This window comes from Streptomyces uncialis, assembly GCF_001905345.1.
Lineage (GTDB): Bacteria > Actinomycetota > Actinomycetes > Streptomycetales > Streptomycetaceae > Streptomyces > Streptomyces uncialis.
This window is the reverse complement of the sequence record NZ_LFBV01000007.1, coordinates 1-57,671: the sequence shown is the minus strand read 5'-3', so window position 1 is coordinate 57,671 and position 57,671 is coordinate 1. Positions and strand designations below refer to the sequence as shown.

At 70.7% G+C, this 57,671-nt stretch carries 28 protein-coding genes (1 of these 28 running past the window's edge); 7 read left to right on the top strand and 21 right to left on the bottom strand.

What is annotated here, in order from left to right:
• The 14 genes from sbnB to AB852_RS24880 form a co-directional block, all read right to left on the bottom strand.
• A protein-coding gene (gene sbnB, locus AB852_RS24945) for a 2,3-diaminopropionate biosynthesis protein SbnB (protein WP_073792448.1) crosses the window boundary here: on the bottom strand, positions 1–767 show its 5' portion. The gene continues 235 nt to the left of window position 1, outside the view; 767 of the gene's 1,002 nt are visible here — the first part of the coding sequence; its start codon is at positions 765–767; its stop codon lies off the left edge, out of view.
• A gap of 21 nt (positions 768–788) precedes the next feature.
• Positions 789–1,754 (bottom strand): 2,3-diaminopropionate biosynthesis protein SbnA, encoded by a 966-nt coding sequence (gene sbnA / locus AB852_RS24940; protein WP_073792447.1) that lies wholly within the window; start codon positions 1,752–1,754, stop codon positions 789–791.
• Between the two features lie 43 nt (positions 1,755–1,797).
• Positions 1,798–2,205, bottom strand: coding sequence for an aspartate 1-decarboxylase (gene panD / locus AB852_RS24935; RefSeq protein ID WP_073792446.1), 408 nt, complete (start codon positions 2,203–2,205; stop codon positions 1,798–1,800).
• Positions 2,206–2,344: 139 nt separating this feature from the next.
• On the bottom strand, positions 2,345–2,554 hold the full coding sequence (locus tag AB852_RS24930) for an MbtH family protein (RefSeq protein WP_073792445.1): 210 nt from the start codon (positions 2,552–2,554) through the stop codon (positions 2,345–2,347).
• Between the two features lie 76 nt (positions 2,555–2,630).
• Positions 2,631–3,836: a cytochrome P450 gene (locus AB852_RS24925; protein WP_178391108.1), complete on the bottom strand. Its 1,206-nt coding sequence runs from the start codon at positions 3,834–3,836 to the stop codon at positions 2,631–2,633.
• A gap of 14 nt (positions 3,837–3,850) precedes the next feature.
• Positions 3,851–4,996, bottom strand: a complete 1,146-nt coding sequence (locus AB852_RS24920; RefSeq protein WP_073792443.1) for a CaiB/BaiF CoA transferase family protein — start codon at positions 4,994–4,996, stop codon at positions 3,851–3,853.
• Entirely contained in the window at positions 4,993–6,258 is a 1,266-nt protein-coding gene (ccrA, locus tag AB852_RS24915) for a crotonyl-CoA carboxylase/reductase (RefSeq protein WP_073792442.1), read from the bottom strand. The genes AB852_RS24920 and ccrA overlap by 4 nt, the downstream gene beginning before the upstream one ends.
• A complete protein-coding gene (locus AB852_RS24910; RefSeq protein ID WP_143201277.1) occupies positions 6,249–7,010 on the bottom strand; it encodes a thioesterase II family protein in 762 nt (253 codons plus the stop codon). Before AB852_RS24910 ends, ccrA begins: the two co-directional genes overlap by 10 nt.
• Complete coding sequence (locus tag AB852_RS24905; RefSeq protein ID WP_073792440.1) at positions 7,007–24,844, bottom strand: non-ribosomal peptide synthetase; 17,838 nt, start codon at positions 24,842–24,844, stop codon at positions 7,007–7,009. The genes AB852_RS24910 and AB852_RS24905 overlap by 4 nt, the downstream gene beginning before the upstream one ends.
• Positions 24,844–38,925, bottom strand: a complete 14,082-nt coding sequence (locus AB852_RS24900; RefSeq protein WP_073792439.1) for a non-ribosomal peptide synthetase — start codon at positions 38,923–38,925, stop codon at positions 24,844–24,846. The genes AB852_RS24905 and AB852_RS24900 overlap by 1 nt, the downstream gene beginning before the upstream one ends.
• A gap of 71 nt (positions 38,926–38,996) precedes the next feature.
• A complete protein-coding gene (locus AB852_RS24895; protein WP_073792438.1) occupies positions 38,997–40,244 on the bottom strand; it encodes a cytochrome P450 in 1,248 nt (415 codons plus the stop codon).
• The gene (locus tag AB852_RS24890; RefSeq protein ID WP_073792437.1) at positions 40,241–41,953 is read right to left on the bottom strand and encodes a non-ribosomal peptide synthetase; all 1,713 of its coding nucleotides are present in this window, start codon (positions 41,951–41,953) and stop codon (positions 40,241–40,243) included. Before AB852_RS24890 ends, AB852_RS24895 begins: the two co-directional genes overlap by 4 nt.
• On the bottom strand, positions 41,950–42,708 hold the full coding sequence (locus AB852_RS24885; RefSeq protein WP_073792436.1) for a thioesterase II family protein: 759 nt from the start codon (positions 42,706–42,708) through the stop codon (positions 41,950–41,952). Before AB852_RS24885 ends, AB852_RS24890 begins: the two co-directional genes overlap by 4 nt.
• Positions 42,709–43,266: 558 nt before the next feature.
• Complete coding sequence (locus AB852_RS24880; protein ID WP_178391107.1) at positions 43,267–45,060, bottom strand: AfsR/SARP family transcriptional regulator; 1,794 nt, start codon at positions 45,058–45,060, stop codon at positions 43,267–43,269.
• 575 nt (positions 45,061–45,635) lie between these two features.
• Between AB852_RS24880 and AB852_RS41395 the strand changes: the two genes are divergently transcribed.
• Both AB852_RS41395 and AB852_RS24870 read left to right on the top strand, forming a co-directional pair.
• Entirely contained in the window at positions 45,636–46,364 is a 729-nt protein-coding gene (locus tag AB852_RS41395; protein ID WP_342748496.1) for a glycosyltransferase family 4 protein, read from the top strand.
• A gap of 682 nt (positions 46,365–47,046) precedes the next feature.
• Positions 47,047–47,646: an SMI1/KNR4 family protein gene (locus AB852_RS24870; protein ID WP_073792433.1), complete on the top strand. Its 600-nt coding sequence runs from the start codon at positions 47,047–47,049 to the stop codon at positions 47,644–47,646.
• Between the two features lie 292 nt (positions 47,647–47,938).
• On the opposite strand, the gene AB852_RS41390 is transcribed toward AB852_RS24870, so the two are convergent.
• From AB852_RS41390 to AB852_RS24855, 4 genes are all read right to left on the bottom strand, one after another.
• Complete coding sequence (locus AB852_RS41390; protein WP_281257833.1) at positions 47,939–48,073, bottom strand: hypothetical protein; 135 nt, start codon at positions 48,071–48,073, stop codon at positions 47,939–47,941.
• Positions 48,070–48,411, bottom strand: a complete 342-nt coding sequence (locus AB852_RS24865; RefSeq protein WP_073792432.1) for a hypothetical protein — start codon at positions 48,409–48,411, stop codon at positions 48,070–48,072. The genes AB852_RS41390 and AB852_RS24865 overlap by 4 nt, the downstream gene beginning before the upstream one ends.
• Before the next feature lie 703 nt (positions 48,412–49,114).
• Positions 49,115–49,903 carry a class I SAM-dependent methyltransferase gene (locus AB852_RS24860; RefSeq protein WP_178391106.1) on the bottom strand — a complete coding sequence of 263 codons (789 nt, stop codon included), beginning with the start codon at positions 49,901–49,903 and terminating at the stop codon, positions 49,115–49,117.
• 442 nt (positions 49,904–50,345) lie between these two features.
• Positions 50,346–50,786: a MarR family winged helix-turn-helix transcriptional regulator gene (locus tag AB852_RS24855; protein ID WP_073792430.1), complete on the bottom strand. Its 441-nt coding sequence runs from the start codon at positions 50,784–50,786 to the stop codon at positions 50,346–50,348.
• A 68-nt stretch (positions 50,787–50,854) separates the two neighbouring features.
• Here AB852_RS24855 and AB852_RS24850 point away from each other — a divergent pair, with 68 nt between their 5' ends.
• From AB852_RS24850 to AB852_RS24840, 3 genes are all read left to right on the top strand, one after another.
• Positions 50,855–51,229 (top strand): cupin domain-containing protein, encoded by a 375-nt coding sequence (locus AB852_RS24850; protein WP_073792429.1) that lies wholly within the window; start codon positions 50,855–50,857, stop codon positions 51,227–51,229.
• Positions 51,230–51,666: 437 nt separating this feature from the next.
• On the top strand, positions 51,667–51,864 hold the full coding sequence (locus AB852_RS24845) for a hypothetical protein (RefSeq protein ID WP_073792428.1): 198 nt from the start codon (positions 51,667–51,669) through the stop codon (positions 51,862–51,864).
• Between the two features lie 42 nt (positions 51,865–51,906).
• Positions 51,907–52,206 carry a hypothetical protein gene (locus AB852_RS24840; RefSeq protein WP_073792427.1) on the top strand — a complete coding sequence of 100 codons (300 nt, stop codon included), beginning with the start codon at positions 51,907–51,909 and terminating at the stop codon, positions 52,204–52,206.
• 662 nt (positions 52,207–52,868) lie between these two features.
• Here the strand turns inward: AB852_RS24840 and AB852_RS24835 are convergent.
• Entirely contained in the window at positions 52,869–53,480 is a 612-nt protein-coding gene (locus AB852_RS24835) for a hypothetical protein (protein ID WP_143201275.1), read from the bottom strand.
• 145 nt (positions 53,481–53,625) lie between these two features.
• On the bottom strand, positions 53,626–53,928 hold the full coding sequence (locus AB852_RS24830; RefSeq protein ID WP_073792425.1) for a VOC family protein: 303 nt from the start codon (positions 53,926–53,928) through the stop codon (positions 53,626–53,628).
• A 958-nt stretch (positions 53,929–54,886) separates the two neighbouring features.
• Here AB852_RS24830 and AB852_RS24820 point away from each other — a divergent pair.
• Positions 54,887–55,465, top strand: coding sequence for a dienelactone hydrolase family protein (locus AB852_RS24820; protein WP_073792423.1), 579 nt, complete (start codon positions 54,887–54,889; stop codon positions 55,463–55,465).
• 453 nt (positions 55,466–55,918) lie between these two features.
• Here AB852_RS24820 and AB852_RS24810 read toward each other — a convergent pair whose 3' ends face one another.
• Positions 55,919–56,407, bottom strand: a complete 489-nt coding sequence (locus tag AB852_RS24810) for a nuclear transport factor 2 family protein (RefSeq protein ID WP_073792421.1) — start codon at positions 56,405–56,407, stop codon at positions 55,919–55,921.
• Positions 56,408–57,298: 891 nt separating this feature from the next.
• On the opposite strand from AB852_RS24810, the gene AB852_RS39910 reads away from it, so the two are divergent.
• Positions 57,299–57,637, top strand: coding sequence for a hypothetical protein (locus AB852_RS39910; RefSeq protein ID WP_178391105.1), 339 nt, complete (start codon positions 57,299–57,301; stop codon positions 57,635–57,637).
• Positions 57,638–57,671: the final 34 nt, after the last annotated feature.

Below are 57,671 nucleotides of genomic sequence, written 5' to 3'. Positions count from 1 at the left end.
TCGGCCTTCATGCAGTGCTCGACGTCGTCGAATATGTTGGACGCTGTCAGGATCACCTCGGGTGCGAGGTCACGGAGCGACAGGTTGAGGACGACCTGCTCCGGCTTGAAGTGGGTGTGGACGTAGGGACGGCCCGCCGTGGTGGCGAAGATCACCGTGTCGGCCTTCAGTGCCGTGCCGAGGTCGTCGGTGAAGTCGGCGCTCTCCCCCAGGGCGCCGCGCAGGTGGTCGACGAGGGCCTGCCCGGACGTCTCGTCCACGTCGTGCACAAGGTAGGAGGCGGGGCGGCAGCCAGCTTCTTGCAGGTACCGGCACACGGTGCGGGCGATGACGCCAGCACCGACGACCGCGAGGCAGGTTCCCTCGTACCCGTCGGGTCGCAGGGCCTGTGCCGCCACGGCAGCCGAGGCCGCCGTACGTGCGGCGCTGATCTGCGCGGCCTCCAGGCAGGCGATGGGATATCCGGTCTCGTAGTCGTTGAGGATCAGCACGGCCGAGGCGCGCGGTACGGATTTGCGGGTGTTGGCCGGGAAGCTGGAGATCCACTTGATGCCCGCGAGTTGGACATCCGCGCCGAGGAACGCAGGCAGCGCGATGATCCGCGCATCCGGCTTCTCCGGGAAGCGGAGGAAGTGGCTGTCGGGGTTCACCGACTCGCCGGCCTCGTGCTGGAGGTACGTCTGCCGCACGAGAGCCATGACACCGCTCCGGTCGTCGTTCAGGATCTCGTTGACCACGGGTCCGGGAACCAGGTCGAAGTCGAACATGCGGACTCTCCTTTCCAGGAGTCAGAGGATCGGCTGGAGGGCTTGCGGGCCGAAGTGGTCGACCACCCAGTCGTCGTCGTAGACCGTCTCCAGGTAGCGCTCGCCCATGTCGGGTGAGATGCAGATCGACTGCAGGGAGCGGTCGGCATCGTGCCGGTCGAGCCAGGTGCGGGCCCCGCCGACGACGGTTCCCGTGGAACCGCCGAAGAGCATTCCGCGTGCGGAGAGAGTGCGGCACATGCGGACGGCGTCGTTCTCCGGCACATGGACCACGTCGTCGAACAGACCGGATTCGAGCATGGGCGGCCGCACTCCCGCGCCCAGGCCCGGAATGTGCCGGGGCGCCGCCGGGGCGCCGAAGCTCACCGACCCCACGGCGTCGACGGCGACGACCCGGGCGCTGCTCCCCGCGTCTCGGAAGTAGCGCACACATCCCATCGCGGTACCGGAGGTGCCCACGCCGACGAACACGACGTCCACGTCGGGGAAGCGTTTGAGTATCTCCGGTGCGGTTGTCTCGTAATGCGCTTTCCAGTTCTCCTCGTTGGAGTATTGGTCGAGCCAGACGTAGCGGCTGTCCTCGGTGCACAGGCGCCGCACCAGGTCCAGTCGCGCTCCGAGGAAGCCGCCCTCGGGGTGCGGCTCGTCGACCCTGAGGACGGTGGTGCCCAGGGCCCGCATGGTGGCGGCGGTGAGCTGATTGCACCGGCGGTCCGTGACACAGGTGAAGTGGAGGCCCTTGCTCGCCGCGATAGCGCTGAGGGCCACACCGAGATTCCCGGACGAGGATTCGATGAGCGTGGTGTCCTCGGTGATCAGGGCGGCACGTTCGGCTGCGGCGACCATGGAGGCGGCCGCCTTCATCTTGATCGAGCCACCGAAATTGAGCCCCTCGCACTTCACATAGAGCCTGCGTCCCAGCAGCGGGCGCAGATCGACGTACAGATCGGAGCCGAACAGCTCCTGCGGTGACGTGATGATGGTCATGGATGTTCACCTCGGGGGGGGTGGGCCCCCAGCTCCCCGTTCACTACCGGCCTGGCAGTTGCGCAGGTGCGCCGGGCACCGGCTCGGCCGGGTCATGTCCCTGATGGACTTGCCTGTTAGCACCGTCCACGTGCACCACTTTCGCCTGGTGGCTGTGCAGTTCGGACTGGTGGAGCTGGGCGTAGGTGATGATGATGACCAGATCCCCGGGGAGCACCAGGTGCGCGGCCGCACCGTTGACGCCGATCACGCCGGAGCCGGGTTCGCCCGCGATCGCGTAGGTCTCCAGCCGGGCGCCGTTGGTGATGTCGACGACCTGGACCTTCTCGTTCTCCACGATGTCCGCCGCCTTCATCAGGTCGGAGTCGATCGTCAGCGAGCCGACGTAGTGCAGGTCGGCTCGGGTCACGGTGGCACGGTGGATCTTGCCATTCATCAAGGTGCGCTGCATGAGATGCCTCGGTTCGGATCTCGGCTGATGGTGTCGGCATGACCGGCGGCATCCACACCCGGGTGGATGCCGCCGATTGTGCGGTCGCGCCGAGGGCGGCGGGCGACGCAACGGTATGGACGGTCGGGGCGGTGAGGAATCACTCCCCCATGGCGCGGATCAAGCTCTTGGGACGCATGTCGGTCCAGTTCTCCTCGACGTAGTCGAGGCAGGACTGCCGGTCCGCCTCGCCGTGCACGACGGTCCAGCCGTCCGCGACGTCCGCGAAAGCGGGCCACAGGGAGTGCTGTCCCTCGTCGTTCACCAGAACGTAGAACGAGCCGTCCTCGTCGTCGAACGGGTTGGTCATGGTTGCTCCTTGGTCTCCTTGAGAGGATTTTTCCCGGGTTTCTTCGCGGGTCTTCACCGAGTGCGCGATCGAACGGTCACACGGGCTGGCCCAGCCGTACGGACAGCACAGCCGAGGACGGATCTGTGATCACGAGCGCCGGACTCCGTGACGGCGTCATGGCCGACGCAGACCGCAGCAGTCCGGCCAGCGCCGCGTGGGCCATGCTCCTGGCGAGCGCGGCTCCCAGGCAGTAGTGCATTCCGTGGCCGAACGCCAAGTGCGCGTTGTCCCGCCGGGCGGAGTCGATGACGCCTGGTTCGCCAAACCGGCGGTGATCGCGGTTGGCGGTCGCCAGGACCACTTGGACGAGGTCTCCCGGCGCGATGGTCGCTCCGCCCAGTTCCACCGGCTCGCGTGCGATGCGCAGGGTGCCCACCTCCGCGGACCCGTGGCGGCGCAGGATCTCCTCGACGAGCGCGGGGACGCCGGCCGGGTCCGAGCACCGCACGGCTCCTGTCAGGACCAGTACCGCCATGGTCCTGACCAGATGAGCGGTGGTGCGGTGTCCGGCGATCAGAATGCTCAGCGCCATGGAGACGAGTTCTCCCTCGGAGAACCGGTCGCCGTCGTCTCTGGCCCGGACGAGCGCGGTGAGCAGGTCGTCCCCGTCCCACCGTTCGCTGCGTCGTACGGCGATCGCTCCCGTCATGTAGGCGATCAGCTCCCGGGCATCTGCCACGATCCTCGCCGGGTCGCCGCTGGTGAGTCCTTCGGCCGACGAGCGCCACCGCTGCTGGTCGCCGGAGGGTACTCCCAGCAGTTCACCGATGACCAGGATGGGGAGCTGATGGGCGAAGTGCTCCATCAGATCCACTGTGCCGTCGGCGTCGACGTGATCGGCGAGCCCCGTGAGCAGGTCGTCCACGACCTGCTCAACACGTGGTCCGAGTCGCTGTATCCGACTAGGGGTGAAGGCGTGGGACACCAGTCTGCGCAGCCGGGTGTGGTCCGGCGGATCGTAGGCGGCGAGGGTCGAGGTCAGGGCCGTACGCAGGTCTTCTGGCAGGTTCGCGCCGGGCAGGGGAACGCTGTCCTGCCGACTGAGGTCGTTGCTGAAGCGAGGATCGGTGAGCACCGTGACGACCTCGTCGTATCCGGTGACCAGCCAGAGCTCGACGCCACCGAAGTGGCGTCCGCGGATCACGGGCGGACCCGCCGACAGGATGTCGTACCGGGAGTCCCGGTCGGCGGACGACAGGATCTCGTCCAGCCGTGGACCCTCGGACGCAAATGTGGGCATGGCGACCTTTCCGCTCATGAGCGTGGTCCGTTGGACTCAAGGACCTCGGCGGTGTGCTCGCCGAGGTCCGGTGCGGGCGTGCGGAAGGAGTCGAGCCCGGCGCCGAAGACCACCGGGAAGCGGACTTGGTGCCACCGCTGGTCCTCTGGTCCGCCCGGCACCTCGGTGATCAGCTCCCGGGCCTGGACGTGTTCGTCGTCGACGACCGCCGCCGCCGTCTCGTGGACCGGTGCCCAGGGCACGTCCAGTTCGCCGAGCACCTCGATCCACCACTTCAGATCCCGGTCGGCGAAGACGGCGGCGAGGAGGGCGGACACCGCCTCCTTGTGCCGGGTTCGGTCGCGGCGGCGGTCGTAGGCGTCAGTGGCCAGGGCAGGGAACTCACCGGCGAGCCGTTCGCGGAAGGCACGCCAGAACTTGTCCTCGAACAGGGCGAGGGACAGGCGTCGGCCGTCGCGTGTGGTGAACGCGTCGTTGTCCCCGGTGACCAATGGGCTGTTGACCGCGGCGCCATTGAGCGCGGGCAGTGCCAGCGGTCCGGCCCAGGCCGCGGCCGCCTCGTGCAGCGACACATCGACATGCTGACCGGTGCCGGTCGTCGCGGCATGCTGGGCCGCCACCGTGATCGACAGAGCGGCGTACATCGCCCCCGCGAGGTCCGCGACCCGCACTCCGGGGCGGTCCACGCTGCCTGTCGGCCGCTGCGGTACGGCGAAGAACCCGGACAGGGCCAGGAAGTTGACGTCGTGACCGGGCCGCCGGGAGTAGGGGCCGGTCTGACCGAAGCCCGACAGGGAGCAGAGCACCACACGGGGGTTGGCGCGCCGCAGCGCGGCGAAGCCGAGACCGAGCCGGTCCAGGACACCGGGCCGATGGCTCTCGATCACCACGTCGAACCGGGGCACCAAGGCCAGGAAGGCCCGTTTCCCTTCAGGCTCGGCCAGGTCGAGCATGATGGAGCGCTTGTTCCGGTGGATCGCGGCGAACGTCTCGGGCATGACCTGCCGGAGCGGGTCTCCGACGGGTGGCTCGACCTTGACCACGTCCGCCCCCAGGTCCGCGAGCAGCGAACCGGCGAAGCCGCCCGGCAGCAGCCGTGTCAGGTCCAGGATGCGCAACTGCCGCAGCGGCAGCCACGATGTGTCCTCCCGGCCCGTCATCTCACCACCTCGCCAGGCAGGACGGTCATCCCCGGCTCGGGAGCGTTCACCAGCACGGACATGTTGCCCGGCGGATGGGCGTTCTCGTAGATGAGCCGGTGCAGCTCGGCGATGTCACCGAACGGTGCCGTGCGGCTCAGGCAGGGGTCGAGTCTGCCCGCCGCGACCAGGTTGGTGACCTCCCGTGACTCCCGGGCATTGGCGCAGTGCGACCCCTGCAGGCGCTTTTGGAACATCCACAGGAAGCGCAGGTCCACGTCACCGTTGTAGCCGCTGGTCCCAGCACAGGTGACCACCATCCCGCCGTTGTCGCAGACGTACAGCGATGTCGGCAGGGTGTCCTGCCCCGGGTGCTCAAGGACGATGCGGGGCGAGCGACGCTCGCCGAGCACGTCCCAGATCCCGCGGCCGAAGGCACGGACACCGCTGAGCCAGTCCTGGTACGCGGCGGTGTCGGTGTGGTCCGGCAGCCTGCCCCAGTGGTCGAACTGGGTACGGTTGATCACGCCTCGGGCACCCAGCCGGAGGCAGTGCTCGGCCTTCTCCTCGGCCGACACCACCGCGATGGGCACGCCGCCGAGCAGATCGACGATCTGGATCGCCATGGAGCCGAGACTGCCCGAGCCGCCCCACACCAGGACCGGATCGCCCGGCCGGACCGTGTGCGGCGGCCATCCGCACAGCTGGCGGTACGCGGTGGCACCACCGGCAAGGAAGCAGCTGGCCTCCTCCCAGGTGAGCCGTTCCGGCTTGGGGTGCAGCTGATACTCGTCGACCACGGTGAACTGGGCGAAGGTGCCGAAGTTGAGTTCGTACCCCCAGGCCCGCTGGGAGCGGGAGACAGCAGGATCCGTGCCGAGCCTGATGTCGTCCGCCCGCTCATCCCACTTCAGCCCGCCGAACACGACGTGCTCGCCGGCGCGGAACCGGGTGGCGCCCTCGCCGGTCGCCCAGACCACCCCCGATCCCTCGGAGCCCGCGATGTGGAAACCGTGCGGGTCGCCCTGTTTCTGCCGGGCGGCGATCACGTCCACGGGTGTGCCCAGACTGGCCCAGACGCCGTTGTAGTTGATGCCGGCCGCCATCACCATCACCAGCACCTGGCCGGGTCCCACCGGCGGCACCTCGACGACCTCGATCTTGATCGCGTCCTGCGGCAGGCCGTAGCGCTCCGGGCGGATCAGCGCGGCGTACATGTGATGGGGCACCTCCCCCAGCGGGGGGATCTCGCCCAGCTCGTAGAGGTCTCGTGTCATGTCCATCCAATCCCTGCGGCGAGGCGGCGCAACTCCTGGCCGGCCTCTGTGTGTTCCAGCAGATAGAAGTGGCCGCCGGGATAGCCCCGCCGGTGGGGCGGGCGCGGCACGTCGTCGGCCCACAGCCGGGCTTCGTGCGCGTTCGCCTCGTCGTCGTCCTCGCCGTACCAGATGTGGTATTCCGTGGCGTCGTGCTGTCCGCCGCGGCGGACCGGCGCGGAGTACGTGTCGATGAGCTGCATGTCGTGGCCGAGGGCCGTCACGGCCAGGTCCACCAGCTCCGTGTCGGCGAACAGTTCCGGAGGGCAGCCGCCGTACCGAACCATGTCGTCCCTCAGCGCCGCCCGGGACCGGGCGGTGAACGCCGTCGGCGGGAAGGTCGCGAGTCTGCTCCTCGTCGTGGGCGAGCGGGAACCGGAGAGCACGACACCGGAAACCAGGCGCCGACAACGGTCCGGCAAGGCCTCGACCAGCGCATGGGCCAGCAACGCACCCATGCTGTGGCCGAAGACGATGGTGGGGCGGTCGAGCAGCGCCTCGAACTCCGGCTGGAGCAGGGTCACCGCTTCTGTGAAGGTGCGTGCCGGATCGCTGCGGTCGTTGAGTTCCAGCAGGACGACGCCGCAGGTTTCCGGCAGGTGCCGGGCCAGCGGCAGCAGCGACGCGGCCGACCCGCCCGCGTAGTGCAGCAGCACCACACGGTGCGGGGCGTCCGCGGCACCCAGCACGAGGTGCCGGGACATCGCGCGGGCGCTCACGCGGGTGCCCCGTCGTCGAGGACCGCCCGCAGGACACGGCCGATCTCACGTAGCGGTGCGCCATCGAGCATCTGCTGGTGCTCGCAGTCGATCGGATAGGTGGTGATCGTCCCCGTGACATGCGGCCGCCAGCTGTCCTCGGTCAGGCGGTTCACACCGTGACCGCGGACGGCGGGGAAGAAGGCCATGTTGCCGTCGAAGGTGCTCGGAGTATGCGATGCAGCCAGCTCGGTGAAGTTCCGGGAGACCTGCACCAGCCGCTGCGACCGCTCGCCCAGCAGGGCCACCATCGGATTGTCGTGCTCGCGCAGCAGAGTCTCCGCCTCCTCCGCCGTCATCCCGTCAGGCAGCCGGTCGGGCAGATCACCGACCGTCTCCAGCAGGGTCCGGAGGATGGTCACACCGTCGGGCGACCCGGTCACCAGCCCCGCTGCCGGTGCGGCGTCGAGTACGGCCAGCAGTTCCACGTCCTCCCCCGCCCGGAGGAGCCTCGTCGCGACCTCATGGGCGACGATTCCACCGAAGGACCAGCCGACGAGCCGGTAAGGGCCCGGTGCGGTCTTCCTGATCCGGGTCGCGTAGTCGGCGGCGAGTTCCGCCACGGATCCCGGCAGCGGGCCGTCGTCGCTGTATCCGGGAGCCTGCAGGGCGTGGATCGGCGCGGTGTGCGACAGCACCCGGATCAAACCCGAGTAGCGCCAGCCGAGCCCGCTCGCCGGGGGCAGGCAGAAGACCGGCGCCGCAGTCCCCTGGGGGCGCAGGGGCAAGAGGACCTCGAAGGCGGCGTCCTGCGCGATCCCGCCGCCCAGGATGTGCCGACGGGCGAATCCGGCGACCGTGGGGGTGAGGAACAGGTCTCTGATGGTCGGCGCACCACCGAGCCGGCGCCGGACCCGGCCGATCAGCCGCATCGCGAGCAGGGAATCGCCACCGAGGTCGAAGAAGTCGTCATCGGTGCCGACCTCGGACACGCCCAGTACCTCGCGGTACAGCTCGCACAGCACTTCTTCCACCCGGTTCGCCGGAGCTGTGCGCGCCCGCAGGACGGGCGCCACCACGCCGAGCGCGGCGCGGTCGACCTTGCCGTTGGCCGTCACCGGCAGCGAGTCCCGGACCACGACGGCCGACGGCACCAGGTAGGTGGGCAGCAGACCCTGGGCGAAACGGGTCAGTTCGGCAGCGTCCGGCCGGTGTCCGGCCGACGGCACGGCGTACGCCACCAGACGCGGACCCGTCGGCGCCTCGTGGGAGACAACCACGACGCTGTGTGCGACACCGGGGTGGGTGGCCAGGACGGACTCGACCTCGCCCGGTTCGACCCGGAACCCCCGGATCTTGACCTGGGTGTCGGCGCGGTCGGCGAACTCCAGCAGACCGTCGGAGTTCAGACGCGCCAGGTCACCGGTGCGGTAGGCGCGTCCGCCGGACCCACCCGGCTCGGCGACGTACCGGGTCGCGGTCAGGCCCGCCTGCCCCACGTAGCCGCGGCCGACTCCGTCGCCCGCGACGTAGACCTCGCCGACGGTTCCCCCGGGTACCGGTCGAAGGACGTCGTCCAGGAGGTGAATCCGGATGCCGGGCAACGGCAGCCCGATGGGCACGGCCGCGCCGACTGTTCCGGCGGAGCGCATCCGGTGGGCCGTGACGAACACCGTGGTCTCAGCCGGGCCGTATCCGTTGGCGAGGGACAGGCCGGGATTGCGCCGCAGCACCTCCCGTGCGGCGGCGGGCGGAACGACGTCGCCTCCGAGGAGCACTTCCCGCAGGCCCTCGAAGCACGACGGCTCGTCCTCGACCAGCGTCCGGAACAGGACAGGAGTGAAACACGCCCACGTGACCCGCTCGTCGCGGATGACGCGGGCGAGCGTGACGGTGTCCAGGTCACCGGGCGGAGAGAGGACGAGGCAGCCGCCGTTGAGCAGAGTGCCCCAGATCTCCGCGGTAGACGCGTCGAAGGCGAGCGGACTGTGCACGAGCGCCCGGCGCGGCGCGCGGAAGCCCTCCTCACCGGCGATCCAGGTGAGCTCCCGGCGGGACACGGCCACGGCCTTGGGACGGCCGGTCGAGCCCGAGGTGGACATGACGTAGGCCATGGCTCGTACCGGCACGGCGGGGAACCTGACGTCATCGCCGGGCGGCACGACCATGGCCGGATCGATGACCGGGATGCCGAAGTCCGTCGCCCCTTCACCGTCGGCGAGCAGCAGCGCGGCGCGCGACTCGGCCAGGACGGTCCGTATCCGTGCGGTGGGGAACCTGTGGTCGAGCGGCACGTACGCAGCACCGGCCTTCAGGACACCGAGCAGCGCGGCGACCATCCGGGGCGTGCGCTCCAGCCGCACAGCCACTGTGACCTCCACACCGGCCCCCGCCGCCACGAAGGCCCGCGCCAGCCGGTCGGACCACGCGTCGAGTTCGGCGTAGGAGAAGGTCCGACCCTGGCCGGTCACAGCCGGGGCGTCGGGGGTCTTGGCCACATGGCCGGCAAAGACGTCGATCGGATCGCGGTCGGGCGAGTCCGCAGACGGACCGGACACCACGGCCCGGGCCCCGTCCCGGTGCCCGGTGACCCGATCGACCGGCTGGCCCGGATCGGCTGCCATCGATTCCAGCGCGTCGCAGATCCAGGTCACGATCTGCTCCGCCCGGGCCGGGGCGATCAGGTCGGCACGGTGGACCAGTCGTAGCCCCATCCCGTCGGGGTGGGCGGCAGCCACCAGGCCGATCGGATAGTGCATCCCGTCCCTGGCCTGCTCCATCCGGACGGCCGTGTCGGCCTGGCCCACCCGGACGGCGCCCCCGCCGGTCGGATAGTTCTCGAAGGCCAGCGCGGTGTCGAACAGTTCACCGGCACCGATCAGCCTGTGCACCTCGGCGAGCCCGAGGTGATGCGCCTCGCCGAGGGCCGCCTGTTCGGCCTGGAAGCGGCGCAGCGAGTCCGCCACGGTCTCGGCGGAGCGCGCGGTGAGCCGGACCGGCAGGGTGTTGATGAAGCAGCCGATCATCGACTCGATGCCAGGGACAGCCGGCGATCGTCCCGACACCACGCTGCCGAAGACCACGTCCCGCCGTCCGGTGAGACGGCCGAGCACGAGCCCCCAGGCGACGTGCACCATGGCGCTGGTCGTGACACCCAGCGCACGAGCCGTCTCCTGTACCAGGGTCGCGACCCGCGCGGGCAGTTGCCGACGCACTTCCTGCCGCGGGCCGGCGGGCTCACCGCTGCCGGGAGCCACTCGGCAGCTGTCCACACCCGACAGGGCGGCCCGCCAGGCCTCCCGTGCCGCCTCCCTGTCTTGCCCCACCAGCCATGACGCGAAGGCACGGTGGGGAGTCACGGTGGGCAGCCGGGCTTCGTCCCCAGCGGTCCGGTAGGCGGCGAAGAGTTCGCGCAGCAGCAACGGCAGCGACCAGCCGTCCAGCAGGATGTGATGGTGGGTCATGACCAACCGGTGTTCTTCTTGGGCCAGCCGCACCAAGAGCATCCGGATCAGAGGCGGAGCGGCCAGGTCGAAGCCCGCGCGGCGTTCCTCGGCCGCCAACGCGGCCAGCTCGGCCGCATCGGCAGCCGCGGCTTCCTTCCAGGGGACGGCCGCCTGTCCGGCGATCACCTGGACAGGGGGGCCGTCCGGTGTCTGGACGAACGCCGCGCGCAGGGCGTCGTGGCGTTCGACAACCGTCTGGACCGCTTGACGCAGTGCGTCGGAATCCAGCTCTTCAGGCAGGGCGAGGACGCTCTGCACCACGTACGGGTCGTCGTGTTCGCGGTCGGGGCCGTCGAGCAGCGCGTGGAAGAGCAGGCCTTCCTGCAAGGGGGTGACCGGCAGCACGTCCGAGAGTGCCGGCCAGGTCCGCTCGATCCAGTCCACCTGCTGCTGGGCGAGGTCGACGAGCGGGAAGTCCGAGGGACTCCGGGTGGCCGTCGCGCCGTGCGCGTGGACGACGATGCCCTCCAGAGCCTCGAACCAGAGATCGGCCAGGTCTTCCACGTCCCGCTCGGCCAGCACCCCGGCCGGCCAGGTCCAGTTCGCGACGAGTCGTGGTCCCTCGGGGGTGTCCCTGATCATGGTGTCGAGCGCTACGGTGTGGGCCACGGCCCGCGCGGCGGTTTCCCGCGGCGTCGTCGCGGGGGCGGAATCCGCCGGACCGGTCATCCGCCCCAGGTAGTTGACGCAGATCTGCGGTGTGCCCGCCCGGGCCAGCAGCGGCATGCTCTGGGGATTGAGGTAGCGCAGCAGGCCGAAGCCGAGCCCGGAGTCGGGCACGGACCGCAGCCGCTCCTTCACCCGCTTCACTGCCGAGCCCACGTCCGGGGCACCGCGTCGGACGTCTGCCCACTCCAGTGCCCCGGGATCGAGGGCCACCGGGTGCAGCGTGGTGAACCATCCGACAGTCCGGGTGAGGTCGAGTCCGTCCTGCTCGACCCGGCCGTGCCCCTCCACGTCGAGCAGAACCGCGCTCGTCGCGGGGATGCCCCGGCGCTTTCGCCACTCGCCGACGGCCAGAGCAAGCGCGGTGAGCAGCACATCGGGTACCCGGCCGTGGAACGCCGCCGGGGCGTCGGTGAGGAGCGGAGCCGTGGTCCCGGCCCGGGCCGTCCGCAGGATCGACCCGGTCGTGGCGACGGTGTCCTCGAAGGGATCGAGGGGCCGGTCGCCCAGTGCGGGGTCGCAGGTGCGCAGCACGTCCGTCCAATACCGGACCTCGGTGAGCCGGGAACGGTCCGTGGCGGCGGCGACCAGCCGTTCGGCCCAGCGCTTGAAGGAGGTGCCGACCGGGGCGAGCTCGACCGTCCGGTCCTCCGCGGAGGCGGTCAGGGCCTGGTCGAGATCGCCGCTCAGGATGCGCCACGACACCGCGTCCACGACGAGATGATGGGCGGTGAGGGAGAGCAGACCGGGTGCGCCGGGTTCCCCCGGCAGCAGCACCGCGGCAAGCATGAGACCGCGGTCGGGGTCGAGACGGTCCCGGGCAGCACCCACCGACTGGGCCGCCAGCTCGCGCAGTGCGTCGCCGGACAGCCCGGTCGTGTCGGCGACGACGAGCAGGTCCTGCGCGTCGACGGCTCCCGGTTCGGGAATGTCCAGTGCCCACAGCCCTGTGTCGTCGTCCCGGGACAGGCGCATCCGCAAGGCGTCGTGATGGTCGAGGACGGCCTGCAACGCGGCGGTGACGTGGCGCCGGTCGAGTCCGGCCGGCACCGGGACGGTCACGGACTGCTCGAAGCCCGCGATGTCGTCACCGAGTTCGCGCAGCCAGTGCATGGCCGGGGTGAGCGGGACCGGGCCCCTCCCCGGATCGGGCACGGGTGCCGGGGTGGGGCGACCGGACGCAGCCACCGCGGCGAGTTCCGCGATCACCGGGTGCGTGAAGACGTCGCGCGGGGTCAGCGACAGTCCCTCCCGGGCCGCCCGGCTCACCAGTTGTATGGCGAGGATGCTGTCGCCGCCGAGCTCGAAGAAGTGGCCGTCGGCCGGCAGGTCGGGCTGACCCAGCAGGTCGCTGATCAGACGGCACAGGACGCGCTCGTACGCGGTGACCGGGGTACGGCCCGGGGCCCGGCCGGCGCTCGGGGCCGCAGCGGTGGTGGGGGCGGGCAGCTGCGCCCGGTCCACCTTGCCGTGGGCGGTGAAGGGCAGCGCGTCCACAGGGACGAGCGCGGTCGGCACGAGGTGGTCGGGGACCCGCTCGGCGAGCCATCCGCGCAGCTCGGCGACGCTTGCGCCGCCGGGTTCCGCGACAATGTACCCGGCCAGCCGTGGCCCGGCCGGAGTGGAGAAGGTGGCCGCCGCTGCGGCGCGCACCGCGGGATGGCCGAGGAGGGCCTGCTCGACCTCGCCCAGTTCCACGCGGTGTCCGCGGATCTTCACCTGTCCGTCGGTTCGGCCGATGAACTCGAGTTCGTCGTTCCGGTGCCGCCGCACCATGTCGCCCGTGCGGTACATGCGCACACCCGGTGCGCCGTACGGATCGGCGACGAACCGGCCGACGGTCGCGGCCGGCTCGCCGCGATAGCCCCGGGCCAGGCCCGGACCCGACAGGTAGAGCTCGCCGACCATGCCGGGCAGGACCGGGCGCAGCGCGGGATCGAGCACGTACGCCTTGGTGTTGGCGAGCGGCCGGCCGAGGGGTGGCACACCGTCCCCGGCCAGTGCCCCGGTGATCGTCGACGCCACCGTGCACTCGGTCGGACCGTAGACATTCAGGACCCGGCACGACGAGGCCCATCGGTCCACGAGCGAGCCCGGTACCGTCTCGCTGCCCAGGGCGAGCACGAAGCCTTCCGGCAGCGTTCCGGGGCGTATCCGTGCGGCGACGGTCGGGGTCAGGGTCGTGTGGGTGACGCCGTGGCGCGCAACCAGGTCGGCCAGGTCGGCCGCAGCGGTGACCCGGTCGGTGTCGAGCAGCACCAGGGCCGCGCCCGATGACAGGGCGAACAGGATGTCCCCGGTGGCCACGTCGAAGCCCGGTGAGGCGAACTCCAGGACACGGCTTCCCGGCCCGACCTGATAGGCATCGGCAAGGCTGAGGGCCAGGCCCGGCAGTCCGCGGTGGGTGACCAGCACGCCCCGTGGGGTGCCGGTCGAACCCGAGGTGTGGATCAGGTAGGCCGGATGGTCGGGTGACCAGGGACGCAGCCGATCGGCGTCGGTGGGGTCGTGAGCGGGGAGGTCCGGCAGGTGTTCGGCCGGGTCCAGGACGGGCGCGTCCGCCGGTCCCGTGTCGCCCTTGGCCAGGACCAGTGCGGGAGAGGCCCGGTCGAACAGCAGGCGCATCCGCTCGGCCGGGTAGTCGGGGTCCACCGGCATGTACGCCGCGCCGGATTTCAGTACCGCCAGCAGGGCCACGATCAGGTCGACGGACTGGGGGAGGTGGAGCGCGACGATCTGCTCCGCGCCGATCCCCCGCGTGATGAGCCGGTGGGCCAGCCGGTTGGCGCGCTCGTTGAGCTCCTGATAGCTGATGCGGTCTGCGCCGCACACGACGGCGTCGTCGTCCAAGCGGTGCGGGACGTGCCGTTCGAAGGCGGCCAGCGCGTGCTCGACGGGCACAGGGCGGTCGGTGTCGTTCCAGGGGAGCTGTTCGGTGGCCGGCTCCAGGCGCGCCGCCCCGATCCGCAACGTGGGATCAGCCGCGACCTGGTCGAGGAAGAGCACCAGCCGCGCGGCCAGTTCCTCCCCGGTACGCCGGTCGAACAGGTCTGTGGCGAGTTCCAGGGCTCCTGCGAGGCCTTCGTACTCCCTGGCGGCTCCACGGCGTTCGGCGACGTTGACGGCAAGGTCGTACTTCGCCGCGACATGGCCCGTGAGTTGCGCGCTCACCCGTATCTCGTCGAGGCGCAACGGGGAAGCGCCGTACTGGTCGAACGCCAGCATGACCTGCACCAGAGGGTTGCGGGCCATGGACCGCTCGGCACCGAGCACGTCGACGAGCCGTTCGAAGGGCACGTCCTGGTGGGAGTATGCGGCCAGGTCGGTCTGCCGGACACGGTCCAGCAAGGTGGTGAAGTCCGGATCGCCGCTGGTGTCGGTGCGCAGGACCAACGTGTTGGCGAAGAACCCGATCATCGGGTCCAGCGCGCTGTCGTCGCGGCCGGCCACCGGTGTTCCGATCGGAACGTCGGTGCCGGCGCCGTGCCGGGTGAGCACCGCGGCGAGGGCCGCGTGCATCACCATGAACAGCGTCACGCCGTGGCGTGCGGCGAGCTCGGCGAGCAACCGATGGGTGTCCGCGCAGACGGTGTACTCCACCAGTTCGCCCTGGTGCCCCGCGGCCTCCGGGCGTGGGCGGTCGGTGGGCAGCGGGAGCTCCTCGGGCAGTTCGGCCAGTGTGTCGCCCCAGTACCGGATCTGCTGGGCGATCATGCTGTCGGGATCGTTCTCGTCTCCGAGAAGCGCGCGCTGCCACATCGTGTAGTCCGCGTACTGCACGGGCAGCGGGGGCCAGTCGGGGGCGACGGACCGCTTGCGAGCGGCATAGGCGGTGGACAGGTCCGTGGCGAGTGGTTCGAGGGAGCCTCCGTCGCCGGCGATGTGGTGAAGCACCACCGACAGGACGTGGTCCTCGGGGGCGATCCTGAACAGCCGTGCCCGCAGCGGAGGTTCCTCGGCAAGGTCGAAGGCGTGCGCCGATGCCGCGGCAAGTTCCGCCGCGAGTGCGTCGGGTGCGACGTGGCCGACGGTCAGGCCGGGCCAGATGTCGTCGACGGGGAGGATGCGCTGGCAGGGCACGCCGTGGTCGCTGTCGATGACCGTGCGCAGCACTTCGTGCCGGTCCACCACGTCACTCAGGGCGGCCTGCAGGGCCGTCGCGTCCAGGGGTCCCCTCAGGCGCAGCGCGAACGGGATGTTGTAGGTCGCCGACGGCCCTTCCAGACGGTCGAGCACCCACAGACGCTGCTGGGCGAACGACAGCGGTACGCGGGTGGGCCGGGTCACCGGGGCGACGCGGGGACGGGCGGCTGCCCTGTCGTCGAGCACCGTGTCGAGGGCGCGCACCGTCGTGGCCTCGAAGAGCTGTCGGATGGGCAGCCCCACCCCCAGTGCGTCGCGTACCCGGCCGATCAGCCGAACGGCCAGCAGGGAGTGTCCGCCGAGCGCGAAGAAGTCCTCGTCGACGCCCACCGACGGGCGCTCGAGCACCTCGGCGAACAGGGCGCACAGGGTCTCCTGACGCGGCGTCGCCGGAGGCGTCACGTCCATGGCGAGCCGAGGGGCGGGCGGGCGTACGGCCGGAGCGGGGGCGACGGTGTACTCGGTCGGCACGAGGTGTTCCGGCAGCCATCGAGCGGCGAACGCGCGCAGCCGGTCGACATCGAGAGCATGGCCGTCCTCGGCGATGACGTGCACCGCGACGGTCTGCCTCCCGGCTTCCGTGTCGTGGTGGAGCACGGCGGCCACCTGCTGAACGTCGTCGTGTTCGGCCAGGACCTCCTCGATCCGGGCGAGGTTGATCTCCCGGGCAGCCGGCACCGGGGCCAGATGCCCGTCGAGTGCGTCGCCGGCGGTGAGGTCCACGACTCCGATCCGCACCGACGGGTCGGCCGCCACGGTCTCCAGCAACCGCCGCAGCCGTTCGACGAGCCGTTCGACCGTGGCCCGGTCGAAGAGGTCCGAGCGGTACTCCACCATGCCAGCCACGCCTGCGGGACGGCCCGCGACCGGGTCGCGTTCGGCGAGGTTGAACCCTAGGTCGAAGTTGACCGCGCCTACGTCCAGCGGTTCACCGGTGATCCGCACGGACGGCAGGGACAGCTCGGTCCGCGGGGCGTTCTGGAGGACCATCATCACCTGGAACAAGGGATGGCGAGCCAGCGAACGATCCGGGTTGAGGGCCTCTACAAGGTGCTCGAACGGCAGGTCCTGGTTGTCGTAGGCGGCCAGAGCCGCCTGCCGGGCCCGGCCGATCAGCTCGCCGAACTCCGGATCGCCGGAGGTGTCCACGCGCAGTACCTGGGTGTTGACGAAGAACCCGACCAAGTCCTCCGTGGCCGTGTCCGTCCGTCCGGCGATCGCGCTGCCGAGCAGGACGTCGGTGCCGGCACCCACGCGGGTGAGGAGGGCGGCGACGGCACTCTGCAACACCATGAACAGGCTGGCCCGGTGCGCACGGGCGAGGTCCAGCAGCCGGGCGTGCAGATCGGCCCGCAGCTCGAACGACAGCCGCTCGCCCGCCGGTGTGGAGTCCTGTGCTCTCGGTCGGTCGGTGGGCAACGGGACCTCCGCCGGGGCGGCAGCCAGTGCCCGGCGCCAGTGGACGAGCTGACGGGACAGCACGCTGCCGGGGTCGTCAGGGCTGCCCAGCACCGTGCGCTGCCACAGCGCGTAGTCGGCGTACTGCACCGGCAGGTCGGACCAGTCGGGGGCCTCGTCCCGGACCCGGGCCCGGTAGGCCTCGGCCAGGTCCCGGGCGAGCGGTCCGACCGACCAGCCATCGGCCGCGATGTGGTGCAGGACCAGCAGCAGCACATGCTCGTGGTCGTCGAGCGCGAACAAGGTGGCGCGCAGTGGCAGGTCGGTCGTGACGTCGAAGGGCACCCGGCCGGCCGCGGCGAGGGCTTCGGGCAGCGCGTCCGGGTGGGTGGCGACGACCGGGAATTGCGGCCGCGCCCGCTCGGCGGGCCGGACGATCTGGGAGGGTTCGCCGTCCTGTTCGGGAAACACGGTGCGCAGTGTTTCGTGCCGGGCCACCAGGTCGCACAGCGCCTCGTGCAGCGCGTCCCGGTCCAGATTTCCGCTCAGGCGCAGCACGGTGGGCAGGTTGTAGCCCGGTGAGGACGTGTCGAAACGGTTGAGGAACCACAGGCGCAACTGGGCGAACGACAGTGGGACGCACGCCGGCCTCGGCATCGGGACGAGCAGCGGACGCGCCGGTGTACGCGCTTCCAGTCGTTCGCACAGGGCGGCGACGGTGGGGCCCTCGAAGACGCGCCGAATCGGCATCTCGATGCCGGTGACCGACCTGATCCTGCTGACGAGCCTGGTGGCCAGCAGGGAGTGCCCGCCGAGTTCGAAGAAGTTGTCGTCGATGGTCACCTCGGGCACCCCGAGCACCTCGGCGAACAACTCGCACAGCACCTGCTCCCGGGGCGTGCGCGGCGGGCGTCCGGACGACAGGACGGCGAAGTCCGGCTTCGGCAACGCGTTTCTGTCGAGCTTTCCATTGGCGTTCAGGGGAAGTTCGTCGAGGACGACGAAGGCGGCCGGGATCATGTAGTCCGGCAGCCACCGCCGCAGCCCGGTCCGCAGCCGGTCGCTGAATCCCCGCAGGCGGCGGGTGCGTGCGGGGCTGTTGGCGTGCGCTTGCAGGCTGTCCCAGGCCGGGTCCCCCGTGTAGGCCTGCACCGTGGCGTCGGCGTGCGCGGGCAGGAAGACCGCGTCGAAGCAGTCGTCCCGGCCCTGCCCGGACCATGTGGTCACCACCTGGAAGCCGTGAGCGGCACCCACGTCGTGGAGGTCCTCGGGGTCCACACCCCCGGCCTCGGCGCGCAGGGCGGCCAGCACCCGGGCGGTTCCGCTGCCACTCCGCAGCTCACGCAGGGCGTCGTGCTCGGCGAGCAGTCGGCCGTTGGGCACGTCGGTGACACGGAGGCCGCGGGGTGCGTCCAGCAGCGCCCCGGCCACTGCGCCGGTCGAGCCCAGGTCCGCCCAGCCCATCCGGGGCAGGTCCTCGACCGGGGCCGGGGCGGCGGGTGCCTTGGTGATCACCACCTCGTAGCGGTAGCGCGACAGTTCGTTGTCGAACCGGCCCCGCTTGAGCCTGATGTCCACCCCCGCGATGTCGGGGGACGTCCGGGCGAGCGCGACGAAGAAGTCGGGTGCCAGCAGCAGCTCCTCCTCGGCGGCCACCTTCTGCTCCACCAGGGCACGGACCGAGGAGGTGTCCGCCGCGTCGGTGAGCTGTCCGACGGCGACCGCCGTCTGCAGACAGCGCAGCAGGCGCAGATTGCGGATGTCGCCGAGGACGACGCGGCCGCCGGGCACCAGCAGATCCAGGCACTTGTGCACTACATCGGTGAGATAGCCCGCGTGCGGGAAGTACTGGACCACCGAGTTGAGCACGATGGTGTCGAAGAAGTCTCGGGGCAGTCCGCTGACGTCGTCGGCACTCTGGACCCGCAGTGCAATGCCCGGCCTGTCCTCGCCGCGCGCCCGCAGCCGCTCCCCCAGCTCCGCGATCACCGACGGGGAGAAGTCGGTCCCCCAGTACGCCTCGCACTGCGGGGCCAGCCGGGACAGCAGCAGCCCGTTGCCGACGCCGATCTCCAGGACGCGCCGGGGCTTCAGCCGCAGCACTTGGTCGACGGCCGCCGAACGCCACTGGGTCATCTCGGCGAGAGGCAGGTGCCGACCGTCGTAGCTGCTCTGCCAGACCGTGAAGTCCTCCCAGAAACCTCCGTCGGCGACCTGGTCTGCGTAGAGCGAGTCGTAGAGGTCACGCCACGAGCTAACCTGGTCGTTCTCCTCCGGCTCGTCGCGACCTGCGGACCACGCCGTGCCGGGGACGACGTAGCCGACGAGCGTGCGCTCGCCGTCACCCGTCTCGTCGGCCAGGACGGTGGCCTCCACGACGTTGTCCTGCCGGGACAGTGCCGCCTCGACCTCACCGAGTTCGATGCGGAAACCGCGCACCTTGACCTGGTCGTCCGCCCGGCCCACGAAGTTCAGTCCGCCGGCCCGGCGCCACCGCACCAGGTCGCCGGTGCGGTACATCCGACTGCCCGGCTCGCCGAGGGGATCGGCAACGTACCGTTGCGCGGTCAGTGACCGACGGTTGAGGTATCCCCGGCCGAGGCCCGTTCCGGCGATGTAGAGCTCACCGGTGACGCCGACAGGCACGGGTCGCAGGCTGGGGTCGAGCACGTACATGCGGACGTTCTGGGTCTGGCTGCCCACCGGGGGCGGACCGTCGGCGACCGTCCGGGAGTCGCCGACTTCGGCCAGGGTGCTCCACACGGTGGTCTCGGTGGGGCCGTAGAGGTTGACGACGCTGGAGCCCACCGCCCGCATCCGCTCGGCGAGGCCGGCACCCAGCGTCTCGCCGCCGACCAGCAGCCGCATCTCACGCAGCCCTTCGGGCGCGTGGGCGAGCAGCGTGCGGTACAGCGACGGTGTGGCCTGCAGGACGGTGGCGTCATGGCGCACGGCGAGTTCGGCGAGCGTGGCGGGGTGGCGGACCGCCTCCGACTCGGCGATGACCACGCGTCCGCCGTGCAGCAGGGGCAGATAGACGTCGACCGCGACGATGTCGAACGCGACGGTAGCGACGGCGAGCGTGCAGTCGTCGCTGCTCATCGGGAACCGCTCGGCGAAACCCGTCAGGTTGTTGATGATGCTCCGGTAGGAGATCACGACGCCCTTGGGCCGGCCGGTGGAGCCGGAGGTGTAGATGATGTAGGAGGCGTTGTCGGGCAGGATCGGGGCGACACGGTCCTCGTCGGCCGGGTCCGAGGCGTCCCGCCCGGACAGGGCTCGCTCGGCCGAGGGGTCCCCGAGCACGAACATCGGGGTGTTCCCCGCAGGCAGGCGGGGTGCGATGTCCGGGGTGGTGATCAGGAGGGTCGGCCGGGCGTCACCGAGCAGGAACTCCAAGCGCTCGGCAGGATGCGTGGGGTCCATGGGGAGGTACACGCCCCCGGCCTTCTGGACGGCGAGCAGTGCCACGACCATGTCGACCGAGCGGGGGACGGCCAGGGCGACGACCTGTTCGGGTCCGACGCCGTGCGCGATCAGCTCACGGGCCAGGCGGTTGCTGCGCGCGTTGAGCTGGGCGTACGTCAGCTCGTCGCGGCCGCAGCGCACCGCGGGAGCGTCCGGTGTGGCTGCGGCCTGTTGCTGGAAGCGTTCGTGCAGGAAGTGGGCCGGCAGGGGCCGGTCCGTCCGGTTGCGCGTCACCAGCAAGTCGTGCTGCTCGGCCGGGGAGAGGAACTCCACCTGCTCGATGGGGGTCGCGGGATCGCGCACGACGGTCCGCAGGAACTCGCCGTACCAGGCGACGAGTTGTTCCACGGTCTCCCGGTCGAAGAGGTCGGAGGCGTACTCGACCGTCCCGTACAGCCCGTCGGGTCCGCCCTCGGCCGTACGCCGCTCGGCCACGCTGACGAAAAGGTCGAACTTGGCGTTGCGGGCGGGCACCGGGCGGGGCTGGGCGGTCAGGCCGGGCAGGTCGACCGTGACGCCGTCGACGTTCTGCAGGGCGAACATCACCTGGAACAGGGCGTTGCCCGCCAGGGAGCGTGCCGGGTTCATCGTCTCCACCAGGTGCTCGAAGGGCAGGTCCTGGTGGGCGTAGGCATCAAGGTCGGTGGCGCGGACCCGGGCGAGGAGCTGACGGAACGCGGGGTTGCCCGAGGTGTCGCAGCGCAGCACCAGGGTGTTGACGAAGAACCCGACGAGCCGGTCGAGCGCGTTGTCGGTCCGGCCGGCGACAGGTGTGCCCAGCGGGATGTCGGTGCCGGCGCCCAGTCGGGTCAGGAGTGCCGCGAAGGCAGCCTGCAGCACCATGAACAGGGTGGCCCGGCCGGTCCGGGCGAGGTCGGCGAGTTCGGTGTGCAGATCGGCGTCGAGAGTGAAGTCGACGGTGGCGCCGCGGTAGCTGGCCACCGCGGGCCGCGGCCGGTCGGTCGGCAGATCGAGTTCCACCGGGGCTCCGTCGAGGACGGTGGTCCAGAACGTCACCTGGCGGCCGATGAGGCTGTCGGTGTCCTCGCCGTCACCGAACATCTGGTGCTGCCACAGGGCGTAGTCGGCGTACTGCACGGGCAGCGGCGCCCAGTCGGGCCGCGCACCGTCGCGCCGCGCGGCGTAGGCCGTGGCCAGGTCGCCGAGGAGCGGGTTGAGCGAGGAGCCGTCGCCGGCGATGTGATGGAGCAGCAGGATCAGGACATGGTCCTCGGTGGACGCCCGGGACGTGAACGCCCAAGCCCGCAAAGGTGGTTCCGCGGTCAGGTCGAAGGTGTGGTCCACCGCGGCGCGCACCGCGTCGTCGAGTGCGTCGGGGTCGACGGCGGCCACGGTGAGCTGCGGCTCGACGGCGTCCGGTGCCAGCACCACCTGGTGCGGCAGGCCGTCGTGGGACGGGAAGACCGTGCGCAGGCTCTCGTGTCGCAGCATCACGTCGGCCATGGCAGCGCGCAGCGCCTCCGTGTCCAGCATGCCTCCGAGGTTCAGCACGACGGGAATGTTGTACGTCGGGCTCCGCCCCTCGAGCTGGTTGATGAACCACAGCCGCCGCTGCGCGAACGACAGCGGGATGCGCTCGGGACGCGGCACGGGGCGCAGGGACGGCCGGGTGGCGGCAGCGGGGTCCAGAACGGTCGCGAGGCCCGCCACGGTCGGTGTCTCGAACAGCTGCCGGAGGGCGACCTCGACACCGAGCGTGGCGCGAATCCGGTTGACCAGCCGGGTGGCGAGCAGCGAATGACCGCCGTGCGCGAAGAAGTCGTCGTCGATGCCGGTCCCGGCCAGTCCCAGCACCTCGGCGAACAGGTCGCACAGGATCGCCTCGCGCGGGTTGCGAGGGCGCCGTCCGGCACTGTGGGGGCGGTGCGGCGCGGGCAGCGCCCGGCGGTCGACCTTGCCGCTCGGCCCGATCGGTATCTCGTCCAGGATCGTGAAGGACGAGGGCACCATGTATTCCGGCAGTACCGTGGAGGCTGATTCACGGACCGCGGAGATGTCCGTGTCGGGCTGGGCGAGCAGGTAGGCGGCCAGTTCCTGGCCGTGCGCCACCACCACGGCCCGGCGGAGGCCGGGGTGCCGTGCGAGCACCGACTCGACTTCGCGCAGTTCGACCCTGAAGCCTCTGATCTTGACCTGGTCGTCGGTCCGGCCCAGAAACTCGAGGATTCCGTCGGCCCTGCGGCGGACGAGGTCACCGGTGCGGTACATCCGCTCGCCCGGTGTCCATGGGTTGGCGACGAATCGTTCCGCGGTCAGCCCCGGCCGGCCGAGGTAGCCGCGGGCGAGCTGGGCGCCCGCCAGGTGGAGCTCACCAGGCACTCCGGGCAGAGTGGGGCGCAGGTAGGGGTCGAGCACGTGGGCCTGGGTGTTCCATCCGGGTCGGCCGATCGGGACCGTGTCGTCGCATACGTCCCAGGCCGTCACGTCCACGGCTGCTTCGGTAGGACCGTAGAAATTGGCCAGCTCGGCGCCGAGGGTGCGCCGGAACGACGCGGCCAGTTCCACGGGCAGCGCCTCGCCGCTGCATACGACCAGTCGCAGCGAGGAGCATCCGGACGCGGCCGGTTCCTCCAGGAACATCTGCAGCATCGAAGGGACGAAGTGAGCCGTGGTGATCCGCTGCTCCTGGATGAACTCCGCGAGATAGCGCGCGTCCTTGTGGCCCTCCGGCCGCGCGAGGACCAACGTGGCCCCGGTGATCAGAGGCCAGAAGAGCTCCCAGACGGACACGTCGAAGCTCGACGGTGTCTTCTGCAGCACCCGGTCGTCGGCGCGCAGCCCGTAGGTGTCCTGCATCCACCGCAGCCGGTTGAGAATCGCGGCATGGCTGACCACGACGCCCTTGGGCAGGCCGGTGGAACCCGAGGTGTGGATGACGTAGGCCGGGCTGTCCGGCCACAGGGTCCTCGGCGGGGCGGAACCGGTCCCCGCCCGGGATGCGCGGACCTCGGACGGGTCGTCGAGGACGACCGCGGGTTCCGCGTCGGCCAGCATGAACGCGATGCGCTCCGCCGGGTAGCCGGGATCGATCGGCAGATAGGCGGCCCCTGTTTTGTGCACCGCGTACAGCGCCACCACCAGTTCGGCCGAGCGGGGCAGGGCCACGGCCACCGTGCGCTCCGGGCCGGCGCCCCGTCGGAGGAGGTGTCCGGCGAGCCGGTCGGCCCAGGCGTCGAGTTCGGCGTAGGTGAGCGCGGTGTCCTCGGCCACGACCGCGACGGCGTGCGGAGTGCGGGCTGCCTGGGCCTCGATCAGGCTGGGCAGATCGGTCGCCGCGAGGTCCGTGGCCGAGCCGCGGGCGTGTGTCAGTGCCAGCGCTGTTTCCGCCCGGAACGGCGTGTCGGTGCGGGCGACGGCCACGCCCGGCCGGGTGGCCAGTTCGCCCAGCAGGTCGACCAGTCCGTCGGCGATCGCCCGCGCCCGCTCGGTGTCGAAGACGTCGGTTCGGTGCATCACCCTCAGCTCCAGCGCGCTGCCACGCAAGGAGGCGCCGAGGCTCAGCGGGTAGTGCATGGCGTCTTCGGCGCTCTCGACCGACACCCGTACGCCGTCGAGCACGGACTGCACACCGTCCCGGTCGACCGGGTAGTTCTCGAACACCACGGCCGTGTCGAACAGTTCGGTGGCACCTGCCGGCCGGTGCAGCTCGGACAGGCCCAGGTACTGGTGGTCGGCGAGCGCCGACTGCTCGCGCTGGACCCGTGCGGCGAGTTCTCCCAGCGATTCGGCCGGGTCCAGCCTGACGCGCACCGGCACCGTGTTGATCAGCAGTCCGACCATGGTCTCGATCCCGGGCAGCACCGGGGGCCTGCCGGAGACCACGCTGCCGAAGACAAGGTCTACCCGGCCGGTCAGCCGGGCCAGCAGCAGGGCCCAGGCTGTGTGCACCGCAGTGCTCACCGTGACCCGCAGGCCCTTTGCGGTCTCCCGCAGCGCGTCGGTGACCTGGGGGGGCAGCTGCACCGTGACGTGCTCGTGGCGCGACGACCGGGCAGCGGCCCGGCCGATGCCTGGCGCCGCGACGAGGGTCCCCCCGTCAAGCCCTGACAGCACTTCGCCCCACACCTGCCGGGCGGCGTCACGGTCGCGTTCGGACAGCCACCGCAGGTACTCGCGGTACGGCGTGACCGCGGGCAGGTGGCTGTCGTCGCCGTCGGCGGCGTACACGGAGAACAGGTCGCGCAGCATCAGCGGGCCGGACCAGCCGTCGAGCAGGATGTGATGGTTGGTCACCACGAAGCGGTGTGCGTCCGGTGCCAGCCGGACCAGGGCGAACCGGATCAGCGGCGGCCGGGCCAGGTCGAATCCGGCCTCCCGGTCCTCCTGCAGCAGCCGAGCCAGTTCTGTCTCCCGCTCCGGCAGTGGCAGTGCGCTCAGGTCGTGCTGCTGCCATGCCACCTCCACGCGGCGCGGGACGACCTGGATGGGCGCGCCTTCGCGCTGGCTGAGAAAGGCGGCCCGCAGGTTCTGGTGCCGTGTCAAGATCCGCTCGGCGGCATGCCGCAGCCCGTCGGCACGGATCGGCCCGTCGAGAGCCAGGACGAGCTGCACCACATAGGGATCGGCCTGCCCGTCGCCCAGCTGGGCGTGGAAGAGAATGCCCTCCTGCAGGGGCGACAGCGGAAGTACGTCGACGACTCCGGAGCGGTCCATCAGAAACTCCACTTCTCTTCGAGCAGGTCCAGTTCCTCCTGGTTGAGCGAGACCAGGGGGACGTCGGAAGGAGTGCGGCCGGCCTTGCCTCCCGCGCAGGCGCGGGCGCACAGCGCTGCCAGCGTCTCGTTCCAGAGGCCGGCGAAGTCAGCCGCCTGCTGTTCGCCGAGAAGGGCGCGCGCCCAACTCCAGGTGACCGCGAACTCCGGGCCCCGGAGCAGGTCCGTGCAGACAACCGTCAGTTCGAGGGTGTGCGGCACCGGCATCCGCGGATCGGCGGCCGGCACGGGCACGGGGTCGGCGGTCGGAAGCCAGTCCGCCTCGTCGGAGACCTCGAACCGGCCGAGGTAGTTGAATCCGATCTCGGCCCGGCGACGGGTCAGGGCCTCACCGGTGCCGTCCGGCGTCAGATAGCGCAACAGGCCGTATCCGGCTCCGCCGTCGGGGCACCCGCGCAGCTGTTCCTTCACCCGGCGCGCGGCGCGCTCCACCGCATGGCCGCCGGTACGCAGGTCCTGCGGCGGCACCGTGCCGGGGTCGAGCCGGACGGGATGCATCCGGGTGAACCAGCCGACCGTGCGGGACAGGTCCATTCCCTCCATTCCCCCGGACAGGTCCCGGCCGTGGGCCTCGACGTCGACGAGCACGCCCTGGCCGGGGAGCCGCCCTCGGCGACGCCACTCGCCGGCCGCGAGCGCCAGGGCGGACAGCAGGACCTCGTCCACCCGGAGGTTCAGGGCGGCGCTCACCTCGCCGAGGATCGCCGACGTCAGTTCCGTGGGCACGGTGGTACGCAGTCGGCCGAGGTCGGCGAAGGTGTCCCGATCGGGCACCGGACCGTCCTCGCCGAACAGCCCGGGTCCCGCGGCGGAAGTACGGCGCCACCACGGCAGTTCCTCCAGCCGCTGTGGGTCCTGTGCGGCGGCGGAAAGTCGCCTGGCCCAGCCGCGGAAGGAGGACGTCACCGGCGCTGGTGCCGCCGCACGGCCCGCCTCTGCGGCCCGGTAGGCAGCCGCCAGGTCCGGCAGCAGGATTCGCCAGGAGACCCCGTCGACGACGAGGTGGTGGATGACCAGCAGCAGTCGTCCGGGCCGGGCCGGGCCGGCGTCGAACCAGACGGCCTGCAGCATCACGCCGTTCCACGGATCGAGGCGTGCGCAGGCCGCCGCGCCCTCGGCGGCCCGTACGGATTCGTCCGCGGTGGTTGCGTCCGCCCGCCGCAGCAGCGGCGCGGCACGGCAGGCACCGGGCTCAGGGACCTCCAGGGTCCAGTCCGAGTGCAGCCTCGCGCGGAGCATGTCGTGCCTGTCGAGCAGCGTCTGAAGGGCTTCCTCCAGCCGGGCGCGGTTCACCGACGCTGGAACACGCACGGTCATGGACTGGTTGAACGCCTCCACGGGGCCGCCGAGTTCACGCAGCCAGTGCATGATCGGCGTGGGCGGCAGGACACCGCTCGCCGACTCGTCGGATACGTCCCGGTGCTCGGCGACCGGCCGGGCCACGCGGGCCAGGTCGGCGACCGTCTGGTGGGTGAACACGTCCCGGACGCCGAGCAGCAGACCGGCGGTCCGCATCCGGCTGACGAGCTGGATGAACAGGATGCTGTCCCCGCCAAGATCGAACAGGTTGTCGTCGATGCCCACCTGTTCCAGTCGGAGGAGTTCGGCGACCGCCTCGCACAGCACCGTCTCGGTTCGGTTGCGGGGCGGTCGGACGGCAGCTGGGCCCGGGTCCTGGGCGGGTGCCGGGAGGGCCCGGCGGTCGACCTTGCCGTTGCGTGTCAGGGGCAGTTCGGCGAGTTCCACGAATGCGGCGGGCACCATGGGCGTGGGCAGGAGCGCCGCCAGCCGGCTACGGAGCGCCTCGGCCGACGGTGCCGGTCCGCCCGGTTCCGGGACAACGTAGCCGACCAGGACAGGGACGCCCAACCGGTCCTGCCGGACCACGACCGCCGCGCGTGCGATGTCCGGGCACGCGGCCAGCGCCGCCTCGATCTCGCCGGGTTCGACCCGGTGGCCACGGATCTTCATCTGCTGGTCGGTCCGTGCGAGGAACTCCAGTTCGCCATCCGGCCGGAAGCGGACCCGGTCCCCGGTGCGGTACATCCGCTCCCCCGGCGCGCCGAAGGGGTCGGCCACGAAACGCTCCGCCGATCCGCCGGGCTGGGCCAGGTACCCGCGAGCGAGTCCGGGACCGGCGACATAGAGCTCGCCGGGCACACCGAGGGGGACCGGTCGGAGCCGGTCGTCCAGCACATGGCAGCGGACGTTGTCCATCGGCCGGCCGATCGGCACACGGCCGGCCGGGCCGTCCGCGTCCACGGTGTGCTGTACCACCGCGAAGGTCGTCTCGGTCGGCCCGTAGCTGTTTGTCAGCCGTGTGCCGGGAGCTGCCTCGCGCACACGCGCGGTCGCCTGCGGCGACATGCTCTCGCCGCCGGTCCACACCTCCTGCAGGCCTCGCAGGCAGCTGGGGTCCGCGGTGGCGAGCGCCTCGAACACCGCGGCGGACAAGGCGACTCCGGTGATGCCGTGCTCGGCCACGGCGCGCGCCAGCAGATGCGGCTCGGGGTGCCGCCGCCAGGGTGCGACGACCGAGCATCCGCCGGTGAGCAGCGGTACCCACAGCTCGAAGGTGGCGGGGTCGAAGGCGGGGGAGGTGTGCATCAGCACGCGCTCGGCGGCACCGTGGGACCACCACCGGTCGGCCGCCAGGGCGACCACGGAAGCATCGCTGATCCCGACGCCCTTCGGCGTGCCCGTTGAACCCGACGTATGCATGACGTAGGCGAGCTGCGCGGGGCGACGGGCCCTGCGTCGTCTCGGTGCGCCCGCCCGGCTGTGCGCGTCGGCGAACACCACCGGTACCCAGGAGTCCCGGACGGTGTCGTGGTCACGAAGCCGGGTGTGCGTCAGCAGAAGGACCGCGTCGGCCTGCCGGGCCAGGGCACCTACCCGGACCGGCGCGTCCTCCGGCTCGAACGGAACGTACGTGCCACCGGCCTTGAGGACCGCCAGGGCCGAGACGACCAGATCTCGCGAGCGTTCCAGCAGAACGGCCACGTTTGTCTCGGCGGTGACGCCGAGTTCGGCGAGCCGGTCGGCCAACAGCTCGGCCTTCCGGTCGAGCTGACGATACGTCAGGGCGTCGGCGCCGTCGGTCACGGCGACCGCGTCCGGGGTGCGGGCCTGCTGCGCGGCGAAGGCGTCCGTGATGCTTAGGCCGGCCACACCGTTCCGGACGCCGCTGCCGTGCCGGGACAGCAGGTCCCGGTCCTGCGGACCGAGCAGGTCGTGATCCGCGATGGCCCGACCCGGCTCGGCGACCACCGCGCGCAGCAACCGGTCGAGCATGGCCGCCAGCCGCTCGACGGTCGAGCGGTCGAACAAGTCTGCGGAATACTGCACAGCACCCCGGCATCCCTCGTCGGCGTCGTCGGTGAACCCGAACGCCAGGTCCACCTTGGCGGCGGTGATGTCGGGAACGGTCCGACTGACGGTGAGGTCCCCGAGCCCGGCCATCGCTTCCGGTGCGTTCTGCAGTGTGACCATCACCTGGAACAGCGGGTGGCGCGACAGCGACCGTGCCGGATTGACCTCGTCCACGACCTGCTCGAACGGCACGTCCTGATGGGTGAACGCGGCGAGGTCCGACTCACGCGTGCGCTCCACCAGCTCGGCGAAGGAGGGGTTTCCGGCGGTGGACACCCGCAGCACCACGGTGTTGACGAAGAACCCGACCAGGCCGTCCAGGGCCTCGTCCCCACGACCCGCGACGGGCGTGCCGACCGGCACGTCGTCCCCGGCGGCGAGCCTCGACAGCAGGGCGGTGACCGCTGCGTGCAGCACCATGAAGACGCTCGCGCCGCAGCTGCGCGCCAGCGACCTGATCTGCCCCCACCGCGAGGCGTCCACAGTGAAGGGCACCACTCCGCCGGTGAGGCCCGGTACCGCGGGGCGCGGGCGGTCCACCGGCAGGGGCAGGTCGTGGGGAAGTCCGGCGAGCGCGGACCTCCAGAACGCGACACCCTGGTTCCGCGCACTGTCCGTGTCCGGATCGTCGAGCATGTCCCGCTGCCACATCGCGTAGTCCGCGTAGTCCACCGCGAGCGGCTGCCACTGCGGAGCCCGCCCGGCGTACCGGGCCCGGTACGCCTCGTCCAGGTCGCGCAGCAGCGGACCGATGGACATGCCGTCCACGGCGACGTGGTGGAGAAGCAGCAGCAGGCGGTGGCGGTCCGGCGCGGTGCTCAGCAGCCATACCCGCAGTGGCGGTTCGGCGGCCAGATCGAACGCGTACCGCTGGGCGTCCTCGGTCTTCCGGGCCACCTCCTCCGGGGTGACCTCCAGCGTCACGATGCCGGGCAGGGCCTCGGGGCCGGACAGGACCTCCTGCCACGGTTCCCCGTCGTCGCCGGGCAGCACGGTGCGCAGCGGCTCGTGCCGCTGGACCACGTCCGCCAGAGCAGCCTCCAGCGCCGTCGGAGCCAGGGTCCCTTCCAGGTCCAGCAACAGGGGTACGTTGTAGCTCCAGTCCTCGGGGTTCATCCGGTTGAGGAACCACAGGCGGCGCTGCGCCGACGACAACGGCACCCGCTGCGGGCGCGGACCCCGGCGCAGCGCCGGCCGTGCGTCGCGGGCTCCGGTGAGCAGGGCGGCGAGCGAGCGCACCGTCGGATGCTCGAACACCGCCCGCGCGGGCACCTCGCGGCCGAACACCGTACGAATCCGGTTCACCAGCCGCAGCAGCGACAGCGAGTGCCCGCCGAGGTCGAAGAAGTCGTCGTCGGCACCGACCTGCTCGGCTCCCAGTACCTCGCCGAAGACACCCGCCAGAACTTCCACGACCGGGTCGCCCAGTGCACCGCCGCTGCCCCGGGCCGACGCCTCCGGCAGGGCGCGTCGGTCCACCTTGCCGCTGGTGGTGGTGGGCAGTTCCGCCAGCACGACGAACAGGGCAGGGACCAGGTGCGCGGGCAGCATCTGGGCGGCCCACGCGCGCAGGTCGCCCGGGGTCACCGCCGATGTCGCGCTCACGTAGGCCACGAGGTCCTGCTCCCGCGCGATCACGACCGCCCGGGACACCACGGGATGGCGGCCCAGGACCGCCTCGACCTCGCCGGGCTCGACCCGGAAGCCGCGGATCTTGACCTGATCGTCGGCCCGGCCGTGGAAGGTGAGCAGGCCATCCGCCGTCCACCGCACGAGGTCCCCGCTGCGGTACATGCGGCGTCCCTGTGCCCAGGGGTCGGCCACGAACCTCTCGGCGGTGGCACCCGCGGCGCCCAGGTATCCGCGCGCCAGCCCCGCGCCGGACACGTAGAGCTCACCCGTGGCCCCGACGGGAACCGGGTTGAGCCATGCGTCCAGCACGTAGACGGCTGTGTTCCACACCGGGCGCCCGATCGGCACACCGCCCGCGGGCAGACGAGTGGAGGAGGACGCCGAGAATCGCACGCAGCCGACGGTCACCTCGGTGGGACCGTACTCGTTGTGGATCGTCATCCCTGGTACGCGGGACAACCACGCCTCGGCCAGCTCCGCGGGCAGTTGCTCCCCGCCGACCACCAGATCGCATCCGGCCGCGAACTGTGGGTGCGGTTCGCCGAGCATGGCCAGATGAGTCGGGGTCATCTTCAGCAGGCTGTATCCCCGGTCGGGTGTGGGACCGGTTTCCAGGTCGCCGACATCGATCCTGCCCCCAGACACCAGCGGCGCGAACAGCGTGGTCACGGGCATGTCGAAGGTGATCGGCGAGTGCAGCAGGGTCCGGTCGCCCACGCCGGGATAGGACGTCGCCGCCCACGCCACGTAGTGAGCGAGCGCACGGTGCTCGATCACGACGCCCTTGGGCGTGCCCGTCGAGCCGGACGTGTGGATCACGTACGCCGGGTGCCCGGGGCGGGGCGGCGCGGGAACGGGCGCTGCCGTCCCGGGCGGGTCCTGGTCCACCAGCAGCGTCGGCAGCGGGAGCCGGTGGGCGAGTAGGGCGGTGGTCATCGCCACGACCGGCCTGGCACTGCCCACGACGGCCTGGAGCCGCTCTGCGGGATGGTCCACGTCGAGCGGCAGATAGCCGGCCCCTGACTTCAGGACCGCGAGCACCGCCACGATCTGCTCCGCACCGCGCGGCAGGAGGATCGCGACGAACCGCTCGGGCCCGGCGCCCCGGTGGGTGAGCATCCCGGCGAGGCGATCGGTCCGGGCGTCCAGATCACGGTAGGTCAGCACGGCGTCGGGCGCGCTGACGGCAATGGCGTCGGGTGTTTTGGCCGCCTGGGCCCGGAAGGCTTCGACGACGGTCTCGTACGGCACCGGGTGGCGGGTGTCGTTGCGGTGGCGCACGAGGTCAGTCCGCTCGCGCGCGCCCAGCAGGTCGATGTCACCGAGCCGGACACCGGGGTCGGCGACGACCGCTGTCAGCACTCGGCGCAGCGCCGTGACCAGACTCTCCACTGTGGACCGGTCGTACAGCTCCGTGGCGTACTCCACGCCGCCGGTGAGTCCGTCGTCCGCTGAGCGCAACAGGAAGGACAGGTCGAACTTCGCCCGCCCGAGCCCCGCGAACCGGCGGCGCACGGTCAGACCGCCCAGAGCAGGCTCCGTCTGCGGGGTGTCCTGCAGTGCCAGCATCACCTGGAACAGTGGGTGGTGCGACAGCGACCGCCTCGGGTTGAGCTCCTCCACCACCTGTTCGAAGGGCACATCCTGGTGAGCGAAGGCCGCGAGGTCCGCGGTACGTGTACGGTCCAGCAGGTCGGCGAACGGGGGGTTGCCCGCGGTCGACACCCTCAGGGTCACCGTGTTGCCGAAGAAGCCGACCAGGTCGTCGAGCAGTTCGTCGCCCCGTCCGGCTACCACGGTGCCGACCGGCACGTCGTCTCCGGCGCCCAGCCGTGACAGCAGGGCGGTCAACGCGGCATGCAGGACCATGAAGACGGTCGCCCCACTGGTGCGGGCAAGGTTCCGTACCCCGTCCCACACCTGTCCGTCGAGTCCGAGCGGCACGATGTCACCTGCGAAGTCCGGCGCGGCGGGGCGCGGCCGGTCCGTCGGGAGCGTCACCTCTTCAGGCAGGTCCGCCAGCGCCACATGCCAGAACCCCAGTTGGTCCTTGAGCACACCGCCGGCGTCGGAGGTGTCCCTCAGCAGCTGCCGCTGCGCCAGCGCGTGGTCCGCGTACTGCACCGGCAGCGGTTCCCAGCCCGGCTCCTGCCCGGCTGAGCGTGACCGGTAGGCCGTGTCCAGGTCCCGGAGGAAGACGTCGAGCGACCAGCCGTCGAAGGCGATGTGGTGCAGGACGAGGACGAGGACCTCGGCGCCCGGTGTGGACAGCAGCGCCGCCCGGACAGGCGGTTCGGTCGCCAGGGAGAACGGCCGGTCGACGCGGGCCTGCACCAGCTCGGACAGCTGCTCGACCGGGGTTTCTTGCAGTTCGAGTCGGAGCTCCGCGAACGGGAGCACGTGCTGGTGGGGCTCGGGGCCGTCGGCTGGATACAGCGTGCGCAGGACCTCGTGCCGCTGGACGACATCCTCCAGCGCCGCTGCCAGAGCCGCGGAGTCGAGCGGTCCCTCGATGTCGAGCACGACCGGCACGTGATACTCGGTGGAGTCCGGCCGGAGGTGGTGCAGGAACCACAGGCGTTGCTGTCCCGGGGACAGCGGCAGCACGCCAGGACGGGTCTGCCGCACCAGTGCCGGACGCGCCGGCCCGGCGCCCGGCAGCCGCCGGGCGAGGCCGGCAGGGGTCGGTGCCCGGAACAGAGTCGCGAGGGTGATTTCCACGCCGAGCTTCACACGGATCCGCGACACCAGCCGGGTGGCCAGTAGGGAATGGCCGCCGAGGTCGAAGAAGCTGGCGTCGGTGCCGACCCGGTCCACGCCGAGCACGTCGGCGAACAGCCCGCACAGGATCTCTTCCTGCGGCGTGCCCGGCGCCCGGCTCAGCGCGCCGGGCATTTCCGGCACGGGCAGCGCCTTGCGGTCGGTCTTGCCGTTCGGCGTCAGCGGGATCGCGTCCAGCGCCATCACCGCGGACGGCACCAGATGGTCCGGCAGCTGTGCGGACAGTGCCTCCCGCACCGCCCGGGTGTCCTGGCTGCCGGCGATGTACCCGACGAGTCGGGGGTGTCCGCCCAGGCCGGTCACCACGGATGCCACCGCATCCGTCACACCGGGCTGGGCGCGCATTTGCGCCTCCACCTCCCCCAGTTCGATCCGTCGTCCCCGGATCTTGACCTGCGTGTCGCGGCGGCCCAGGAACTCGAGCTGCCCATCCGGGAGGAACCGCACCCGGTCGCCGGTGCGGTAGAGACGGCCGCCGTCGGCGGTGAAGGGATCTGCCACGAAGGTGCCCGCGGTCTTGGCCGGATCGCCGAGGTATCCCCGGCCGACTCCGGTACCGGCGACGTACAGGTCGCCGACGACTCCGACGGGTACGGGCTGGAGCTCATCGCTCAGCACGTACAGCCGGGTGTTACGGATCGCACGGCCGATGGGTGCCGTGGTCCGCGTGGGCGGCTGCGCGACGATGGCGTGGGTGACGTCGTCCGAACACTCGGTCGGACCGTACGCGTTGACGACGGGGATGTCCGGGAAGCGGGCGTGCCAGCGTCGGCTCAGTTCGGCGGGCAGCTCCTCGCCGGTGACGACCAACCAGCGCAGCTTCGGCAGCGGCGGCACCCGCGTCCCGTCGTCCCACGCCTCCAAGACGGCCCGCAGCAGGGAGGGCACCACTTCCAGGACGGTGACCCCCTGACGGGCCACGGACCGGAACAGCCCCGTTGGATCGGCCGCCAGGTCCGGTCCGACCGCGAGCGTACGGCTGCCGACGAGCAGGGCGGCGACCATCTGCCACAGCGAGATGTCGAAGGTGAGCGGGGCGTTGAGGACGATCGTGTCCTCAGCGGTGAGGGTGAGGCTCTCCACCTTGGCCAGCAGGTGGTTGTTCATGCCCCGGTGGTGGACCATCGCGCCCTTGGGACGGCCGGTGGAACCGGACGTGAAGATGACGTACGCCAGCTGGTCGGGCGCCGGTGTCACGCGCGTACCGCCGATGGGTTCTTCGCCGTCCCCGGTGAGCTCCAGTACGGCCACCGTGCCGGCCGCGCCCTTCGCGACGGCGGCCGCGAGGTCTCCGTGCCGGGGGTCGGCCAGCAGCCAACGCGTTCCCGCGTCGGTCAGCAGGGCGGCGGACCGGCTCGCGGGTGCACCCGTCTCCAGGGGAAGGTACGCGGCTCCGGCCGCGAGAACGCCGAGGAACGCGGTCACCGCCCAGCGGCTCCGGTCGGCCAGCACGCCGACCACCGTGTCCGGCCCCGCGCCATGGGCCCGTAGCCGGCTTGCCACCAGCTCCATCCGCGCCACGAGTTCCCGGTAGGTCACGTCACCGTCATCGTCGGTGACGGCCACCGAGTCCGGTCGCCGGTCGGCCATGGCGCTGACTCGCGCCACCACATCGTCCAACGTGTGTGGTGCCTCGGTCCGGTTCCAGTCGTGCAGTAGTCGGTGGTGCTCGTCGTCGGCGAGGATACGGGCGTCACCGATCCGCGTGCCCGGGTCCTGCGTGACCGCCTCGATCAGACGGACGTATCGCTCCAGCAGAGCCCGAGCGGTGTCTGGGCAGAAGACATCGGCGCGGTATTCCAGGGTCGCCCTGATCCCGTCCGCATCGCCTTCAGCCGTGAAGGATTCCCGAACGTTGAAGGACAGGTCGAACTTGGCCGTCCCGGTGGGCATGCCCGTCAGCTCCAGTTCCAGGCCGGCCACGGACGGCAGCACCCGCCGGGAGCTGTCCATCGAGAGCATGACCTGGAAGAGCGGGTGCCTGGACATCGAACGCGGAGGCTTGAGCGCCTCCACCAGCCGTTCGAACGGCAGGTCCTGGTGGCTGTAGGCCGCGGCGTTCGCCCGGCGCACCCGGCCCAGCAGTTCACGGAAGGCGGGGTTGCCCGACGTGTCGGTGCGCAGCACCACCGTGTTGACGAACAGACCGACGAGGTCGGCGAGGGATGTGTGGGAGCGCCCCGCCACGGCCGCGCCGACGGCGATGTCGTCGCCGGCGCCGAGTCTGGTCAACAGCGCCGCCAGGGCGGCCTGGAGCACCATGAAGGTGCTGGCGTCGGCGGACCGCGCGAGGCCGGCGATGCGGCTGTGGAGAGCCGGGTCGAGGTCGATTTCGGTCAGCGCGGCGGGTGCGGTGCTGACGCCCGCCGGATGCGGCCGGTCGAAGGGCAGGTCGAGGTGGTCGGGGAGACCGGCCAGTGTCTTCTGCCAGAAGGCGATCTGCCGGGCGGAGACGCTGTCCGGGTCTGCCTCGTCGCCCAGCATGCGGCGTTGCCAGGCGGTGTAGTCGGCGTACTGCAGGGGCAGGGGCGTCAGGGCCGGAACCTGTCCGGCGCGACGGGCTTCGTAGGCGGCCAGGAGGTCGCGCATCAGCGGGCCCAGCGACTCGGCGTCGGCGGCGACGTGGTGCAGCAGCAGCAGAAGTACGTGCCGCCCCGGGTCAAGGGCGAACAGCACGGCCCGCAGCGGGGGCTCGGCCGACAGGTCGAAGGTGTCGGCCGCGGCCTCGGTCAGCCTTTCGCGCAGTCGCGAGTCGTCGGTGGCCACGACGGCCAGTCCAGGGTGCGCCGGGCCGCCCTCGGCGAGGATGCGCCGGACCGGTCGTCCCGCGCGGTCCTGGTAGAGGGTGCGCAGCGTCTCATGGCGGTCGACGACGTCTCCTAGTGCCGCGGCGAGGGCGCTCTGGTCGAGTTCACCGCCGAGGCTGAGGACGAGCGGGATGTTGTACGCGGTACTGGGCCCTTCGAGCTGCTGCAGGAACCACAGCCTCCGCTGCGCGAACGACAGCTCCAGGTCGCCGTCGCGGAGTGCCGGAACCGGGCCTCGGCGGACGGGATCGTCGTCGGAGCCGGCCCGACGGTCCCCCAGACGTTCGGCGAGCTCCCGCACCGTCGGCGCGAGGAAGACCGTCTCCATGCCGCAGTGGGCGCCGAGTTCGGCACGGATGCGGACCACGAGCTGCCCCGCCAGCAGGGAGTGTCCGCCCATTTCGAAGAAGCTCCGGTCGATCCCGACCGTGTCGGCATCGATATCGAGGATCTCGGCGAAGAGCGCACACAGCTGTCGTTCCCGCGGCGTCAGCGGCGGGCTGACGAACCCGTGGTCGGTGGCCGTCGTCCCACCCGTTCGGGAGGGGGCCGGTAGGGCGGCGCGGTCCACCTTGCCCTGAGGAGTGACCGGCAGGGCGCCGAGTTCGAGGATCGCGTGCGGGCGCATGTGGGCGGGAAGCGTCTCGGCCAGCCGTCCGTGGGCCGCGTCGACATCCAGGGCAGCGGTGCCCTCGGGTACGACGTAGGCGACGATCTGCGGCTCGCGTACGCCCTCGGTGCGCAGGACGGCGACCGCCTGACGGACTCCGTCCGACGCCAGCAGTACGGACTCGATCTCGCCCAGCTCGACGCGGAAACCGCGGATCTTCACCTGCTGGTCCGCGCGTCCGATGAACTCCAGCCGGCCGTCTTCCCGCCACCGTGCCAGGTCGCCGGTGCGGTACATGCGGTCGCCGTCGCCGGTGAACGGGTTCGCCACGAAGCGCTCGGCGGTCAGACCGGCCCGGCCTAGGTAGCCGCGGGCAAGGCCCGGCCCCGTCACGTACACCTCGCCGGCGACTCCGGGCTGGACCGGTTGCAGGGCGTGGTCCAGCACGTGAATGCCCGAGAGCGCGAAAGGGCTGCCGATCGGGACCGGCGAGCCGGTGCCGCCGCTCAACGGCTCGCTCGTGGTGCAGCACACCGTGGTCTCGGTGGGGCCGTAAGCGTTGATCATCTTACGGCCGGGCGACCATGTGTCCACCAGCTCGGGCGGACACACCTCGCCTGCCACGGCGAGGGTGACTCCCTCGGGTATCGCCCCGTCGGGGAGAGCCGCGAGTACCGCCGGCGGGAGGGTCACGTGGGTGATCCTCCGCTCGCTGAGCAAGCGCCCCAGCTCGGGTGGCAGCAGCTCGTCCGGATGTGGCGCGAGGATGAGGGTGCCACCGGAGAGCAATGCCATGGCCAGTTCCCAGAACGCGGCGTCGAAGCTGATCGAGGCGAACTGCAACACCCGTGACCCCGGGCCGACGCGGAAGGCCCGCTGCTGGGCCTGCGCGAGGGCCGCCACCCCCTGGTGGGTCACCGCGACGCCCTTGGGAACTCCGGTGGAACCGGAGGTGTAGATGACGTAGGCCGTGTTCCGGACGTCGGGGGCCACGGCGGGCGCGGCGCCGCTTGAGGCGCGAGCCGTCCCGGACAACTCCTCCCGGGTGGCCGGAGCGTCCAGGAGGAGGACGGGTGTGTCCTCCGTCCCGGCCTGCTCGGCCAGTCCTTCCACGGTGAGCAGGCACTGCGGCCGGGCGTCGGCAAGCATACGGACAATACGGTCTCGCGGGTACGCCGGATCGACGGGCAGGTAGGCGCCGCCGGCCCGCATCACGGCCAACACAGCCACCACGAGGTCGACGGAGCGGGGCAGCGCGACCGCGACGAGCGATTCCGGCCCGACGCCCCTGGCGAGCAGTAGCCCGGCCAGCGCGTCGGCCCGTTCGTCCAGCTCCGTGTAGCCGACGCAGGGCGCGCCCGCCAGCTCCACCGCCGGCGCGTCCCCGTGCCGTGCCGCAACTTCCCGGAAGAGGTCGGAGAAGGTGCGTGCGGGGACGGGCGGTCCGGCCGGGCGTCCCCAACCGTTCAGCGCCTCCCGGCGTTCGCGCCCCACCGTTGACAGGTCGGCGATCGTACGACCGGGGTGGTCGAGCGCCTCGGTGATCTCCCCGACGAGTTGCCCGAACGCCTCGTGATGGCCTGCGACTTCGCCGTCCGTGTAGAGCCGCGGATCAGCGTCCAGATCGATGTCCAGCCCGCCGTCGGCGCGCCGGTAGGCGCTGAAGCTCATGTCGTGAATGTGACGGACCGACATATTACGTGACGTCACCATGCGGGCGCCGCCCAGGCGGCCACCGTAGTGGAACGGGATGACGTTCACCGCCGGCCCCCACACGGAGCGTCCCATACCGCGTGCCCTCAGCTCCTGGCGCAGCCGCTCGCCGGGATAGCGCTGGTGGGCCAGCGCCGCCCTGATCTCAGCGCCGACCTGTTCGACCAGCTCGCGCACCGGAGTCTGCGGCCGTACCGAGAGCCGCAGCGGCAGCACGTTCACCAGCGGGCCGGCTGCCGTCTTCGCCGTCTCGGTGACCCGTGCGGTGACCGGCAGTCCGAGGACGACATCACCGGCTCCGGAGTGCCGGTGTACCAGCACGGCGGCAGCCGCGAACATCAGCCGGGACGTCCTTGCGCCGTGCCGTTGCCGCGCGTCCCGCAGCGCGTCCAGGGACCGCTCCGGCAGTGCCGCGCGCCGTCGTACCGGAACCGTCCAGCCCGCTGGCGGCTCCCCGGCCAGCCGACCCGGCTCCGGAAGGTCGGCGAAGCGGTCCCACCAGTAGGCCTGGTCTTCGAGGAACTGGCTGGAGCGGGCGTACTCCTCGTGATCGTCGACGAGTGACCGCACCGAGCCGATGGACGCGGCGGGCACGGCCAGGCCGTCCGTCAGGGCGTTGTACGCCTCGGCGAACCGCTGGTTGAGCAGTGCGAAGCCGACGCCGTCGATGACGATGTGGTGATAGCCCTGGTACCAGAGGTAGGTATGGTCTGCGATCCGGAAGACGGCGAAGGTGAACAACCGGTCGGCGGCCAGGTCGATCAGGCGGGCGAGGTCCTTGCGTATCCACTCGTCGACGGCGGCCCGGGGGTCGGGCTGTGACCGGAAGTCGAGCCATGCCGGTTCCCACGGCGGGAGGGCGCCGATCAGCTGGCGTGGTCCATCCGCCGTCTCGACGAATCTGGCCCGCAGGGAGTCGACGTCGTCCACCGTGCGCCGCAGCGCCTGCTCGAACAGAGCCCGGTCGAGCGGCCCTTCCACCTGGACGCATTCGGCCGCCCGGTATACCGGAGCGTCGGGGTCGGCCCGGCATGCGACCCAGATGGCGTGCTGGGTCGGCGACAGCGGCGCCGACGACGCGTCGTCCGTGTGCGAGGACTTCAACATGCGACCGCCCCTTCAGTCCGGCGGCCCGGTTCCGGGGACGCCTCCACAGCCACGTCAGTCATGACAGCAAGTCACCAGGACCCGATGCGGGGTACGGCTCTCACCGGCATCGACTTGACCCCCGCCACGAAGTTGGAGGCCAGGTGCCGGACCTCGCCGGCGGGCTCGAATCGTTCGACGCGCGCGAAGATCCGCTCGAAGAGCATGCGCAGGGAGATCCGGGCCAGTGCGCCCCCGACGCAGTAGTGCGGCCCGAATCCGAAGGCGACATGCCGGTTGGGCCTGCGCTCGATGTCGAACAGGTAGGGATCGGCGAAAACGTCTTCGTCCCGGTTGGCGGACCCCAGCCACGCGACCAGTGCCGAGCCCTCGCGAAGGGTGTGTCCGCCGATTTCGACGTCCCGGGTGGTGTAGCGCATGAAGTGGCTGGCGGGCGAGGACCAACGCAGCCCTTCTTCGACGCACCCGGGCACGAGGGAGGGGTCCGCGGCGGCCGTGCGGAAGGCGGCCGGGTGGTCCATCAGCGCCTGTACCAGCCCGGTGATGGTGTGCGGCGTGGTCACGTTGGCGCCGAGGATCAGGCTGTAGCAGTTGTAGACGATGGTCTCGTGGTCGGGAGGACTCCCGTCGATCCGCATGCTCATCAGGTGGCCGATCAGGTCGTCCGTGGGGGTACCGCCGCGGGCGGACAGCTGACGTGAGAAGTACTCGAACAGTTCGTGGTGCACGGTGAGCAGCGTGAGCGGAGCGGATCCCTCCTGGAAGGAGGCGTCGTGCGGTGCGATCGCCATCGTCGTCAGCTTTGCCAGCCGCGGCCAGTCCTCCTGCGGCAGGCCCATCAAGGTGCCGATGAAGTCCATCGGGAAGTTCATCGCGGCCACGGCGAGATCGCTGATCTCCCCGGTCAGCAGGGGAGTCAGGAGCCGGTCGACGGGCTGGAGCAACACCTCGCGCCGGGCCTCCACCGCCCGGGCCGACAGCACACGGCCCAGCGACTCCCGTAGCGCTGTGTGCCGTGGCGGGTCGGTCGCCGCCATCATCTTGCCGCCTGCCGGGTCGTCGGCGCCGAGCGCGGTGAGCAGCGTTCCCCGTTCGGACGTGAAGAACTCGTGGTCGCGCAGGACCCGGCACACGTCCGCGTACCGTACGACCGACCAGAAGCGTCGGCCGTCCTGCAGTTCCTGCCGGTGCACGGGTGCCTTTGCCCGCAGCAGGCGCCATAGCGCGTGCGGGTGCCCTTCGCTGTAGAGCCGTGCATCCCACAGATCGACACGGTCCGGATCCATCGGCTGCCCCGGATCGTCCGGCGACATCCTCATAGGGTGCGCTCCTCGATCAGCGTGGCGAGCCCCGCCACCGTCGGTCTCAGGTAGAAGTCCAGCGGTGTGAGCGCTACCGCGAACTCGGTGGCGATGTCGGCGGTCATCCGCATACTGAGCAGGGAATGGCCGCCCAGGACGATGAAGTCGTCGTCAACCCCGATCCGGTCGATGCCCAGCAGGTCGGACCACATCTCGGCGATCTGTTTCTCCAGGAGGGAGCGCGGAGGAACGTAGTCGGTGAACAGGTCCGGGCGCTCACGGGAGACGCGCCCGGCCAGCTCGGCGCGATCGACCTTGCCGTTGACCGTCAGTGGAAGGCCGTCGACAACCCGATAGGACGCGGGGCGCGCGTAGTCGGGCAGTGCCGCAGTCGCCTGCTTCCGCAGCCCCAGTACGGACAGCACCTGGCCCCTGTGCGGCGCGACGAAGGCGACCAGCTGTTGCGTCCCGGTCGTGGTCGGCTGGGCCACCACTGCCACGGCGCGCACACCCGGCTGAGTCGCGAGGGCGCTCTCCACCTCACCTGGCTCCACCCGGAAGCCGTTGATCTTGATCTGCCGGTCGGCCCGCCCCAGGAATTCGAGCACACCGTCCGGACGGACGCGCACCCGGTCACCGGTCCGGTACATCCTGCCGCCGGGCGGCGAGCTCCACGGGTCGCAGACGAAACGTGCTGCGGTCAGCCCCGGCGCGCCCGCGTACCCGCGGGCCAGTCCCGACCCCGTCGCGTAGAGCTCGCCCTCCACGGCCGGCGTGAGCCGTGCGTCCAGTACCCGTACGCCGGTGCCGGTGATCGGCCGTCCGATCGGCAGCGGTCCCGGCTCCCCCGGGGCGACCTCGTGGCAGCAGGTGAAGGTGGTGTTCTCCGTCGGGCCGTACCCGTTGACGAGCCGTAGGCCCGGCACCCGCGCCAGGATCTCGGCGGCGTGCCGTGGGGAGACCACGTCTCCGCCGACGACCAGCCGCCGCACTCCCGCCAGATGGTCGACGTGCGCGTCGACCATCAGTTGGAAGAGACCTGCGGTCATCCACAGCGTCGTGATCTTCTGTGCGCTGATGAACTCCGCGAGTTCGGCCGACGACGGCTCACTCGCGGGATGCACCACGAGTTCGGCGCCACCGAGCAGCGGAGGCCAGATCTCGAACGTGGACGCGTCGAACGCCACGGGGGCGAACTGAAGATAGCGGTCATGAGGGTCGAGTGGGGCGCAGGTCGGGTCGAGCGCCAGCCGCAGCACCGCTTCGTGGGGCACCGCCACCCCGCGGGGGGTACCAGTGGACCCCGAGGTGAACGCGACATAGGCGAGATGGCCGCCCGCCGTTCCCAGGGCCTGTCCGGCGGCCGGATCCGGTCTGGCCGCCTCGTACCCCGGCAGCGCGGTGCCGGTCTCGTCCACGAGATGCTGCACGCCGGCGGACCGCAGGGCCGTGGTGCGCCACCGGTCCGGCTGCCGCGGGTCCACGGGCACGTAGGCGGCGCCCGACTTCAAGACGCCCAGCAGTGTCACCACGAGCTCGACCGAGCGCCGCGCCACAACGCCCACCGTCGACTCCCGGCCCATGCCGAGCGCCCGCAGACGCTCCCCCGCACGGTTCGCCCGCGCGTCCAGCTCCGCGTACGTGAGGACACAGTCGTCACCGCGCACGGCCACCTTGTCGGGGGTCGCCGCCACCCGCTCGGCAAGAACCTCGTGCACCATGTTCATCGGGCCAGGTCCCGCCGCATGTCGTCGGCCAGCTCCGCCATCAGCGCCAGAGGCGCCTCGAGGAACGTGTGGTGCGAGCCGCGGAGGGTGATGAACCGGGCGTCGGAGCAGTAGTGGCGCCAGCCGTGCATCAGCTCCGGTCGCACCTCCTCGTCACGGTCCCAGCCGATCACCGTGACGCCGCCCGGCAGCCGCAGCGGTTCGGGGATGCGGTACGCCTTGTGCGCGGCGATGTCAGCCTTCATGACCGAGAGCCCCAGGGCGAGCAGGTCCGGAATCGGCTCCCCGCCCATGGACCGGGTCAGCGCGGCGAGCTCGGCAGTCAGCTCGTCGTCGCTCATGGCGAAAAACCGGCCGTACGGCGGCTCGTGCGGCGCCACCTGCGAGGACACGAAGAGCCGTCGCGGCACAGGCAGACCGGCCCCGGCGAGCCGGTTGGCCACCGCGAAACCGGCGAGTGCGGAACTGCAGTGCCCGAAGAACGCGAACGGTCGGTCCAAATAGGGTTCGAGCTCGGGAATCACCTGTTCGGCGAGGGCGTCGAAGGTGCCGTAGTGGGGTTCCGCCAGCCGGTTTTCCCGGCCCGGTGGCTGAATCGGGCACACTTCCGCGCTCCCGGCCCACTCCGGCCAGCGCGCGTACATGGAGGCTCCGACCCCGGAGTACGGGAAGCAGAAGATGCGGCACGTCGCGGCGTCATTGGGACGGCGAAGCAACCACTGCCCACGGACACGGTTGGCGTTCAACGATGACATGACCCCCGTCAGAATTCCTCGGGTCGTCGGCAAGGGTCAGCAACCCTGCGCCGCGACATCCTCCATCCGGCTCTGCCTGGATCATGCCAACCACCTCTGCAGTTCCGGTGTCATTTCCCTTTCAGTCGGCTTGCCCCGCTCTGCTGGGGGCGGAAAGGCAAGGGCCTGTGGGTCCCCCTCGTAGCGTGAAGTCCGTGACTGCGGGGAAGTTGAGAGTCACGGCAGAGAAGCGTCGGGCGTCCGAGTCGGAGTCCGGTGCGAGGGCTGCAGGGGTCGTGACCGCGACGGGGAATCAGATCTCCGAGGTCGCCGATGAACTGGGGACAAGCGAGGCGACGTGCGCGAGTCGGGTGTCACGGGCCGGGCGGAGCGAGAAGGGCAAGCCGGCCGAAGTGGATGAGGGGATCACCCGGCCGCGGCAAGAGAACGCGGAGCTGCCCAGGGTGCAGGCCGGAGAGCCTGCCCCTCAGCCGTACATCACGTCCGTGGACCGACCCAACGCAGGATCAGATGCTCGCCCGGAAATGGCTGCGCACCGCGCTTTCGTGTCCCCCGTTCTCAGTGGACCCACGATGTCGACAGACAAAACACCGCTTGTTGGTCCTGAAGGCGCGGCAGGCGCTGCGCCGCCTCCCGTTCGGTGTCCGACGCGTCCGCCTCTGCCACTTCCCTGGCAAAAGCAGCCGCCAGACCGAGCATCCGGAACATCAGCGGACCCCTGTCGACCACCTTGAGCAACCGGCTGTCCACCAGCCGTTCCAGCGCCTCAGCGTGGTCAGGCACCGGGAGGTCCAGCACTGCGGTGGCCGAGAAGGCGGAGGAGACCCCGACGCCGGACAGTCCGATCATCCGGAAGAGGCGCCGCTCATCCTCGGTCAGGCGACGATAGGCAGGAGCGAAGCAGGAGCGGACGCTGAGTGAGTCGCGGGTGAGTTCGTCCAGGAGCCAGCGCTGGTGGGACAGCCGGGAAGCGAGATCACCGAAGGTCCAGTGCGACTTGGCCGCAAGCCTGGCACCGGCGATGCGCAGCGCGAACGGCAGGTAGCAGCAGAGGCGAGCCACTTCGCGAGCCGCGGCCAGTTCTTGGTCCACCCGCGCGGCACCCACCACGTGCTTGAGAAGCGTCACGGCCTGGTGCTGGCTCATGTCGTTGAGCTCGATGCGGGAGGTGAAAGGCATGCCGGTGAGCCGTGCGCTGCTGGTGATGATGACGCCGCTCTCCGGGTTGCCGGGGAGGAGGTGCTGCAACTGTGCCTCGTCGGCGGCGTCGTCGAGCACCAGGAGAACGCGCCGGCCCTTGAGACCGTCACGGAAGCAGGCAGCCTTCGCCGTGAGGCCCTCGGACAGCTCCGACAGAGGAAGGTTCATCGCGCTCAGCATCTGGGCGAGTACCGCCTCGGGCTCCGCGGGATGCTCGGCGCTGCCGCCCAGATCGACGTAGAGTTGTCCGTCCGGGAATGAGGAACGCAACTGTTGCGCGAGGTGGACGGCGACTGTCGTCTTTCCAGCCCCGCCCTGGCCCGTGATCGCCGCGACGGTCGTGGTGGTGGGGTCACGGGCCGTGAAAACGTGAGCAACGGCCTTGGAGACCTCACCTGGTACAAAATCAGGAGTGTCGGCGGGAAGTTGCGACGGGGACACCCACCCGGACCGCGACACGCTGGTCGACGTCCACGCGTTCGCCGTGCCGCTGTCCTGCGCATCCCGCTCCAGAAGGGACCGATGCAGGTCCCGCAGTTCGGAAGTCGGCTCGGCGCCGAGCTCGTCGGCAAGTTTCGAACGCAGCTCGGCGTAGACGGCGAGGGCTTCGGCCGAGCGGCTGGACCGGTGGAGGGCCGTCATCAGGTGGCCGTGGAACGTCTCACGGAGCGGGTACCTCGCGACGAGGGGCTTGAGTCTGCTCACCACCTGCGTATGCGCTCCCATGGCCAGCATCACATCGGTGTGCTGTTCCAGAGCGACCAACCGCAGCTCGGTCAGCCTATCGGCTTCCGCGGCGACGCAGTCACCCGCTGTGACGTCTGTGAACGCCTCTCCCTCCCAGAGCGACAGGGCGCGCTCGAGCAGGTCGGCCGCCTTGTCGAGGAACCCCTTGTCGCGTTCCCGCATGCCTGCCGCCAATAACTTCTCGAACTGATCGGCGTCGACTTCGTCGGGGCACAGGCGGTAGGCACCGGGCTCGGTCGACATCACCGCCATGACGGTACCCGGGTCGGACATTGACCGGAAGAGCGACCTGATACGCGACACCCTGACATGTACCGCGTTGGCCCGATTGACCGGTACTTGCGCGGGCCATGCCGCCTCGGCGAGGTGGTCGACCGAGACCACGCGCCCGGCGTGGGTCAGCATCTCCGCCAGGAACGCTCTGTCTCTGCGTCCAGTCAACATCGCCCCTGTCCCCTGCCCGTTCGACACTCTCAACGATCCAAGTACGCAGAACCTCATAACTTGATCGTTGCACGACGTTCATCCGATCACCACAGGCTGCAACCCCCGGAGGGCCAACCGGTGCACGGCGCGGGTGCCGCCGTACTCCTTGGTGAGATCTTGGACGTCGATGCTGGTCAAGGCGCCGGAGTGGCGACCGGGCACGGGTCCAGGACTCTGCCGCCCGAGGAGAGCGTCTCCCCCGTTCGGGGGAGGCTCGCCGTCAGTTCCGGACGCCACATGACGGAGTGACCTGCCTGCTGCGCCCGCTGATTGACGGGACGAGGCACACCCACCTGCCGTCCAAGCCATGGGTGCCCGCAGTGTCGCTGCTTGCGCTGGGGCTGATCCCCGCGGTGCGCCTGAGCGAGGGCGTGCAGGCGCGCCTGCTGATGACGCCCGGCAAGCGGGGTGCCCCGGACGCGCGGCGATCACGGTCACACCGCCAGCCACGTGGCGGGACCGGCTGCGGACAGTGGTAGGGGCTGGAGGCGCGCATGGCCCTCGGTGCGGTGATGCTCCTCGCTCCCTCTGGCTGCTGGTCCTCGCCGTGGTGCTGGCCCGACTCTCCTTCGGGCAGGTGCCGGACGACATCTGGGTCCTCTCGAAGGCGCACCCGCACTGGGCGTACGCAGCGCGGCGCTTGGCCTGCTCAGCCTCCCGCCGGCGGCGGGTCTCCTCTTCCCGGCGGGTCTGCTGCTGTGCCCGGAGCCGGGCCGCCCGCTCTCGCGCGGCTAAAATCCACGATCACCGCAGTCGAAGCCCTCTCATTGACCGACCAGCCACACCACTTGACCGTGATCGGCGAAGGAACCCTCCAGGAGCACCTGCAACAGCGGGCAGTCGAACTCGGGCTCCGGGACCGGGTCCGCTTCGTCCCGTTCCTGCCCCGCGCCGAACTCTGGCGCCTCCTGCCGGACTTCGACGCCTTCGTCTTCACCACCACAGGTCTTGAGGCCTTCGGGCTCGTCCTCATCGAAGCCCAGGCCCACGGGCTTCCGGTCGTCTACTCCAACCTGCCCGGTGTAAAGGAAACCCTCGGAGGCGCCGGGGTTCCCTACACTCCCGGCGTCCCACGCTCACTGACCGTGGCCCTGGACGAGATGGGCCGGGCCCCCCACCGGCGCAAGGCCCTGAGCAAGGCGGCTCTCGACAACGCGCGCCGATACGACATCGCCGCCACCGGCTGCCGGCTCCGCGAACTGACCATCCGCGTCACCTCCTGAGCCCGATGCTCGTCCAGTTGGCCACCGGCCGCTCCCTGCCTCGGCATCCTCCTGGGATCGCTGCACTCCGCGGCCATCACCATCCGCACCTGGCAGAAGAAGCCAGGCACTGCCGCGGCTTACCAGAACGCCCTTCATCGCGTCGCCGGGATCGCCATCGCCGGAGGTGCTTCGCAAGGTGGCCCCAGCCAGGTGACGAGTTACTGTGACAGTGGAGCGGGCGTGCCTTCGCGGACGCGAGGCAGGAAGCGGTGAAAGGTCATGCCGGTACGATTCCGAAGGTGTCGCTGCGGGACCGCGCGCCGAAGGGATTGCGGGAGACCTGGAGGAGGTCGCCGCCTCGGATCCGGAGGCAGAAGCTGTTGCGGCTGACCGGGGCGATTTGATGACCGCCCCAGCAGTGGTAGCCGAGGAGATCGAACTCTTCGCTGTCCGCAGCCTGGCACCCGTACCGGATGATTCGCCTCCGTCGTATCGCAGTCCAGTGACGCCATCACGTCGCCCCGCCAGTTGCCGCCGGGACCGCGGACTTCCGGCTCGGCGTGGTGCCCGGCGGTAGCGAGCTCCAGCTTCAGCAGACGGTGCTCCATCCGAGCCTTGAACACGGTCCTGGCCCGGATTCGCCGCACCGGTGACGGGGTGGATATTCTTTCCCGCCACCGGTGGAAGGGAGTGGCGTTCCATGAGCGAGGTGAAGGGTGTCGAGGCGGTGCCCCGGCTCTGGCAGCGCTTCACGGAGTGGCTCAGGCACAACGCCCCTGAGGACCACGCAGTGCTGTTGCCGGGGATCGGGGCGGAGGAGCTCGGCACGCTGGAGCGGGAGATCGGCTTCCCTCTGGACGGCGGGCTGAAGGCGCTGCTGTCGGTTTGCTGTGGGGTCGTGACCCCTGCGTCGAGCATGGAGCCCGGCGCTTTCTTCCTCCAGTACAGCCTGCTGGACGCCGCCGGGATCGTGGAGTGGCAGCGGTACTTCGCCAACGCGGAGCGGGACCTCGTCGCGGACGGAAACGGCTGGGGCGTCGGGATGCTGGCGCACCACTCGTGGGTGCCCTTCGCCCAGGCCAACACCGGGGACGTGTTGTTCGTGGACCACCGGGACGGCCACGAAGGAGAGGTAGGGGAGATGTCCTTCGGCGACCCCCGGTACCGGCTGCTGCGGCCCGGTCTCACAGAGACACTGCACGACATGTCCGTCGCGGTCGAGGAGTCCGCCCCACTCCTGTCGCCCGAGTTGAGGCGGCGTCCAGTGGTGCACGAGGGGCGCATGCTGGAGTGGCACTGAGGGCTTGCAGGCGGCGAGAACGCTTCCGCCGGCGGCCGGGGCGGCCATGCCGCGTTCCGTCATCGTCATCCCGATCGCGGTCCCCAGCCCGAGCGGCTCGCGGCCGTCACCGCACCGCTGGCCGCCGTCCAGCGGGCGCGCGGCGCAGGCCCGGTCGGATTCTTCCTGGCCTGCCGTGGCGTGTCGCGACGTGCTCGGACCAGGCCGGCCGGTGGTGCGGGGAGCCGTGAACGTACGGGCCGGCACCGGCGGGGCCGGAGCTCCCGGGGTGCCTGGCGGGTGAGCGGTGCGGTCAGGCGACCTGGTCCATACCGGCGCCGACCTTCTTCATGCACGCGTCCTCGAAGGCCCTGAGACTGATCTGGCCGTCGTGCCCGGGGCCTATGAACTCCGTGAAGAGGGTCCAGCCGCGCTGCTTGAGGATCACCTTGGGTATTCCGTCTCCCCGTCCGGTGTCTTGCGCACCCTCTGGTCGTGGGTCCGCCAGTCACGCTCCCGCAGTTCGCGGACCGCCGTGTCGTAGCGGGCGATGTCGACCGGGGTGGCGGTGATGTCGGTCGTCCAGGCCTTGAGAGCGACGCTGCACGACGCTGCCGTGCCCGGCCGGACGCCCGCGGCGTCACGGGCGAACTCCTCGTTCGCCGGGACATCCGCGTCGGCGGCCGAGGTGTCGAGGTCCGCGCGTACGACCTCCCTGGGGAGCGGCCCGGTGCCCTTGGGGCGGGGGCGCAGCCGGGGTGACGGCCGCTCCGGCGCCCGAACCACCCGTGCCGCACCCCGCGGCTCCGACCACGACGACCGTTACCACCACGGCGGCGGCCCACTTCGCTCTGCCCACAGTCCGTACCCTTCCCCACGCCGCGGGGAGCAGGCGCCCCCGTGACCTGGGGAGGAGTCTGCCACGGCGTGCTGACGCGACAACCGGCAGCCTCTCCGCCTGACGACCGGTGAGCAGCCCCGCCGGTCGGCCGCTACGACGGCCGCCCCTGACAGCTCCGTTCTCACGTGCACCGCCAAGCGGACGGGATGCCGTACCGGCGGGCACCACGCCTACGCGGCCCGGGACCGCGTCGCGGTCGTCGAACACCTGGCGCATCTGGACGCGGACCAGCTGGAGTTCACCGCGGGTGTGCTCCGCAACACCTGCAACGACACCCTCCAGGTCCTGCGGGAGACCGGCCGCCCGCACAACCCGGCCACCGTGGTCCGCCAGGCGGTGCGGACGGTGTCGGTCCTTTCGGCTGGGACGGCTGGGCGGTGCCCGCCCTTCTCGTCTTCGGTTTCGGCGGCCCGGAGCCCGTCGCAGGTCAGCTCTCGTTGGAAGTCGCGTCGGACTTCCCCGGCCACTACGGCCGCACCCGCCCGCCGGCAGCCGGGCTGCGCCCGCTGCGTGACCCGAGCACCGACGAGAAAGCGGCCGACGACGAGAACAGCCGGCCGCTTCCCAGCGGTCAGGCCGTTCTGGTTACTACCCGGCGTGCAGGACGAAGAACAGGAAGCACAGGAATCGCGGCTCGGCCGCGATGGCCTCGGGGAACATCTCGCGGGCGGCGGGATCAGGATCCGGCTCGCTGATGACCGATATCCTGAAACCGGCCCCGCCGAAAGCCTCGATCATCGCGTGCAACGGCCTGTGCCATCTGCTCACCAGAGCGGTCCGGCCGCCCACGGTCCACTCCACGGTCCATTTGGTGGTGTCGAAATAGTTGCACTCCGCCTCGCGACCGGCCTCGCGGTGTATGAGATTGATGGCAAAGGGATGGTCGACAGACGCGATCAGCCGACCGCCGGGCCTGAGTACGCGTCGCAGCTCGGCCAGCGCCGGCCCCCAGTCCTCCAGGTAGTGCAGCACCAGGGACGCCACTACATCGTCGAACGTGTCATCAGCGTAAGGAAGCGCGCTGCCCAGGTCCGCCACCTGCAGGTCCGCACCGCCGCCGAGCCGCTGCCGAGCCAGCTCCAGCATCCCGGCACTCGTGTCGAAGCCACTCACCACGGCGCCACGGTCGCGCAGCGCGGCAAACAGGGCCCCCGAGCCGCAACCGGCGTCGAGGATCCGCCGGCCGGCCACCTCTCCGGCGAGGGCCAGCATCGCGGGCCGCTCGTAGTAGGCATTGACAAGGTTGGTTTCGTTCGCGGCCGTGTACGCCTCGGCGAAGCTGTTGTAGTCGTTGGTCCCCGACGGATCCACACTCACTGCGGACGGCGAGACCAGCCTGGTGGAAATCGCCTGCTCTGGGCGCTCGCTTGGGATCATGGTGCGGGAGACGTGCGCTGCAGCAGTCCGGTTCCTGGCTGCGGCCAACTGCTGCGCTGCGTCGTCGCACGGGTCGATCCCGTCTACCCCGGAGTCCTCTCCCTGTCGGGCCACGCCGGTGCGGCGGGCCCTCCCGGAACACAGCAAGCACCCCGGCGCTCGTGCCGGAGAACGGAAGCGCGAGCACAAGGCTCCCCGGGCCGGGTTCGCCTCATAGGCGACCGCCACCGTCATGCGGATGCTGCGCGAACACGACGAACAGGCGGCAGCACTGACGAGCACCTGACCGCTGCGACCCCTGTCGCAAAGTGGTTGGCTACAGAAGTTCTTCGGGGATTGCGGGATCCGCGACTTGCTGCGCATCCCGACACGGGAGGCGCGAATCCGTTGTCCTGACTCCTCCTCGGTGACCTGCGACAGCCCAGGCCAGTGCCTTACTGGCTCACCACGGAGGGCGGATCGGCCCCTGTGGCGTAAGCCGGGTCAGGTCGGCGACAAGTTCACTGAAGCGCGCCTCTCCCAGCGCTTCTCGCCATGGTGCGACGGCTGCCCGGGCAGCCTGGTCGGCGGCGCGAGTGGCAGCCCAACCGGCCTCGGTAAGCCCCAGGAGCCGGGCTCGGGCATCGTGCGGGTGAGGATGCCGCACCAGGTATCCCTTGCGGACCAGTTCCTCGACCAACTGGGCGCCGGCCTGCTTGGTCACCCCCAGGTGCTCTGCCAGGTCGGCCGTAGTGGCGTCGCCCAGGGAGATGCGGGCGAAGGCGAAACCGTGTGCCGGCCGCAGATCCTCAAAACCTTGCCGGGACACGCGAGCGTGGATCTCCTGCACCAACTGTCCGGAGAGTGCCAGCACGACAGCGGAGAAGGCCAGAGCGTCATCCATGGGCTTGACTATAACTGGTCAAGCTGCTTGTCTTCATGGACAAGCTACTTGTCCATAAGGAGGCTGCTATGCCGTTCATCCGCCGCGACGAGGCCGTCGTGCACGAGATCCACGGTGTCCGCTTCGTTTCCTACGTCCGCCCGGGCTCGGGCAGCCGGGATCTCGCCGCCTGGCGCGGCGAGATCCCGGCCGGAACGATGGGCCAGCCCCACATGATCAGCCACGAGGAAACGTTCTACGTTCTGTCCGGTCGCCTGCGGCTCACCATCGGCGGCGAGACCGCCGAACTCGGCTTCGGCGACGCAGCGGTGGCTCCGGCAGGCTCCGAGCTGGCAGTTGCCAACACCACCGACCAGCCCGCGCACATGTGGGTCACCACACGTGTCGGGCTCAGCGCCAAACTCGCCGACGGCAGCACCATCACGCCGCCCTGGACTCATTGAACCCACCCGAAGCAAGGTCATCAAGCAGAGCGTGGACGATGCCGAATCAGTCGATGCGGCAGGGTGCGACCCATCGTGATCAACTTCTCCCGATCGGCCCGTCTGCCATGCCCATCGCCCGGGCCTGCCCGACAGCCCTGGCCGCCGCCGAGCGCGAGCGGTTGAAGAAGACGGCCTCTTCGCCACAAGACCGAGTAGCGGCTGGACCACTCCAGCAGCACCAGCTGGATCCCACCCAGGTAGACCCGTCTCGTATGCCGGGAGCGAGGCTCGGACCGCGGGCCACCGTCGAGGAGGATGCGAACCCAGGCTTCGACGACGCGATGGATGCCCGGGGCCGTCCCGTCGAGTTCCCGTTCCAACCACCGGCCGACGGCGGTGAGGGCCCGGACCCCGCAGTCAGAACCGGTACCGCTGGGGCCGGATACCATCCCGGAATGCCCCAACAGCAAGAGGAGTCCTCCGAGCAGCAGTCCAGACTGCAGTGGCTGCTCCCCCACCGTCTCGCCGTGCGCGAGGGATGGCGGTACGCGAGCCTCGATGGGCTGCTGATGGCGCACGGCCGCTGGTTCACCCCTTCCCCCCTCCCCGCGGAGGTGGCCCCCGGGGTCCCCGGGGCATGCTTCCGGGAATAACTGGCCTGGGCATCCGGGCAGCCCCCCGACGACACTGCCTACGTGGAAGGGTTCGCGGACGACATGATTCTGGGGCCGACCGCTCACGCGTGGTGCTCACGGGCCGACGCCCGGGCGATCGACCGCACCTGGAACCCGCCCGGCGTGGCATACATCGGCCTCCCCCTCCGGCCGGAAGCGGCAAAGTCGTTCACGCACGACAACGGCACGTGGTCCGTTCTGTTCGCCTCCGGCGGGCTGAGCTCGCCGACAGCCGAGAATTGGATGCGGCACGGCATCCCCCAGGGTGTGCTGGCAGACGTCGGCATTCCCTTCCCCGCAGCGTTCCCTCAGCCGGGCTGACCGGACCGCACCACGCCGTCGGCCCGGGGCCGAATGGCGCGGCGGCCGACATGCTCCCGTGGTGGTGAAGGCCCGAGCCTGACACGCGCCTGGCCTTCACTCAGTCCAGCGGCATCCGGTCCATGGGCATCAGGACCGGACCCGGCAGGCATCCTTAGCGCGAAGCGCGCCTTCGCCGATGCGGTCCCACACAGGGGTTCCGTGCCGACGTACCGGCCCAAGAGCGGTCGCCGGGGCCATCGCTGCGGGCTTCAGCCGTGACCAGGTGACGCGGTACCGGCCGCGATCGCCCTGCACGGCGCGACGGGCAAAGCGTTGGCGGAGTCCGGCGGCCGGGGCCTCCGGGGCCACTGATCAGGCGGCCCCCGGCTGATGGCGGCTCCGCCAGGGGGCCCCGCAGCGCCGTGTCCGCTTCGCGCACCTTCCATCGTGTGGCCCCTGGTGGGCCGCGGTGCGACTCTTGTCCGATGAGGACAGAACGGCGGAGCCAGGCCGCGCGCGACGATATTGGCGCCGGAGACGCCAACATCCAGCGTGATGGCGCCGAGTTCATCAGGAAGATGCGGGCCCGGGCCGGCGCAGAGGCTGCCTACGGCGCAGACAGGCGGTCGGGGCCAGCGGCTGCCGTCCCGGGTGGCGATCATGTCGTTCAGGTGGCGGATCTAGCGCTGCTCGGCGTCCTCCACGAGCTCGCATCGCCAGTCGTAGTGGACCCGGTAGAGGGACTCGGTGGCCACGGGCACAGCCGATCCGTCAAGGGGGACGGTCGCCAGGTGAACGGTCCCGCCGTACAGGGCCACACAGGTCAGGACCGCACGCAGGTACTCGTGCCCGTGCTCCTCCAGGCCCACAGTCCCGTCCTTGTGGGCGTGCGCGACCTCGTGCAGACCCACGGTGCGGGTCTCGTCGAGGTCCGTGAAGGCCGGTGCCGGGTCGAAGACGCGGTGCGGGCACTGGTCCACGGAGATGTCGCGGACGGCGACCGTGATGTTGATGTCAGTCCGTGAGCCTGCGGCCCCGGCGGTGGTGACGATGGCGAGCAGGCGGTCGCGGATTGCCGCTGCCTGTGCGTCGATCGTGGCCCACAGCGGGCCGACACGGTGGCTCTCCAGGTGGAGGTAGAGGCTGATCATCAGCTCCGCCTCGGCCTGGGTCATCGTGACCTCGGGCAGCAGATCCTCCGGGACGGCGGCCAGGCGCAGTGGCGAGGGCCGGAACCTCGGGCTCGCGGTTCCCGTGCAACTCAGCGGCAGCCCTTCGATGGAAGGCCGCACCGCCACCACGTCGGCAGCCGGACCGCAGGGCGGCCCCGGGCGGGCCGGCCACGGGCACCCGCCCGCGCGCACGGCTCCCCCGCCATGGGCCGTGAACGTGACCACAACGTCAGTACCGAACACCGTCGTGACAGCCGTCCGGACTTCAGCTTCTGCCAACAGCAGGCTCTGCGGTCACGACGACGGTCCGGCCGTCGGGGTCGGTCAGGCGGTGTGTCCCTGTCGGGAGCGGCCCGGCCGGAACGCTGAAGGCGAGGCGCGCACGTCCGGTGGCCTCCTTGCCGTCCGCCGGGTACACCTCGAAGACGAAGCCGCCCTCGAGTTCAGCGGCGTAGTGCACGGGGCCGGCCCCGTGCTGTTCACGGACCATGGGCAGGCCGAAGCCGGCGTAGAAAGTCCGGCAGCCTTCGAGGTCCGGGGTGTAGATGACGAGCAGGGTGGCTCGCATGGTTTGCTCCTTGACGGCGTCGGGAGAGGGTCGCCGGCCCCGGGGCCGATGGGCCGGATCCAGTGCCGGCGGATCACTTCGCCGTGCTGGCTGAAGCAGATCGTCAGCGCTTTCCAGGGTGACTTCGGCCCGATGGCCCTCTGATGCGGGTTGCCAGTCTGCCGTCTGTCCGGCGGGTGATGTAGTCCGCGCGGAGAGCGTCTACCGGCGGGAGCGAAGTGAACGGCCGCCCCGCCCTTCGCCCGGCATGCCGCCGCAGCCCGGGCTGCCGTCGCCACTCAGCACCTGGGCATCCGGCAGCCACCGCGAGGACGGGACAAGCAGGGGCGTTGCATACCCTCGGGGCCGGTGGTCCGCAGATCTCCGGCCGGCTTCCGGGCCGGTGGTCCGCACCCTTCGAAGGCCCATGGCACCAGAGGCCGTCGGCCATCACCGGCGGTCCGGGCCCGACCCTCCTCGCCGCTGCCGGCCGGCACGCCATGTGTTGTCCGCCTCGCAGGGCCGGGGGCGCCTCAGGGGTGGGACCGCAGCCGGGCGGGGTCGCGCTCCGCGTCCGTGCCGCCGACCGCCGGGACGTGATGTCCGGATGTTCCCGCCCTGCGCAGCCGCGCTTCGGGGCCGGCGGGTGTATGGGGGGCGGCGTGGGCGGCAGTCGTGGTGTTCTGCCGGACGTCCCGCTCCCGCCTGACCCGCTTGCAGAAGGCCAGGCGAGAGGGTTCCGGCATGCCCACAACGCGTCCGGCAACTCACCGCCGACAACCGCACCCTCGACGAACGGCTCAAGGCCGCCCGCTCCAACCTCCGCTTCCAGGATAGGCGCGTCGCCGACCTCGAAGCCCGAATCGCAGACCCAGCTTCAACGATCTGATCCCGTCCGGCTACGACCCGCAGATGTGAGTGCCGCGGGCCATACTCGTGCCGCGGCGCCGCCCGGGCACCGCAGCACGCGGGGAGCGACATGGCTGAGGTGCTGGTTTTCCACCACGGGCACGGGCTGACCGTCGGCGTCCGTGAGTTCGCCGAGCAGCTGCGACGGGCCGGACACACCGTCCACGTCTCGGACCTGTTCGAGGGGCAGGTATTCGACAGCCTCGAGGAGGGCATCGGTTACGCCGAGGACGCCGGGTTCGGCACGGTCATCGCGCGCGGAACCACGGCCGCCGAGGGGCTGCCTGCGGAACTCGTCTACCTCGGGTTCTCGCTCGGCGTCCTGCCGGCGCAGAAGCTGGCGCAGACCCGCCCCGGCGCGAAGGGCGGGCTGCTGCTGGAGGCATGCGTCCCGGTCGCGGAGTTCGGCGGCGCCTGGCCCCACGATGTCGCGGTCCAGGTCCACGGCATGGACGCGGATCCGTTCTTCGCCGGGGAGGGCGACGTGGACGCAGCCCGGGCGCTCGTCGAGACGGCGGCGGATGCCGAGCTGTTCCTCTATCCCGACGGCAGGCACCTGTTCACCGACAGCAGCCTGCCGCCCTACGACGAGCAGGCCGCCGCGCAGGTCTCTCATCGAGTGCTGGACTTCCTCGACCGCATCAAGTAGCCCGGCATTTCGGCGAGGACTACCAAGGCCCAAGGCTGCCCACTCCAAACTGCGCTTCCAAGACCGACGCATCGCCGACCTCGAAGCCCCGCCTCACCGACCCGGGATCAGCGACGTGGTCCTGCCTCGCTGACCTCCTCACAGCCCGTCCACCGTCCCGGTGGACGGGCCCCCACGAGACCACCCGGACGAGCTACAGCAACGGCCCCAACTCGCCATCACGGACATGTAGTGTATGAACCGTCGCAGTTCAGAGCCGGTGCACGAGCTCCTGCGGTCGGTAAACTCGACGAAGCGCGGGAGACTGCCGATCCGGTCCGGCTGATGCGCCTGTTCGGGATCACCTCCTACACCGCGATCCGCTACGTCCGCACCGCCCACCCCGAACGCTTCACGATCGACCCCACACAAGCCTGAGGGGACGGGGCCGTCCGCAGGAAGCGTCGCCTGTGATCAGCTGCTCTTGCCTGCGTGGTCAGGCTCCCCGAGACGCTCCGTCGGCCCACCGAACGGCAGGACCAGAGTTCGCTTCGCCAGAAGCCAGACACCATCGGTCCTGCGGAAGGTGTCTTCATAGTGACCAATGTTTGCTGGCAACCGGGGTGGAACAAGCAGGCCTTCGGCATAGCCGTCGACCCGGTAAGTTGCGAAATAGGTCGTGGCCGTTGCCTCGTTGGTCGAGTGAACAGTGACCAGAATGTTCGTGCACATCCGCCTGGACAGCCGGTCCGCCGGCCGGGATCCGAAGTAGTGGCGAAGGGCTTCGCGTCCTTCGATACGACGACCGTCACGCGGCCACTCCCAGACTCCGTCCGGGGTGAACAGGTCGGCCACCGTGCTCGGTTCGCCGAGATCAAGCCTTCGGACGAGTTCCAGGACCAAACGCTCACATGAGCGCTCAGCGGGCATACGGTCCAGGGAACCGAGATCTTCGTTAGTCATCTGCGATCTCTATCAGCCGCCGTGCCAGACCACGAGTGCTTTTCGTCGGCATTGGGGCCGGACACGGGTGAGCTGAGCTGCACCGAACCCGCTTGCGCCTCCCAGGAGAGCCCCACCCCACGAGCGGGTTCCCAGCAAGGCAGCCTTCAGATTCCACGAACCCGCTGGTTTCCATACCTAGCATGCCCTTCGGCCTTCGTGAGCAGGCCACCCTGCGGGACCTCGGCCGCCGGTGCCACGCGGCTCGGATCTCGTACCGACTGGCCGTGCAGGAGCGCGGAGGGAGAAGGTCTGTGCCCTCCCGGCGCCAGGAGAGCGGGCGTACATCCCTGCGGTGGATGTGCCGAGGAGCGGCGCGACCACGGAGCACAGGGGCTGGCACCGACGGGGCGGGGCGCTCCCCCGAGTGTCTGTCCTGCGAGCGGCGTGGTCAGGCGACCGGTCCATGCTGGCGTCGGCCTCTTCCTGCACGCGTCCTCGACGCCGTGAGGCTGGTCGGGCCGCCGTCCCGGGCCCATGAACTCCGCGAACAGGGTCCAGCCGCGTTGTCTGAGGATCAGCCGGGCGTAGTCCGTCCTGCCGTTCGGGTTCTTGCGCACTCTGGGTTGTGGGTGCGCCAGTTACGCCCCCGCGGTTCGCGCACGGCCGCGTCGTAGCGGGCGATGCCGACCGGGGTGGCGGTGGTCCAGGCCCTGAGGGAGACGCTGCGCGACGGCCGCGTGCCCGGCCGGGCGTCCGCGGCTTCACGGGCGGACTCCCCGGACGACCGCAGCGTCCGCTCCCCCGTCGCCGACGCTCGCGTGAGGCGGCCGCACTTCGTGTCCGTGGCGCGCCATGAGTTGGATGGCGGTCTGTTCCGTCGTGGGCCGATGTCCCTCAGAGCCGGTTGCGGTGTCGGTGCTCGTAGTAGTGCTCGTTGGCGACGAGAACCGAGGTGACGTGGACCGGGAGGCCGCCGCTGGTGCGCGGGACGTCCTGCGAGGTCTCCCGGGTGAATCCGAGGGAGACACCGGGGATGAAGGGGTACTGCGGCTCAGAGCGGTCGACGGTCCAGCCTCGCTCCTGGGCCCGGCGGAGGAGGTGTTCGGCTGGTGTGGTGAAGACGTCGTGACCGTCGAGAAGGACTCGTACGCCGGTCCGCCGGCCTTCGCCGGGCCACTAGACGAGTCATTCCGAATGCTGATGGTGTGTTTGGGAACGCCGGACAGGGCGTCCAAGATCGTTGTGTGACGAACAACCTGGACGCCCTGCTGACCGCACTGTA

Excerpts from the sequence above, each read along its gene's own strand:
- AB852_RS24880 (WP_178391107.1), bottom strand. The coding sequence starts at position 45,060 with ATGCTGACCCACGCCGGGCGCGTGGTCTCGGTCGACCACCTCGCCGAG.
- AB852_RS24855 (WP_073792430.1), bottom strand. The coding sequence starts at position 50,786 with ATGGATGACGCTCTGGCCTTCTCCGCTGTCGTGCTGGCACTCTCCGGA.
- AB852_RS24850 (WP_073792429.1), top strand. The coding sequence starts at position 50,855 with ATGCCGTTCATCCGCCGCGACGAGGCCGTCGTGCACGAGATCCACGGT.
- panD (WP_073792446.1), bottom strand. The coding sequence starts at position 2,205 with ATGCAGCGCACCTTGATGAATGGCAAGATCCACCGTGCCACCGTGACC.
- AB852_RS24905 (WP_073792440.1), bottom strand. The coding sequence starts at position 24,844 with ATGGACCGCTCCGGAGTCGTCGACGTACTTCCGCTGTCGCCCCTGCAG.
- AB852_RS24925 (WP_178391108.1), bottom strand. The coding sequence starts at position 3,836 with ATGCCCACATTTGCGTCCGAGGGTCCACGGCTGGACGAGATCCTGTCG.
- AB852_RS24930 (WP_073792445.1), bottom strand. The coding sequence starts at position 2,554 with ATGACCAACCCGTTCGACGACGAGGACGGCTCGTTCTACGTTCTGGTG.
- AB852_RS24810 (WP_073792421.1), bottom strand. The coding sequence starts at position 56,407 with ATGACTAACGAAGATCTCGGTTCCCTGGACCGTATGCCCGCTGAGCGC.
- AB852_RS24920 (WP_073792443.1), bottom strand. The coding sequence starts at position 4,996 with ATGACGGGCCGGGAGGACACATCGTGGCTGCCGCTGCGGCAGTTGCGC.
- AB852_RS24870 (WP_073792433.1), top strand. The coding sequence starts at position 47,047 with ATGAGCGAGGTGAAGGGTGTCGAGGCGGTGCCCCGGCTCTGGCAGCGC.
- AB852_RS24845 (WP_073792428.1), top strand. The coding sequence starts at position 51,667 with ATGCCCCAACAGCAAGAGGAGTCCTCCGAGCAGCAGTCCAGACTGCAG.
- AB852_RS24820 (WP_073792423.1), top strand. The coding sequence starts at position 54,887 with ATGGCTGAGGTGCTGGTTTTCCACCACGGGCACGGGCTGACCGTCGGC.
- AB852_RS24860 (WP_178391106.1), bottom strand. The coding sequence starts at position 49,903 with ATGATCCCAAGCGAGCGCCCAGAGCAGGCGATTTCCACCAGGCTGGTC.
- AB852_RS24830 (WP_073792425.1), bottom strand. The coding sequence starts at position 53,928 with ATGCGAGCCACCCTGCTCGTCATCTACACCCCGGACCTCGAAGGCTGC.
- AB852_RS24890 (WP_073792437.1), bottom strand. The coding sequence starts at position 41,953 with ATGAACATGGTGCACGAGGTTCTTGCCGAGCGGGTGGCGGCGACCCCC.
- AB852_RS24900 (WP_073792439.1), bottom strand. The coding sequence starts at position 38,925 with ATGTTGAAGTCCTCGCACACGGACGACGCGTCGTCGGCGCCGCTGTCG.
- ccrA (WP_073792442.1), bottom strand. The coding sequence starts at position 6,258 with ATGGACATGACACGAGACCTCTACGAGCTGGGCGAGATCCCCCCGCTG.
- AB852_RS24885 (WP_073792436.1), bottom strand. The coding sequence starts at position 42,708 with ATGTCATCGTTGAACGCCAACCGTGTCCGTGGGCAGTGGTTGCTTCGC.
- AB852_RS41395 (WP_342748496.1), top strand. The coding sequence starts at position 45,636 with ATGGCCCTCGGTGCGGTGATGCTCCTCGCTCCCTCTGGCTGCTGGTCC.
- AB852_RS24895 (WP_073792438.1), bottom strand. The coding sequence starts at position 40,244 with ATGAGGATGTCGCCGGACGATCCGGGGCAGCCGATGGATCCGGACCGT.
- sbnA (WP_073792447.1), bottom strand. The coding sequence starts at position 1,754 with ATGACCATCATCACGTCACCGCAGGAGCTGTTCGGCTCCGATCTGTAC.